Below are 57477 nucleotides of genomic sequence, written 5' to 3'. Positions count from 1 at the left end.
GCTGAGGGAAGGGTTGACTTCCGGGAGCTGGTTAAGGACCTGGCGAGCATTTTCAGAACGCGTATCGAACTTCGTCAGATCGGGGTACGGGATGAAGCTAAAATGCTGGGCGGTATCGGACCGTGCGGCCGAATCTTATGCTGTTCTTCATTCTTGGGAGATTTCGAGCCGGTGTCGATCAAGATGGCCAAGGACCAGAACCTGTCCCTGAATCCGACCAAAATTTCCGGATTGTGCGGCCGGCTCATGTGCTGCTTGAAGTTCGAGCATGACAACTACGAAAGCGCCAAAGACAGCGTGCCTTCCGTAGGAACTTATGTGATTACCTCACTTGGCAACGGCAAAGTGCTTTCACTGAACATGAACGAAAAAACTTGCAAGGTTCAGCTGTACGATATCGGCAAAATAATGGATCTTCCTTTTGACGATGTAGCGGAGCAAGATTAGTTAACGGATGCAGGAAGCGTTACTTGAGGTGAGACAGTGGAGAAACATGAAATGTTTGCGCAAATCGACGGTTTGGAAGAGCAGATCGGAAAAGCATATGAGGAGCTTGGCGATTTGAAGAAAACCATCATTTCTTTGCTTGAGGACAACCAACGGCTGATGATGGAAAATCAACAGCTTCGCAAATTGCTGAAGCAGGGGGATGCCGAGGAGACGGATTCCGAACCGGAGAAAGGCATCGAGCCTGTCATCGGCGAGGGATACGACAACCTGGCCCGGCTGTATTATGAAGGCTTCCATATCTGCAATGTCTATTACGGACACCTGCGGACGGAAGGAGACTGTTTGTTCTGCCTGTCTTTCTTAAATAAATAACGTAAGCCGTAGAGGATTTTTCTCTACGGTTTTTTCCATATGAGAATTCCGGTTAAAATAAAGGAGGAGTCCACTTGCAGGTTGCACTGCATGAGACGGAGCGGATCGACGATCTGCTGACGCATGATTTGAAAATCATTCAAAGCGAAGAGGTGTTTGCTTTTTCTTTGGATGCGGTTTTATTGGCGAGGTTCTGCACGGTGCCTCCACGGGGCAAAATTGTGGATCTGTGCTCGGGCAACGGAGTTATTCCCCTTCTGTTGTCTACAAGGACACCCGCAGCCGAAATCTGGGGCGTCGAAATCCAGGAGCGCTTGGCAGGTATGGGGAAACGCAATATCGAGCTGAACGGTTTGCAGGACAGGCTTCACATGGTACACGCCGATCTCAAGCAGATTCACCGGACATTGGGAGCTTCCGGGTATGATCTGGTGACGGTCAATCCGCCTTATCTGCCGGTTCCTGCGGGTGAACAAAACCGCAATGAGCATGTGGCGGCCGCAAGACACGAGCTATTCTGTACTTTGGAGGACGTGGTAGCCTCTTCCGCTAAACTGCTGAAAGCCGGGGGCAAGATGGCCATGGTACACCGGCCGAACCGGCTGGTTGATATTTGCACGTTAATGAGGCAGTACCGCGTCGAGCCCAAAAGAGTCCGTTTCGTTCACCCGCGGCAGGGGGAAGAGGCGATGATGGTATTGATTGAAGGCATCCGTGACGGTAAAGCGGATATGCGAACTCTTCCGCCGCTCTTCGTGCATGAGGAGGGCGGACGGTACTGCGGCGAACTTCATGCCGTATTCTACGGGGAGAAGAGTGAACTGGAAGCAGGCGGGCAAAAGAGCCCGGAAAACGAAAGAAACAGAGGATAATCCGGCATGAATTTTAACATACAGCGAAGCTATATAATGAAGAAAGACGATCAGCGCATAACCGGGAAGGAGGGAGATGCGTCGGATACAGCGGCGTTAGAAGTGGAAGATGTACCGAACATGGAAAGACAGGCCGATGCTGAAGCGATCGGCAATGATACGTACGGCCATGATGACATCTCGTCTGCGCCGGAACAGGCTCAGGGCAGAGTCCGCAACCGTAAAACGGAAAAGTCGGTCGGCACGGGGATGCTTTATCTGGTAGGCACTCCGATCGGCAATCTCGAAGACATGACCTACCGGGCTGTCCGCATCTTGAAGGAAGCGGACCTTATCGCCGCCGAGGATACACGCCAGACTCGCAAGCTGCTGACTCACTTCGACATTTCCGGGAGACTCGTCAGCTATCACGAGCACAACAAGCAGGCGAGCGGCCCGGAGCTGGTCCGGCTCATGAGCGAGGGGCAGACCATCGCGCTCGTCAGCGATGCGGGGCTGCCGGCCATCTCCGATCCCGGGCACGATCTTGTCCGGCTGGCCATTGAAGCCGGAGTTACGGTCGTGCCGATCCCGGGAGCGAACGCGGCCTTGTCGGCCCTTATCGCTTCAGGGCTGCCTACCGATGAATTTACCTTCATCGGGTTCCTGCCGCGCGATAAGAAAGATCAGCAGCGGGAGTTGGCAAGGCTGGCGCCTGCGCAAGGCACGCTGCTGTTCTACGAATCCCCCCATAGGATTGTCCGTACGCTCGAGCAGATGCTCGAATCATGGGGGGATCGGGAGATCTGCCTGGCGCGCGAATTGACGAAGCGCTATGAGGAATTCGGGCGTGGCCGGATCAGCGGGGCGCTGGCCCACCTCGGCGAGCATCCGCCGCAGGGCGAGTACGTCGTCCTCGTAGAGGGACGAAGCGCAGCCGAAACGGCGGAGGCGGAAGCCGCCTGGTGGAAGGAGCTTTCACTGGAGGCGCATGCCGCCCATTACATGGAACAGGGGCTGAGCAAGAAGGAAGCGATCAAAAAGACCGCTTCCGACCGGGGGCTGCCGAAGCGGGACGTCTACAACGAGCTGCTTCAGAATTAAGCTGCCGGTCTAAGTGACAAGTGACATTATGCCGAGGCTTGCAGGTATGATTGCAGAGGCTCCGGAATCGTCGGGCGGACTCGGGGGTGAACGCTACCAAACGGGGGCCCGAGCGAGTGAACGCTCCCTTGCCCGGCGGAGCCATTCTGTACGGAAACTCGCTCGCTTACACTTTCGGCGGCTCCTCTCAGGTTTCGCATGTACGCTTGGTAACTGTGCCTTGCTGCAGCAAGCTCTTCCACGTCTAGGGACAAAAAAATGTCCCTAATCCATGGCGGTGGTCCGCCGGGATCAGAGACGTAGAGGAGATATGAAAAAGGTTAGAATTACCAATGGGAACTTTGCTAGTTCTTATTATATACTATTTTTCTTATTTTGTCACAGGTATTGGCATTTCATTTAAACATTCGTGACAAACAATTTTTCCTTTGAAATAAGTCACATTTTCAGCGTTGCCGCAGAAGATACAAGCAGGCTCATATTTCTTGAGCATGATGCGCTCGCCGTCTACATAAATCTCCAGCGCGTCCTTTTCACCGATACCGAGTGTACGGCGAAGTTCGATTGGAATAACGACACGCCCCAATTCGTCGACTTTTCTTACAATACCTGTGGATTTCATCATATATAAAAGCTCCTTCCAATCTACTGAAATAATTAATCGTCATTATTCGACATAGTTTTCGATATTCATGATACCAAGCATTCCCAAAATAGTCAACCCAAAATTGGTCTCTAATTGCAGTTTTTATATTTAATGAATTCTTTGTGAAATGCAGAATTCCTCCTTAGCCCTTAAAAATAAGTGGATCTTTTGCAGTTAACCGCTTTCCTTCAACCTGACAATTGTTTTATTTTTGTGACAAGTATCACTTGGTTTGGAAAATGGCCAGAAACATTATTCGACAAATTCCTTGTTTAAATGATCAAATAGTCGGCTTTTATGTCGAAAAGGAGGCGGAAAAATGATAGAAGAAAAAGTTTTTAAAGACCCTGTCCATAAATATATTTATGTGCAGGACCGTACGGTTTGGGACCTCATCAACACCAGGGAATTTCAGCGGCTGCGGCGTATCCGCCAACTGGGCACTTCATTCCTGACTTTTCACGGCGCGGAGCACAGCCGTTTTTCCCACTCGCTCGGCGTTTACGAGATTACGAGAAAAATTATTTCTCAGTTCGAGAGAAACTCATATGCCGATTGGCCGGAGGAGGAAAGGCTGCTTTGTTTATGCGCCGCCCTGCTGCATGATGTCGGTCACGGGCCATTTTCCCACTCTATTGAAAAAGTATTCGGAACGAATCACGAAAATTGGTCCTGCCGGATCATTTTAGGTGATAGTGAAGTAAATCAGGTGCTTTCCAGAGTGTCGCCGACGTTTGCCCATGACGTTGCCGGCGTCATTTGCAAAACCTACCGCAAGGAAATTGTAACGAGTCTCGTCTCGTCCCAGCTCGATGCCGACCGGATGGATTACTTGCTGCGGGACGCGTATTTTACGGGTGTGAATTACGGAACTTTCGATCTGGAGCGCATTCTGAGGGTAGTCCGGCCTTATAAAGGGAAAATTGTCGTAAAAGAGAGCGGGATGCATGCCGTCGAAGATTACTTGATGTCCCGTTACCAGATGTACTGGCAGGTTTATTTTCATCCGGTTACCCGGAGCGCGGAGATTTTGCTGGGGAAAGTTCTGGAGTGCGCCAAAGCGCTGTTTGAAGACGGTTACCCGTTTGCATTTATGCCGGAGCCGATCCTTCATCTTTTCCAAGGAAAATTGTCGCTGCAGGATTATTTCCTCCTGGACGAATCTTTGATGCAGACGGTTCTGATGTATTGGAGTTTGGAAAAAGACCCCGTGCTGGCTGATTTGTCCGGCCGGTTTCTGCACCGCCGCTTGTTCAAATTCTCGGCCGTGGAAGAGTGGGACAAAGAACTCCTGACGGAATTCCGTGACGCTCTGGAGGAGGCGGGGTTTGATGCGGATTATTACCTGGAGCTGGATTTCCCGTCGGACCAGTCGTACGATGTATACCGGCCCGATACCGGCAAGGAAGACAAACAACCCATTCTGCTGCTTGACGGCCAAGATAAACTGACGGAAATTTCGGCACGCTCCGAAATCGTTAAATCGATCTCGGGCATTCATATGGGGCAGCACCGTATCTATTATCCAGCCGAATTGTTTGAAAGAGGGGGCGGTAGAGCTGCGGCCCTCCAAAGAAAGCTGTTCGACGCCTAATTCAAAAACAGACGAAACAAAAGGAGTTCCCGTTATGCTGACAGATACTCATACTCATATGAACAATGAAGCTTTTGATGAAGACCGCGACGAAGCTATTCAAAGGGCATGGGACAACGGAGTGACCCGGATCGTTAACGTAGGGTTCAACCGGGAAACTATTCCCTCCTCTATCGAGCTTGCGGAAAAGTACGATTTTATATGGACGACAGTAGGCTGGCATCCGACCGATGCGATCGATATGCGGCCCGGCGACCTTGAATGGATCGAGGAGCTGTGCAAGCACGAGAAAGTAGTGGCGATCGGGGAAATCGGCCTGGATTATCACTGGGATACGTCCCCGAAAGATGTGCAGGCGAGGGTGTTCCGCGAACAGATCCGCCTTGCACGCAAGGTGGGGCTTCCGATTGTGATCCATAACCGCGAGGCTCACCAAGACATCGTCAATATCCTGAAAGAAGAAAAAGCCGCCGAAGTCGGCGGCATTATGCACTGCTATTCCGGCAGCTGGGAAACGGCGAAGCTGTGTCTGGATATGAACTTCCATATTTCTTTCGGCGGTCCCATTACGTTCAAAAACGCCAAGCAGCCCAAGGAAGTCCTCAAGCAGGTGCCGCTTGACCGCCTGCTTATCGAAACGGATGCGCCTTATTTGACGCCTCATCCGTTCCGGGGGAAGCGCAACGAAACGTCTTACGTGCGTCTCGTTGCCGAAGCGGCGGCCGAGCTGCGCGGCATGAGCCTGGAGGAACTGGCCAAAGTGACGACTGACAATGCCGTGCGCCTACTCGGCCTCAAATGAAGCGGTAAATTTCCGCTTCATTACCGTAGCGCAAAGCGCGAGGCCGAGCGCAAGCCCCGCAAGCGGGGCGGCTGCGTAAACGCCCGTTCCGCTTAGCAGCATCAGCAGGGTAAGAACGATACCCTGCAGGGTGAAAGCGCCGCTGATGATCCGCACCACGGCGGCCACTTTCCGACGCGGATCTACCGGATAAGTCTGCAGCCAGAACGTGTAGCGGTGCGACTGCTCCAGCGAGGTGAGCTGAATCAGCGAAATGAACATGGCTACGAGGCAGACTGCGGCGGCCACCGGAGCGGATTGAACGGCCGCGGCCGCGAGGCCGGCGACAAGCGTGATCCGGACGATGATGCCGAGCAGCTCGGAACGGACAAACGTCTTCGTGAAGAGATACAGGTACAGCGAGGAGGAGCGGAATGAGTACCGGTCCGTAATGCCCGCCAGCCATCGTCTCTGCTTCACCCGTACCGGGAGCTGCGGCACGTCGGCAAAGCCGCTGAAAAACAAGTACAGCCGGTACTGCTGTTTACGGTCGTTGTCGATGAGGTAATCCCAAGCGACGCCCATTGCCTGCCGGCCGGGCCCCAGCTTGCACACGACCGCCCAGACGACAAGTCCCGCCAATAGAACGATCCCGCCCGGAAGCGGCCCCGTACCGAACAAGGCGAATACGACGGCTGCGCTTAAGACCCAGCGGTAACCCACTGAGATCAGACGCCATCCGGGGGATGAAAAACGGCCTTCCTGCCACGAGCCGAGCAGGTTGGCTGTTTTTATTAGAAGAACAAAAATCGCCATCAGCCACAAGGGCTGTCCTTCCGTACCCGTGCAGTGTTTGTACAGAGGCCATGCAATCAGCATCAGAATGATGGATCGTGCGGCTTGGATTCCCAAACTGTAGCGGAAAGCCGACCGGAAGAATACGTTCATAACGGGTTCCAGCGGAAGCAGAAACACCCGGTCCGCATTCTTCAGGAGTGTGCGTACAGAGCCGGCTGCGAGAGCCGGAACGAGGACGAGCAGAACGATCCAGATATAAGGAAAAGATGTCGGAAGCTGCTGAAGGATTTTTGCATAATAATAGGAAGAAACGATAAAAATCAGGAAAAGAAAACCGAAAAACTGGCTTCTTGCGACATAAGCCCAGTAGCGGGACGTTTCCTGCCGGTAATGGTCGAATCTGCGCTTCCACAGCTGACGGACAGCTCCGGCCGTGCCCTCTCTGTGAACGGCTGCTTCTTGGTTCATACCGGATTCCTCCGCACCAGCTCGTAGAACAGCTCGTCCAGCGTCGCATCGGACAGCCCGGTCTGTTGTCTCAACTCCTCCAGCGTGCCTTGAGCAAGAATCCGCCCCTGATGGAGGACGACAAACCGGTCGCAGTATCTTTCAATCGTGGCGAGGATGTGGGAGCAGATCAGGAAGCTGGCGCCCCTGCTCTTGAAATCCGCCATAATGTCGAGAAGAGAACGCATCGCCAGCGGGTCAAGGCCGAGGAACGGCTCGTCAATGACATAAAGCGCGGGCTCGACAAGAAAAGCATTCATGATCATGACTTTCTGCTTCATTCCTTTGGACAGCTGGCCCGGAAAGCTTTTGCGCTTAGGCTCCATCTGGAACTCGCGCATCAGGCGGCCGGCACGTTCCTTGAACGCTTCCTTCGGAATATCGTAAGCCATCGCCGTCAGTTCCAAATGCTCTTCAATCGTCAGATCGTCGTACAATTCGGGAGACTCCGGTACGAAAGAATACGAGGACCGATACCCAAGCGGGTCTTCCTCCAGGGTCCGGCTGCGGATGCGGACGCTGCCTTCCTGGGGCTTCAGGAGTCCGAGGATGTGTTTGATGGTCGTGCTTTTTCCCGCTCCGTTGAGTCCGATCAGACCGACCATTTCACCTTGTCCGACTGTAATTTCGAGATCGCGGAGAATCGGTTTTCCGGGCAAATAGCCTCCGCTGAGACGGGAAATGTGAAGAATTGGATCCATGCCTTCACCTGCTTTTCTTCAATCGGTTATTGCGGCTTTCGGCCTTTTCGGGCGGATTGCCGTATCTTTTATTATAGTCAAAAAATGCCTGGAAGCCCAATGCCCAAGCGGAGCAGCGGAAATGGGGAAAACTAGAAGCGAGATAACGGGAGAAAAAAGGAGAACGACTGCAAGATAATTAGATAAATGCCATTGGTTTGGTTAAATTTGCTTATTTTTAGGGAATATGCCCCCTTTACAGGTTGGATATTTGAGCGTAATATACTTTCATGATAACTTAATAAACGCCAAGTTTTAACGCTGAGTTTCCGTAAAAGGAAAACGGGGGAACCGCTGTCAAGGTCGGAACAGGTTTGGGCCGATACAACAGGAAACAATTTGGGGTGAATCTCAATGGCAGGTGCAGGCAGCACCGCCGGCGAGTAGGGCAGCTCTCACGGCCCGAATCCGTCAGCTAACCTCGTAAGCGTACCGGGAGAGATAACAACTGTCGTGTCATTCTGTTTAGTCGCGCTCACACACAGCCACCGGGAAGCTTTCTCTTTCCGATGGCTTTTTTTGTTCCATATCGGACGGGTATCCGACCCGCATACAGGTAAACATCAAACGGAGGTGATGCAGACCCCGTAGAGACTGAGAGCAACCGGTCAGCCGGCGGGAAAGAAGCCAATTGCAAGGGTTCCGTTAGGAACCGCCAAATAAACCTAAGTCGCGTCCAAATCATCATGCGTATCACAGAGGCGAGGCTTTGAAGGAGGACCGAAGAAGTGGGCAATATCTCGCAATCAGAGACCCATGTTAAGCGATCATCCAGCATGTCCTTCGCATTGCGATGGAAGCATGAAAACTTGCGTATGATCATCCTTGCAGCTATCATTTCATTCGCTTTGACTTTCATGTTTTTGGTGTTGTTATACGGTACGGCTGGTAAAAGCGTATCATTGGTGGTAAACGGACGAGAAACCGTTGTGGAAACAAGACAATGGGTCCTGCAACGCCTACTGGATGAACAAGCCATTACAATCGGTGAGCACGATCAGGTATCTATGCCGCTTGACGGCAAGATTCAAGACGGTCAGAAGATTGTCATCGATCATGCATCACCCGTACAGCTAACTGCCGACGGGCAGACACAAACTGTGCATACCACTGCGAAAACGGTAGATCAAGTTCTGCAAGATTCAAATATAACGCTTGGAGAGCACGACAAAGTGACTCCGGCCAAAGACACGGAGCTTTCAGCCAATGCGGCTATCGAAGTTGTCCGGGTGAAGAAAGAAACGGAAGAAATTTCGGAGCCCATCGCATTCAGTGTGGTCAAGAAATCCGATGAGGATCTGCTGAAAGGCAAAGAGCAGGTCGTACAGGAAGGCCAGGAAGGCGTATTGGTTAAAAAGAAAGAGAAGATTTTCGAAAACGGAAAACTCGTATCCGAGCAAGTTATCGATCAAGCAGTCAAAAACGCCAGTGTGGATAAGATTGTGGCTGTAGGCACAAAAAATCCGGTCGTTACGGTGGCAGCCGCTTCCGAACCGGTTAAGCCTAAGCAGGTAACTAAAGCAGGTACCGACATAGACGCGAAGAAAATATTAAAGAACGTTACCTTGACCGCTTACTCTTCTCAGGAGCCGGGCGTAGGCAACCGGACCGCCAGCGGAACGAAGCCTGTTCAAGGCCAGACGATTGCCGTAGATCCATCCGTCGTGCCGTTAGGCTGGTGGGTGTACATTGAAGGTATCGGATACCGCCGTGCGGAGGATACGGGCGGTGCTATTAAAGGCCAGAAAATGGACGTTTATTTCGACAGCATGAGTTATGCCAAGACTTTCGGTGTGAAACGGGGATATACTGTTTACGTCATCGGCCCGAATAAACCGACACAAGATTAGGATAACATGTTACCTGTAACGAAGATTTACAAACCGGTAACAAACCGTATGCGAAAAGAAGAGGGAAACCCTCTTCTTTTTGTGCGCTTAAGAGAGGATAAAGAACATGATCAAAGAAATCATTGTTGTCGAAGGAAAAGACGATACAACCGCCATCAAGCGGGCGGTTGAAGCGGATACGATCGAAACCGGCGGATCGGCAATCAACCGGGCGATTCTGGATCGCATCCGGCTGGCCCAGGAGCGAAGAGGGGTCATTGTCTTCACGGATCCGGATCATGCGGGGGAGCGCATCCGTAAAATCATTTCGGGCAAGGTGCCCGGCTGCAAGCACGCCTTTCTCCCCCAGGAACTTGCGGAGAAGCGAGGCGACATCGGAGTCGAGAACGCGACTCCGGACGCTATACGGTCCGCTCTGGCGAACGTAAAGACCGAATATGAGGGCGCCGTGTCTCTTTTGACATGGGAGGATCTGATCGCCGCCGGCCTCGTTGTTCATCCCGATGCTGCGGCCAGACGGCTGGAAGTAGGAAAAAAGCTCGGAATCGGGTATTGTAATGGTAAGCAGTTTTACAAGCGCTGCGCCGCTTTTCAAATTTCCCGGGAAGAGTTCGAAGCTGCCGTAGAGCAGTTGGACCGTCCGGATCAATAATTTACGCACAGGCAGCTTTCGTTAGGGACGGAAGCTTGGAGGATGACTATGAAATTAAATGAACAAGGCAGCGGCCCGTCCTTTGCATCTGAAGATGTGGCAACGCCAAAACGGACCAAAGACATTCTAAACCGGCACAATCTGGTGCTCAAAAAAAGTCTGGGACAGAACTTTCTCACGGACGGCAACGTTCTGCGCAACATCATCTCCGCGGCGGAGCTTACTCCCGAGAAGGGCGCGCTTGAGATCGGGCCCGGAATCGGCGCCCTGACCCAGCAGCTCGCTAAGGAAGCCGGCCGCGTCGTGGCGGTGGAGATCGACCAGCGCCTGCTCCCCATCCTGCGGGAGACGCTGTCGCCTTATCCGACCGCCGAGGTCGTTCACGGCGACGTATTGAAGCTCGATCTGAGGCAGCTGATCGAGGAGAAATTTTCCGGCTTGTCCGGAATCAGCGTCGTCGCCAACCTTCCGTACTACATCACGACGCCGATCATCATGAAGCTGCTCGAAGAGAAGCTTCCGCTCGAAAACATCGTCGTGATGATCCAGAAGGAAGTGGCGGACCGGATGGCGGCCAAGCCGGGCGGCAAGGAGTACGGCAGCCTCAGCATCGCCGTACAGTTCTATTGCGAGGCGGAACTGGTTACGATCGTTCCGCGCACCGTTTTCGTTCCGCAGCCGAACGTCGACTCGGCTGTGATCCGCCTGCGTCTGCGCAAAGGGCCTCCCGTTGAAGTAGCGGACGAAGACTTCTTCTTCGAGGTGGTACAGGCCAGCTTTGCGCAGCGGCGCAAAACGATCTATAACAACCTCGGAGCCCGGTTCTTCTCCAAAGAGAACAAACGCGATTTGGAGGCTCTTCTGCTGAAGGCGGGCATCGAGCCGAGCCGCCGCGGCGAAACGCTCAGCATGGAGGAGTACGGCCGCGTGGCGGAAGCTCTGCGAAACTGCCCGACCTGCAGCAAATAGAAGCGGGCTAATCACCAATTGCCCACCCCTGCCATACGATAGGCTTAGGAGGGGATGGCTTCATGAGGCAAGGCGATCTGGCGACCCGCAAATCCTACGGCAACGATATCATTTTTCGAATCCAGGAGATCGATACGACAAGGGCGATTCTTCGGGGCGTCGATTTTCGCCTGCTGGCGGACGCTCCCATTTCCGATCTATCCCGCGTAACGGCCGCCCGCGATTCGGATTTTCCGAGAGTGAATTTGCCCAGGGTAGGCGAGACAATTCGCAGCATCCGCCAGTTTCGTCAGGAGCTGTATCAGCTCAACGATCATCTGGTGCGTAATAAGCTGCCCGAGAATACGCAATATTTCGAGATGCCGGGTAAAATCCTGCATCTGGACGGCGATCCGAACTATCTGCGCAAAAGTATGAATCTGTACGGAGAGCTTCGCATCCCCGCGGAGGGCTTCTATGTGAACGAATCTCAGATGGCTGCCACCCTGCAGCGTCTCCTGCCGCAGGTGAAGCCCGATATCGTCGTTGTCACGGGACATGACGGTCTGCTGAAAAACAGAAAGAAGCTGGACGTACACCAGCTCGACAGTTATAAAAACTCGCTTCATTTCGTCAGGGCCGTCCAAGTCGCGCGGCAGTACCAGAACAACCGCGATGCGCTGACCATCGTGGCGGGTGCCTGCCAGTCCCACTTCGAGGCGCTGCTGCAGGCGGGGGCGAATTTCGCAAGCTCTCCCGCCCGGGTGCTCATTCATGCGTTGGATCCCCTATGCATAGCCGCTAAAGCTTCCTACACATCGATTCGCGAAACTGTGTCCATGGCCGATCTGGCCGGGGTTACGGTAACGGGTCTGGACGGAGTCGGCGGCATTGAAACCAGGGGGAGCTACCGATTGGGTGTGCCCAGGCTCGTGAACTTGACTGCGGAAGCCACCATATAAGCTTCTGACAGGGCGGCCGATGAGGCCGAGGACTTGAAGTGGGGCCTAGTGGCTTCGGAATAGAGGGTGCGGCTTTAGCACCTGCCTGGCGTTTAAAGATTAAGCGTACAGAACCATGTATCTTGGATACAAGGGGCTGTACGCTTTTTTATGCGTTGCGGTTTAAGGGCGGAGAAATGGGGCTTTTATGAGCCGACGGATCTTAGGAATAAGGCAGCGATGCATAATTCTGCAGGTTTTGACAAAAGCTAAGCCCAGGAAAAGAAATAAAAATAGGATTTTATACCGTTGACAACGTATTTGTCTGGCTGATATAATATTTGGCTTATTTGACAAACGCACTGTTTTGGGGTATAATTAACAGAGAAAGAGGTGGTAGATCACAATGGCTAAAAATGCGCTGTTGGAAATCAAACGCAGTCTTGAGCCTCATGTTGGACAGAAAATCATGTTGAAAGCAAATGGCGGCCGTCGGAAAACCATTGAGCGTTTCGGTGTTTTGGAAGAAACCTACCCTTCTGTTTTTATCGTAAAGCTTGACCAAGAACAACAATCATTTAAGCGGGTCTCGTACAGCTACGCGGATATTTTGACCGAATCCGTTGAAGTTACGGTTTGTGACGATGACGCAGCAGAAGAACTCCGCATCACGTATATACAGCATTAAGAACAGCGGCACTCCTTTGGGAGCTGCCGTTTTTTGCTTTTCCGGGGTGCTTTTGTGCAAGGATTGTAAGGGTACATGGGATACGTTCCTGTCCTGTCCCGGTGCGAGTGAATGACATTCCGCTTCCGACGCATACTACTGGGGGAAACCTACCGCAATCGCACTCCAAAGGAGGAACTAAGATGAGCAGAAGAAGAGGAAGAAGGGGCGTCATGTCGGAGGATTTTAAGTACGAGCTTGCCAAAGACCTTGGCTTCTATGAGACTGTCGAGCGTGAAGGCTGGGGCGGGATACGGAGCAAGGATGCGGGAAATATGGTGAAAAGAGCTCTGCAGATCGCCGAGCAGAACCTAAAACGCCGTCCGTAAGCGGGAAAGCTGCCGCGCCGGTTAAACGGGGAAGCGGACAGAGGCTGAACTTCATCCGTCAAGGTTAACTTAAAAAGATGCGGGTGCATTCATCGGAATGGAGTTATCCGTTCTGCCCGGAAGTTCCGATCCGAAGTAAATGGCGGGCGGGGAATTTGCAGGTTCATCTTCTTAATGGAAGATAAGATAATACCGGATACTCGCTCATAAATACAATTGTTAATAAATAAGTGAACAAATGGAAAATGCCCGCCCCGCTTGTGTTTGAACCGTGCAGAAGCTTTAGCTTTTCTTAGAGGCATTTGCTATAATATGTGAAGCTATTATCGGCAAAGCGCCCAAAAGAAGGTGACCGTTGTGAAAATATACGAAAGAGCTTCGGCCAAAATCAACCTGTCCCTGGACGTGTTACGGAAACGGGAAGACGGCTACCACGAAGTGGAAATGGTGATGACGATGGTCGACCTGGCCGACCGGATTGAAATGCAGGAGCTTCCGCGGGATACGATCATCATTTCAAGTCAGGCCGGCTACATTCCGCTTGACGAGAAGAACCTCGCCTTCCAGGCCGCGAGGCTCATAAAAGATCGGTACGACGTCCGCAAGGGCGTCTATATACATTTGGATAAAAAAATTCCGGTGGCCGCAGGGCTCGCCGGAGGAAGCAGTGACGCCGCGGCTACGCTGCGCGGGTTGAACCGGCTGTGGGGACTCGGTATCCCCACGGAGGAGCTGCAGAAGCTTGGCGGCGAGCTGGGCTCGGACGTTCCCTTCTGCGTGACGGGAGGAACCGCGCTCGCCACCGGCCGCGGAGAGATTCTTCACCCGGTGGACAACCCTCTGCAGTGCTGGGTCATTCTAGCCAAGCCGCCCATCAACGTGTCCACCTCCGAGGTGTACGGCAAGCTGAATGCGGCGGGAATCAACCATCACCCGGATACCAAGGGGGTTTTGGAAGCCATCCGGCATAAACGGTTCGACGAGCTGTGCGGAAGTCTCGGCAACGTGCTCGAAGAGGTAACGCTCCAGCTCTATCCTCAAGTCCGGCAGATGAAAGAAGTGATGGAGAGGCTGGGAGCCGACGGTGTGCTTATGTCGGGAAGCGGTCCGACCGTATTCGGACTCGTCTCGAAGGAAGCCAAGGTTGCCCGGATCTATAACGGGCTAAGAGGGTTCTGCAAGGACGTATACGCGGTGCGTATGCTCCCGTAAAGGCATCGGGCTTTTAGATCCGTGCGATAGCTCCCGGTGAGGAGCTTTTTTTCTGCCTTGACGGGGGAGGATTTGTCCCGAATATGACGTTTTCCTTGTATAGGTTGTACAAAGACGGACAAAAATGGTATATTCTCTTTATAATATTCGGTTTTTATTAGGGGTGCGTCATGAAAAAATTGAAGCGAAGCGCTCGGTTGGTTGAGATGACGCAGTATTTGTTGTTTCGGCCGCATACGCTAATACCGCTGACTACATTCGCTGAACGTTACAGTTCGGCCAAATCTTCGATCAGTGAGGATCTGGCGATTATAAAAGAGGTATTCGAGGACGAAGGACTCGGAGAACTCCATACACTTGCCGGCGCCGCAGGAGGCGTGAAATTTATTCCGAAGGTCGCCAAGGAAGCATCGCTTTCGTTCGTGCAGGATTTGTGCAATCAGCTTGAGCAGCCGGAACGCGTGCTGCCGGGCGGATTTTTGTATATGGCCGATATTATGGGGCGGCCGCAAGTATTGAACGAAATCGGCAAAACGTTCGCTACCGCTTTCGCGGGCAGAGAACTGGACGTCGTGATGACGGTGGAGACCAAAGGCATCCCGCTTGCTTACGCAACGGCATCCTTTATGAATCTGCCGGTCGTGACGGTGCGGCGGGACAGCAACGCTACGGAAGGGTCGGCCGTAAGCATCAATTATGTTTCGGGTTCCAGCAAACGCATACAAACAATGTCACTGGCCAGACGCACGCTCCAGGAAGGAGCGCGGGTCCTGATCATTGATGACTTCAAAAGAGCGGGCGGCACGATTCAAGGAATGGTGGACTTGCTGGGCGAATTCAAAGCAACCGTTGGCGGTGTTGGCGTGTTCATTGAATCGAACGAGGTCGAGGAGGAGCTTGTGAAAGATTATATCTCCCTCGCCAAGCTGACCGGCGTCGATTCCAAAACGAAACAGGTAACCGTTGTTCCTGGAAATTATTTCGATTCCGAATAAAGGAGAGATCCAAGTTATGCGTATCCTTTCAACGAATGAAGCACCGGCTGCAATCGGGCCGTATTCCCAGGCGGTACAGGTGGGCAATCTCGTTTTTACATCGGGACAAATTCCATTAAATGCCGAGGGTCAGCTCATAGAGGGCGGCGTTACGGAGCAGACGCATCAGGTGTTCCGGAACCTTCAGGCGGTACTTAAAGAAGCGGGAACGACACTCCAGAATGTGGTAAAAGCGACCGTCTTCATCAAGGACATGAACCAGTTCGGAGCCATTAACGAAGTGTACGCTTCCTACTTCGGCGAACATAAGCCGGCGCGCTCCACCGTAGAAGTGGCAAGGCTTCCGAAAGACGTGCTTGTCGAAATCGAACTGATTGCGGCGATAGCTGTCGAAAACGTTTAAGAGCACATTTAATTTAAGGAAAATCTAATTTTTTCCTCTTTATCCAGAAGGAATTTGCACGAAAATGTGGAAGTATACACCAAGTCCTGCGAATGGAAAAAGGTGGTGAACACAGTGCAAATTACAGATGTCAGACTTCGCCGGGTGAATTCCGAAGGAAGAATGAAGGCGATTGCTTCCATTACCATCGATAACGAATTCGTCGTACACGATATTCGTGTTATTGACGGCAATAATGGAATGTTTGTTGCAATGCCTAGCAAACGGACTCCGGACGGGGAGTTCCGTGATATTGCCCATCCGATTTCATCCACAACCCGCGAGAAGATTCAAGCGGCGGTTTTGTCTGAGTACGACCGTGCGGCTGCGGAAGAGGAAGTTATTGAAGAAGGCGCATAATCAACGCCGGTTTTGGCAGAAGGAGTCCTGTTCTTACAGGGCTCTCTTTTCTTTTTCCGGCAGATAAGATATAGTCATGGTTGAAACCCAGAGGAGAAGAAGGAGTGGATTGAAGTTGAAGCTGATGGCGATTGTACTGGCCGCGGGACAAGGGAAACGAATGAAATCCAAGCTGTACAAAGTGCTGCATTCCGTCTGCGGAAAACCGATGGTGGGACATGTACTGGATACACTTGAACATATACAAACGGAGAAAACGATCGTAATTGTAGGCCACGGGGCCGAAGCCGTTAGAGGCTATTTGGGGGACCGGGCGGAGTACGCCCTTCAGGAACAGCAGCTCGGAACGGGACATGCCGTTCTCCAAGCTAAAGATGTTATCGGAGCGGAAGACGGCGTTACCTTCGTCGTATGCGGAGATACGCCGCTGGTCCGTCCGGAGACGCTGGAGAAAATGCTCCTCCTGCATAAGGAAAAAGGCGCGGCAGGCACCATTCTGACGGCGGAAATGACAGATCCCGCGGGCTACGGACGCATTATCCGCGGCGAAGGCGGACGGGTGGACCGGATCGTCGAGCAGAAGGACTGCAGCCCGGAGGAAGCGGCTGTGCGGGAGATCAACACGGGCACCTACTGCTTCGATAACCGCAAGCTGTTCGAAGCGCTGGAGAACGTGAAGAACGAGAACGCCCAGGGCGAGTATTACTTGACGGACGTCGTCGGGATTCTGAAAAATGCCGGCGAGATCGTCGAAGCTTACTGCACGCCGGACGAGGCGGAGGCCATTGGCGTTAACGACCGCATCGCCCTCTCGGAAGCGGAGACGCTGATGCGTCAGCGTATCAACCGCGGCCACATGGTGGGCGGGGTAACGTTCATCGACCCTTCTCAAACATATATTGAGAAAGACGTCGTGATCGGGCCGGATACGATCCTGTATCCGGGGACTACTCTGCGGGGCAAAACGGTCATCGGATCGGAATGCGTGATCGGACCGAACACCGAGATTTGCGACAGTACGCTCGGCGACGAAGTCACCGTCAAACAATCGGTGCTTCAGGAAGCCAAAATCGGCAGCCACGCGACTGTGGGGCCGTTCGCTTACCTGCGGCCGGGAACGGATCTTGGCGAGCATGTCAAAATCGGCGATTTTGTGGAAATCAAAAACGCCAAGCTCGGCGAGGGATCGAAAGTGTCGCATCTCAGCTACGTAGGAGACGCCGTTATCGGTAAGAACGTCAATTTCGGCTGTGGCGCCATCACGGTCAATTACGACGGCTTCAACAAGAGCCTGACGGAAGTCGGCGACGATGCCTTTATCGGAAGCAACGTCAACCTGATCGCCCCGGTTAAAGTAGGCGACGGAGCCTATGTGGTGGCGGGCTCGACGATTACGCACAACGTGGAAGACAACGATCTGGCCATCGCCCGCGAGCGCCAGACGAATAAAAAAGGCTATGCCGATCGCATTCGCAGCAAGATGAAAGCGAAGAAAGAAAACAAGCAATCGTAAAATTTTTTATCAATCATTGATTTAAACCTCCCTCGGATGGGTAATTTATGTTTAGCCATCTAAAAGGGAGGTTCTTTTTGTATGGGAGTAGCTCTTAAAGGAAATACCAGAACCAATGCCACCAAGTCGGAGGCCAAGCAGCTGCGCAGACAAGGCAAGGTGCCGGGCGTAGTTTACGGGAAAACGACGGACAGCCTGACGGTTGTTCTGGAGCGGAAGGAACTCGTGCCGCTGCTGAAAAGCCACCCGAATGCGGTGATTGATCTTAATATCGAAGGCGTGGGCAAGCGCCCCGTACTTATCAGTGGAGTTCAGAGAGACAGCCTGAGCCAGGATGTCATCCACATTGACTTCCATCAGATCAACATGAACGAACCGGTTAAGGCTACGGTCGCCGTCGAGATCGTGGGAGAAGCGGCAGGCGTGAAAGAAGGCGGCATTCTCCAAGTGGAGACGGCGCAGCTCGACGTCCGTTGTCTGCCTAGCGATCTGCCGGACTCCGTGCAGGTGGATGTCAGCAATCTCGGCATCGGGGAGAATATCCTCGTATCCGATTTGAAGCTGCCTGAGAACGTCGAAGTGAAAACGGAAGCTCAGGATGTTGTGGTTACCGTGCTTCAACCGCAGAAGGAAGTCGAAGAAACGACTGCGGACGAGCCTGCAGCCGAAGCTGAGCCTGCGGCTGAAGAAGCTGCGGAACCGAAAGAATAAGACGGCCTTCGGGCAAAATGAGAGGCTGCTGCCGGTGATCCGGCAGCAGCCTTTTTAATCCTTAAGCGATGGACGAAAAAGTTGACAAGCTTTGTAAGCGCTTGCTAAACTGCGCCTAATAACCCGGTCTTGAAACGAATGTAAACATGCCGCGGTTGTAAAACGTGTTGTTGATCTTGATGAAGTGGGAAGAATAGAGATGGACGAAGCCTATATCTTTGTGGGCGTTAAGATAGTATACTTGGACAGGAACCTCCGCTTCCAAATGATCTTGAAAATGATCGTCCTGGTAAAGCTGTTGGCCGTTGTCGTACATAAGATTCATCACCTGCTACCCATATTTTTTTGAAGCGTAAATCATGCTGATTTGCGCCAATTTATGACTTTATCTTTGCGGCTGGGACCGGCAAATGAGCCAGGCGGCCGAAAAAACGCAGGCCTATGCCCGGAACCGCATAAAATGCCTGTATATAGTAGACAAGTTTCGGCAGGGAATCGTTACGGTGTCTAGTTAAAAAAAGCAAAAAAATTTTGGGAGTGAATGAAACGTGAAATGTTTTGTCGGTTTGGGCAATCCAGGAAAACAGTACGAGCACACACGGCATAATATCGGCTTCATGGCGATCGACCGTTTTGCCGAGAAATGGGGCGTGTCTTCGTTCCAGAATAAGTGCAAAGGCCATTTGGCTGAAGTGCGCGTGAACGGTACAAAGGCCTACTTGCTGAAACCTATGACCTATATGAATTTGTCGGGAGAGTCGATTCGGGCTTTCATGGACTTCTATAAAGTCGACGTGTCGGATCTCGTCATTTTGTACGATGATATGGATACGCCATTCGGGAATATCAGACTGCGTTACCAAGGGAGCGCTGGCGGCCATAACGGGATCAAATCCGTCATAACCCATACGGGCACGTCCACGTTCAACCGCATCCGTATGGGGATCAATCGGCCTAATCCGGGGTATCCGATTGTCGACTATGTCTTGTCGAATTTCAGCAAAGCGGAAACGGGTGCGCTGCCGGCCGTTCTGGACAAAACGTGCGAAGCGATGGAGCACTGCCTGAGCGAGCCCTTCGAGAAAACGATGGCGGTTTTCAACGGAAGCGGGAATTAGTGCGAAGACCCGGCGGATTGAACATGCCGTGTTGCGAAACGGGCACGTTCCCCTGTTCCCTTCCTAAGGGAGATTGATCCGGGGAGGGGGCATCGGCCGCCCCAAGACACATTGTATGCCGTGCATAGGCGGGCAAATTACTTCCGGAGTTGGCTAGGATTTTAAAAACAGGGCCATACTAAGGAGTAATCGAAACCTGCAAGGAGGCATACATTGATGTCAGTAAAATATATTTGCCGTCATTGCCAATCGTCTATCGGGGAAATCAGCCGGGATCAAGTGAGCGAATACCAGCTCGGTTTCCATTTCTTGACCCCCGAAGAGCGGAGCGATATAATAGCGTATAACATGGACGGGGGCGTTACGGTCAAGGTGGTTTGCGATTACTGCAAGCAGGCACTGGACGCCAATCCTGAGCTTAACCTGATCGGCAGCCCGCTGCAGTGACCGATTCCGGCCGCTGCCTGCGCGCTGCTTAGGGCGCTTATCCCGTACTCCGGACATGTGCAAAAATTGTGTCATGACAGCCTAGGCAAGCGCCGAGGCTTCTTTTTGTGAGAGGAGTGTACTTGATTTGCAAGCTTTAATACAGGCTTTTTCAACGGACCGCGATTTTCAAAGTGTGATTACGGGCATTCGTTCCGGCATGAAAGAGCAGTTGATCGCCGGATTAACCGGCTCCTCTCGTCAGGTGATGCTTGCCGCACTGATGCAGCAACTCGAGCGTCCGCTTCTCATCGTTACGCATAATATGTTCTCCGCCCAGAAGATCTTCGAAGATTTAAGCGAATGTCTTCCGGAAGACGGGGTTCTCTTATATCCCGCACAAGAGCTGCTTGCCGCCGAAGCGGCTATTGCCAGTCCTGAAATGCTGGCGCAGCGGATCGATGTGCTGACTAAACTGGCCGGCGGATACCGGGGAGCGGTCATTGTGCCGTATGCCGGATTTCGTCGTCTGCTTCCGACTAAGGAAACGTTCAAGGAAGCCCAGCTCACCGTACGTTTGGGGGATACAATTGACCTGGAGGAATTTCTGACCCGTCTGACCGAGCTGGGTTACGAGCGTGTGGAACGGGTGGAAGCGAAGGGGGAAATGAGCGTCCGCGGAGGCATCGTGGATTTATTTCCGCTGACTTCTTCCACGGCCGTACGGATCGAATTATTCGATGTGGATGTGGATTCTATCCGTACGTTCGACGTTTCGGACCAGCGCTCCATCGAAAAACTGGATTCGTTCGTGATCCAACCGTGCCGGGAAGTCCTCTTAAATAGAAAGCGTTTTCAGAGCGCTGCTCAACACGCTTATGAACTTCTTCAGACCCAGCTTGCCAAAATGACGGACCGTCAGGCTAAGGACAGGCTGCTGGAAGGAATCGGACATGATATTGAACTGCTCCGAGAGGGGAACACCTTCCAGGGGCTGTTCAAGTATGTCTCGCTGCTCTATCCGGAGCGGCAGACTCTATCCGATTACATGCCGGAAGATACGGTGCTGCTCGTTGACGAGCCGGCCCGGCTCGTGGAAACCTCCAAGCAGCTGGAGCGGGAAGAGGCGGAGTGGGTGACGAGTTCCCTTCAGGACGGAAAGGCTCTCCCGGCCCTCACGCTTTCGAAGCAGCTCGAGACCCTTATGCAGCGCCGCACTTATCCGACGCTTTATATGTCGCTCTTCCTGCGCCAAGTCCCGCAGACCCAGCCGCAGAACATTGTCAATTTCATGTCCCGGGTCATGCAGAATTTCCACGGGCAGATGAACCTTCTGAAAGCGGAAATGGAACGCTGGAAAAAGACGGGCAGCCGCGTGATCATCCTAGCCAACGGTGAAGAGCGGATGGACCGCGTCCGTCGTGTGCTCGGGGACTATCAAATCGATGAACCCGAGATTATGAACGGGAACCTGCAGACCGGCTTCGAGCTGCCGTCCATTCATCTCGTTGTGATTACGGAAGGCGAGATGTTTACGCAGAAGCAGCGGAAAGCGCGCAAAGTAGACAAGAAAATCGAGAATGCCGAGAGAATCAAAAGCTATCAGGAGCTTAAAGTCGGAGACTACGTCGTTCACGTTAATCACGGGATCGGGAAGTATGTCGGGATCGGCACGCTTGAAGTCGGGGGCATTCATAAAGATTATTTGCATATTGTTTATGCGGGCGGCGACAAGCTGTCCGTCCCGATCGACCAGATCGATCTCATTCAGAAATATGTCGGTTCGGAAGAGAAAGAGCCGAAGATATACAAGCTGGGCGGGGCCGACTGGAACCGCGTCAAGAACAAAGTCCGGACCTCCGTCAAGGACATCGCCGACGATCTCATCAAGCTTTACGCGGACCGTCAAGCGACAACGGGATACGGCTTCAGCTCCGATTCCGCCTACCAGCAGGAATTCGAAAGCATGTTTCCGTATGACGAAACGACGGATCAACTCCGGGCAATTGGGGAAATTAAGAAAGATATGGAAAAACCGCGTCCGATGGACCGGCTTCTTTGCGGAGACGTCGGTTACGGCAAGACGGAAGTGGCTATCCGCGCCGCCTTCAAAGCGGCTATCGACGGCAAACAGGTCGCTGTCCTGGTGCCGACGACGATTTTGGCGCAGCAGCATTACGAGACGTTCCGCGAGCGCTTCTCGGGATACCCGTTCAACATCCAGGTGCTGAGCCGGTTCCGTTCGAAGAAGGAGCAGAATGAAACGACCAAGGGCGTCAAGGCCGGTACCGTCGACATCGTTATCGGAACGCACCGCCTGCTGTCCCAGGATCTGAAGTTCAAAGACCTGGGGCTGCTCATCGTCGATGAAGAGCAGCGTTTCGGCGTCTCGCACAAAGAGAAGCTGAAGCGGCTGAAAACGAATGTCGACGTGCTGACGCTGACCGCAACGCCGATCCCGCGCACGCTCCACATGTCGATGCTGGGGGTTCGCGACCTGTCCGTCATCGAGACGCCGCCGGAGAACCGCTTCCCCGTACAGACCTACGTGCTGGAATACAGCACAACGCTCGTGCGGGAAGCGATCGAACGCGAGCTGGCGCGTGAAGGACAGGTGTATTTCCTGTTCAACCGCGTCCAGGGAATCAACCAGATGGCCGAGCAGATCTCCATGCTCGTCCCGGAAGCCCGCGTGACTGTTGCGCACGGGCAGATGTCGGAGCAGGAACTCGAGAAAACGATTCTCGACTTCCTGGACGGCGAGTTCGACGTGCTCGTAAGCACGAGCATCATCGAGACCGGCGTCGATATCCCGAACGTGAATACGCTGATCGTGCATGACGCCGACAAGATGGGCTTGTCCCAGCTGTACCAGCTGCGGGGCCGGGTCGGCCGTTCCAACCGGATCGCCTACGCGTACTTTACGTATCAGCGCGACAAAGTGCTGAACGAAGTGGCGGAGAAGCGTCTCCAGGCAATTAAAGAATTTACAGAACTTGGATCCGGGTTTAAAATTGCCATGAGGGACTTGTCCATCCGCGGAGCCGGCAATCTGCTCGGAGCCGAGCAGCACGGGTTTATCGCTTCCGTCGGGTTCGACCTCTATTCCCAGATGCTGAGCGAGGAAATCGCCAAGCGCAAGCTGGAGCTGGACGGAGAGCAGGCGGAGCCCGAGAAGGAATGGATCACGCAGCTTGACCTTCACTTGGATGCTTACCTGCCGTCGGATTACATTTACGACAGTATGCAGAAGATCGAGATTTACAAGAAAGTGGCGAATATCCGCTCCTTCGCGGAAGCGGAAGATCTGGATGAGGAATTGGTGGACCGGTTCGGCGATTTGCCGCCTGCCGTTTCCAATCTTTTGGCCGTAGCCAGATTGAAGGTGTATGGAGCCGAATATAAAATCGAATCCATCTCCCAGAAGGGCGACGACTATCATATCAAGATTTCCCCAGACGAGACGGAAAGACTGGACGGTCAGAAGCTGTTTACGATTTCGAACGGCTTCGACGGGCGCGTCAAGCTGATTGCCGGGCCTCAGATTCACGTTCATATCCGCGGCAAAGGGCTGTCCCCTGAGGACACAATCGCATTGGTGGAGCGTTTTCTGTTACAATACAGGGAAGCCTTGAAAACGAAGGGAGAATTGCAGAATGCAACACAATAAATCAGGTTGGGCCAAAAGCAAGTGGCTGCTGCTTGCCGTATTAGTCCTTGTCTTGGCCGTGGCCAGCGGGTGCGGCAAGAAGGACGAAGGAAAAGCCGGCACGCCGGAAGAGGTTATCGCCACTTACAAAGACGGGGGTAAAGTGACCCGCGGAGAGTTTGACAAACTGCTTTCCTTCAACCGTCTCCTGTATCCGGAATACGCGCAGTTCGAAACGGACCCGGCTTACCAGCAAAGCATGCTGGAGCAGTTTATTATGCTGAAGGTCCTTTCCGGACGTGCGAGCGATGACGTGAAGAAAGAAGCGGACAAGCAGGTAACCGATCAAGTTACGCAGCTGAAAACTTTCGTGGGCGCGCAGGAAGGCGGCCTGGAGAAGAAGCTGAAAGACGCTAAACTGGAAGAGAAAGACATTGAGAATCTCTTGAGACTCAGCGTGTATTCCACGAGCTACTTGGAGAAGCAGGTCACTGACGACGAAATCAAAGCGGAATACGAGAAGGCCAAAAAAGCGGACCCGAACGCCTACGATGTAGCGACTGTCCGTCATATTCTCATCGGTCTTAACGATCCGAATACGAATAAAGAGCTCCGCACGAAAGAAGAAGCTCTGAAGCGCGCAAAAGAAGTGCAGCAGAAGCTGAAAAACGGCGGAGACTTCGACGCTCTTGCCAAAGAATACACCGACGATCTCAGCTCCAAGGAAAAAGGCGGCAAGTATGAGAACGCCAAAGTCAGCCAGTGGGTGGCCGGATTCAAAAAAGCGGCCCTCGAACTGCCTTTGAATACGATCAGCGATCCCATTGAGACCGAGTACGGCTACCACGTCATGAAAGTGGAATCCCGTAAAACCGAAACCGTAGAAGACGCCAAGAAAGAGCTGGCCTCTAACCTGGCGCAAGTGAAGATGCAGGAGTTCGTAACGAAGGAGCTTCCCGGCTTGATCGAAACGAACAAGCTTCCTAAGCCGACTCCGACTCCGGCTCCATCGGCCAATCCGAGCCCGGCACCTGGCGGAAGCACGGCACCGAGCGGCACGGAGGCTCCGACAGGCAGCCCGTCTCCGCAGACGACGCCGACCGCGGCGCCGACCGACGTGCCTGGAGCGACGCCTCCGGCCGCAAGCCCTTCGCCGGCGGCGAAGTAAGCGGATCTGCGAAGCCTGGCGGCAGATCATTTATTTAACATAAGCCATCTCGTCCATCCGGACGGGATGGCTTTTTATTTTACGTGGATGGAAAGAGGGAAATGTATAAGAATATGGGGGCCGATGAATACTATGGTCAGAATCGAATCGCTACACCCTTCTCTTTTAAATACACGCAGATCGGCGTCCAGTCGTATCCAAAACTTCAAGTGAAAGTGGGGCAACATGAGTCATGAAAGCAACTGGAATCGTTCGTCGCATTGATGACCTGGGCAGGGTTGTCATTCCGAAGGAAATACGGCGCACACTGCGCATCCGGGAAGGCGACCCGCTCGAGATATTCGTCGATCGCGACGGTGAAGTTATCTTGAAGAAGTATTCCCCGATCGGCGAATTAGGGGATTTTGCCAAAGAATATGCCGAGTCTCTCTATGAGAGCACCAATCATATCACACTGATTACGGACCGGGATACGATTATCGCGGTAGCGGGCGGTTCGAAGAAAGAGTATATGGACAAACAGATCGGGCAGATCGTGGAGACCACCATGGAAAACCGTAAACCGACTATCGAGAGCGGTTCGGGTACATACGAAATCTCCAAAGACAATCCCGAAATTTACAGCTCTTTCGTCATCGCTCCGATTGTGGCGGGCGGAGACCCGATCGGTTCGGTTATTCTGATGAGCAAGGACGAAGAAGTCACAATGGGCAATATGGAATCGAAAATGGTGGAGACGGCAGCCGGTTTTTTGGCGAAACAAATGGAGCAGTAACCGAAAGCTTCCCTTACTTGGAAACCAATTCCGGAGGTAAGGGGGGCTTTTTTTGTTTTATGAGGAAATTTATATATAATGGGAAGAGTCCTCTTTAATCCGTATTTTTCAAACATCCTAGTGTAAACCCCCAGAAGGAAAGCGAGGCTTTAAGCAGTATGAAAGCGACAGGTATAGTTAGACGCATAGACGATTTAGGACGGGTAGTCATTCCTAAAGAGATTCGGCGCACCATGCGCATCCGGGAAGGCGATCCCATGGAGATATTCGTGAACCCCGACGGCGAAGTCATTTTGCAGAAATATTCTCCGGTCGGTGAACTTGGAGATTTTGCGCTGGAATACGCGGAATCGTTAAACGAGAGCACCGGGTATCAGGCCGTTATAGCGGACCGGGAGACCTTTATCGCAGCGGCAGGCCGCGGACGTAAAGAATATGACGGCAAACCGGTGGGCGAGCAATTGGAGAACGCCTTGAACGGAAGACAGACCATCGTGCAAGAAGCGGCCGGCAGTTACGAACTGGTTAAGGATGCGGCAGATGCTTACGGCTCATTCGTCATTGCACCGATCATTCACAATGGGGACACCATCGGCGCCGTTCTGTTGGTCAGCAAGGAAAATGATGTGGTCATGGGAAAAACCGAGCGGATCATGGCCGAAACGGCCGCTTCCTTCTTGTCCAAGCAAATGGAAGTGTAGATACACACGGACACATTTAATCTTTTATCGCAGGAGAGACGTTCATGTCCACGGAAAAGGGAACGCAGGAACAGACTGTGACGGTCGGAAGCTCCCGGCTCCTTAAGGGCGCCGCGTTGCTGGCCGCAGCGGCGGTATTCTCCAAACTGCTCGGAACCCTCCAAAAAATTCCGCTGCAAAATATAGCCGGGGACGGAGCTTTCGGCATTTACAACGCCGTCTATCCGCTGTATCTCCTGATTCTTTTCCTGGCGACGGCGGGTTTTCCGATCACGGTCGCAAAATTCGTTCAGGACCGGGCAGCCGCACGCGATCATGCGGGGGCTAGACGGGTGGCGGCGGCTTCCGCTCTGCTCCTGACAGCAACCGGCGTCCTTTGCTTTCTCTTGCTGTATTTCGGAGCCGATGTGCTGGCAGGCTGGATAGGAACAGCGGCTGCAGCGCCGGCCATCCGCAGCATTTCATACGCGCTTCTGCTGGTTCCCGTACTCTCGGTTCTCCGCGGTTATTTTCAAGGCTATGGGAACATGGTCCCCACCGCGGTGTCCCAGGCAGTCGAGCAGACGGTTCGCGTGCTTACGATGGTTCTTCTTTTGCTGTACTTGACCGAACAAGGCGCGGGAGACGGCGATATTGCCGCCGGAGCGACATTCGGTTCCGTAACGGGGGCGGCAGGGGCCTTACTTCTGCTTCTGTTTTATTGGCAGAGAAGCAAGGACAGAAGCGTCGGGAGGCGAGAGGCTGCCCGAGCTGGAGACGCCGGCCCTGCGGGGACCAAAGAACCGCTTGGCCGGCTCATGGCCTCTATCGGCGCTTACGCTCTGCCGATCTGCCTCGGCTCGATCATGACGCCGATTCTCAATCTCATCGACGCCTTCACCATTCCCCGCCTGCTCCTTGGCGGGGGAGCGGACCCGGCCGAGGCGATGCGCCAGTTCGGCCTGTACAACCACGGCCTGCCCTTGGTTCAGGCCGTGACGATGGTCGCGTCCTCGCTGACGGCCGTGCTGGTGCCGGCAATCGCCGCTGCTAAGGCGGCGGACCCGGCGCAGCTGCAAATCCGCACGGAGCGGACCGTGCGGATGACGGGCCTGCTCGGCCTGGCTGCGGCCGCCGGCCTGGCCTCTCTCACCGTGCCGGTGAACGTGATGCTCTATCAGAGCGAAGAAGCGTCCGGCACGATGGCTCTGCTCGCGCTCACGGCGCTGTTCGGCACGCTCAACATCGTGCTTGCCGGAGTGCTGCAGGGCCTCGGCGCCGTGAATGCTCCCGCGCTGCATCTGCTCGCAGCCGCCGCCGTCAAGATCGGCGGCAGCCTGCTGCTCGTGCCGCGCTGGGGAATCGCCGGCGCAGCCGTGTCGGCGGTGCTCGCGTTCGCTGCCGCGTCCGCCCTGGGCCTCGCCGAGGTGCGGCGGCTGACCGGCGCTCCGCAGCGCCCGCGCTCCTCGGCCTTGGCGCCGCTTGCGGCTGCCGCGCTCATGTGCGCCGCTCTGGGCGCGCTCCAGCTCGCGGGCGGGCCGCTGCTTGGCGCCTTGGCGCCGGGCCTCGGCCCGCGCGGACAGGCCAGCGTATTGGCGCTGGCCGGGGTGGCGCTCGGCGCGGCCGTGTACGCGCTCGCGCTGCTGCGCTTCGGCGCCGTGAACCGGGCGGAGCTGGAGCAGCTCCCCGGCGGCGGCAAGCTGGCTTCGGCGCTGACGAAGCTGCGCCTGTTCCCGCAGGGGGAGCGGCTCTAGGAGCGGACCGGGCTCCGTGATAGACCGCGCCGTTTCGGCGTAAAATAGCTGCGAATCAACCGGCTCCGCTTAAGCGGGAACCGGAATACGCGTGGGAGGCAAGGACTATGACGCAAGGAATTACGGTTCTCGGACTCGGTTCCGGGGACGAAAACCAGCTCACGCTCGGCGTGCTGCGCCGTTTGCAGCAGGCCCCGAAGCTGATTCTCCGCACCGATCATCACCCGGTTGCCGCCTATCTCCGGGCGGAGGGGATCCGGTACGAGACCTTTGACGCGATTTACGAAGCGAAGGACCGCTTTGACGACACGTATGAAGCGATAGCGGCCTCGCTGCTGGAGTCCGCCCGTTCGCAGGCTGTCGTGTACGCGGTTCCCGGACATCCTATGGTGGCCGAGTACACCGTGCAGCTGCTGAGGACGAAATGTCCGGAAGCGGGCATTCCACTGGAGATCGTGGGCGGGGAAAGTTTCCTCGACCAGGCGTTTCTCCGGTTCGGCTTTGACCCCATCGAAGGGATGCAGCTTTTGGACGCGACGGATCTGCGGCCCGGTATGCTGAACCCCCGCTTGCATACGGTTATCGGACAAGTGTACGATACATTTACGGCGTCGGATGTGAAGCTTACGCTGATGGAGCTTTATCCGGACGATTACACCGTCTTTGCGGGTCACTCCCTTGGCGTTGCGGGAGAAGAATCGGTTGTCCGGGTTCCTCTTTACGAGCTCGACCGGATCGAGGGCTACGGCAACCTCTCCCTTGTATGGGTGCCGCGCAGCGACCGCGACGAACTCCGCAACCGTACTTTGGAGCGGCTGCATGAAATTGTGGCGATTCTCCGCAGCCCGGAAGGCTGCCCTTGGGATCGCGAGCAGACACACGCCAGCCTCCGCAAAAATCTCATCGAAGAAGCGTACGAGGTGCTGGAGACGATCGATGAGGACGACCCCGACCATATGTGCGAGGAGCTCGGTGACCTGCTGCTGCAGGTGATGCTCCATTCCCAGATGGAAGAGGAGACTGGCGCTTTTACCGTCTATGACGTAATCGCGGGTCTCAACGAGAAGCTGATCCGCCGTCATCCGCACGTTTTCGGTACGGAAGGCGCGGAAAATGCGGAGGAGGCTCTCGCCAACTGGCAGCAGATGAAGGACGAGGAGAAGCGCCGCAAAGGGATTGATCCTTCTAAGCAGTCCGCTTTGGCGGGAGTGCCCAAGGATCTGCCGGCTCTGATGAAAGCCCTGAAGCTTCAGAAGAAAGCGGCTGCCGTCGGTTTTGACTGGTCCGAGGTCGGGGAAGTGATCGCCAAAATCACCGAAGAACTCGGTGAAGTGCAGGAAGCGATGGAAAACGGTGCGGCAGCGGAGCGCCTGGACGAACTCGGGGATCTGCTTTTCGCCGTCGTCAATCTGTCACGCTTCCTGAAAATCGATCCAGAAGAGGCATTGGCTTCGACTAACCGCAAGTTTGTACGCCGTTTCCAGTACATCGAAGAGCGCCTGGAAGCCCAGGGCAAGTCCCTGGCGGAGGCGGATTTGGCAGAGATGGAAGAATTGTGGCAGGAAGCAAAAAAACTTCAATCCACGTAGGTTTTTCAGCAGGATTTCCCAAGCTGAGCAAGAATACTTAGTTTCGGAAGAGGCTTTTCTGTTAGATTCAGAACCAGCTACACATTGTCATTCACTTTAGGAGGTATTCGAATCATGAACAAAACAGATCTGATCAACAACATTTCCACAAAGAGCGGACTCACCAAGAAAGACGTGGAAACCGTCCTCAACTCTTTCCTCGGTGAAATTACGGACGCGCTGTCCACGGGAGATAAAGTTCAGCTGATCGGCTTCGGTACATTCGAAACCCGCAAACGCTCCGGACGCACGGGCCGCAACCCGCAAACCGGTCAAGAAATTTCCATTCCGGAATCGAATGTCCCTGCTTTTAAAGCGGGCAACAAGCTTAAAGAAGCCGTAAAATAATGAGACTCGACAAGTTTTTAAAAGTATCCCGGCTGATCAAACGCCGTACGGTGGCCAAAGACGTCTCCGATCAGGGACGTGTCTGGATTAACGGGCGGGATGCGAAACCGAGCTCGACGGTGAAGGTGGGCGACGAGCTTACCATTCAATTCGGGCAGAAGAAAGTGACCGTTCGCGTGGAACAGCTGACGGAGTCGACTCGTAAAGAGGATGCGGCTCATATGTACACGCTTCTGCGGGAAGAAGCGAATAACGGATAACCAAGAGGCTGAAAGGCGGCTTACGCCGACTAGGCCTCTTTTTTACGTGTTTCCGGATGTTCTAAAAACGGACATCCCCCCATATCGTAGTGGTAGGAAAAGCTGTAGGGGGGACTCGCCATGATGGAGGCCGGAAAGACCAAGCGGCAGGAAGTGAAAATGCTCAACCGCAAGCTGCTCGAAATCTCCGGAGTGAAGAATGTGGAGAGCTTTGACAGTGAGGAATTTTTGCTGGAGACGGACTGCGGGTTTCTGCTCATTAAGGGACAGAATCTGCATATCAAGAATTTGAGTCTGGAGCAGGGACTGGTGGCGATAGAAGGATACGTCAACGCCTTGTCATATGTGGACGCAAATTCCCCGGAGAAAAACAAGGGATTTCTGGGTAAGCTGTTCAAGTGACACTGAACGTCCAGTTTTTAACCTTGTGGTTCATGTTCGTCAGCGGGATGGGGCTGGGGATGCTCTACGACGCCTTCCGGGTGGTGTTCGTGCAGCTGCGGCTGCCGCGCTGGACTTTCCCGCTTGCGGATGTGGTTTACTGGATTACGGCGACCGTCTGCGTGTTCGGGACACTCGTGCACAGCAATCAGGGACAAGTCCGATTCTTCGTCTTTGTCGGGTTAATTATCGGCCTGCTGGTTTACATGATGACGCTGAGCCGTACCGTCCGTAAGGTTATTGTGGTCCTGATCCGGGCGGTTAAATGGCTCCTCCGCTTCTTCAGGCGAACGTTTACGCTGCTCTTTATCAAGCCTGCGATCGGGTTATATAAGCTGGCCTGGGTGCTGCTGGGCTTTTTGGCGGCGCTGGCTATGTTCCTGTTCCGAGTTGTGGTACAATTGGTTTACCCTGTGTGGAAACTGCTGCTTTGGCTGACAAGACCCCTGTACAAGCATTTACGGGTACCTGCCCGCGTGCTGCGGTGGTTAAATTTTTTAAAGCAACTGTTTCAGAAGTGGTTTCGCAAGGGTAAGTAACCGGGCATGGGTCGAACTATATGATGACCCTGCACGATCAGGAGGCTCAGAGATTAATGCCTGTTTCACCCAAATCAACGCAGACGCAACCTAAATCGAATAGCAAAGGCACGCGCCGCAGATTCCGTATTGCCGCCGTCATACTGCTCGGTTTTCTGACGTGGGCGGGAATTACATTCTGGGGACAACATGGCAAGATCAGCGAGAAGCGTGCGGAGATGCAGCAAATCAAACAGGAGTTTACCGATGAACAGAAGCGTAAAGCGGACCTTCAGCAGGAAATTGCCCGTTTGCACGACCCTGAGTATTTGGAGCAAGTTATCCGCAGCGAGTTGAATTATGCCCGCGAAGGAGAAACACGTTTTTTTATACCGACGTCCAAATCACAAAATCCGTAAAACCGGATTATTTGGGCTTTTCTCCATGTTGACCGTCTATTCAGCAATGGGGTATAATCGGCATAGCCATTCTTTTGAACAATTTAAGGGAGGAACATTGTATTTTATGGCAATAGAAGTGGGCAGCAAATTAGAAGGAAGAGTGACCGGGATCACTCACTTTGGGGCATTTGTCGAGCTTGAACAAGGTGTCACCGGATTGGTGCATATCTCGGAGATTGCCGACAACTACGTGAAGGATGTCAACGACCATCTCAAGCTGGAAGACAAGGTTCTGGTCAAGGTCATCAACGTGGACAAGGACGGGAAAATCGGCTTATCCATCAAGCAGACGATTGAAAAGCCCGCTGAACCTGCTCGCCCTGAAAGACAAGGCAATGGCAAGTTCGACTCCCCTCGTTCCGGAGATCGTGGCGGATTCGGTAACCGCGGAGACCGCGGCGGACGCGGTGGCGGCTTCCGCAACGCACCCGGCAAATTGTCTTTCGAAGACAAGATGAACCGTTTCCTCAAGGACAGTGAAGAGCGCATTTCTTCGCTGAAGAAGCAGGACTCCAAGCGTGGTGGGCGTGGCGGACGCCGCGACTAATTGTTCCTCGCTCTACTATTTACACAAATCTACAACCACATTCCGTTTCGGCGGATGTGGTTTTTTTGCGTCGATTAACATGCGGTTATTCGGGGAATCGACACAACCTTACCGCATACGCATCCCTTTTACCGGTGACAATCTCCCGCCGCTTCGGAACGGCTGTTCGGAAGGGAGAAGCCGAGCCCCCACGGGGTAGGCATTTGCGTCGACCTGACAGGCACCCCTTTTTTGTCGGAAATTTCTTAAACTCTAGTAACTCATTATGACAAATTCTATGATAGAACCCACCTATAATAAACTCCACTAAGAGAAATGGTGGTGTCTGAACATGGAAAAACGAAATGGTGCACTTTCCATCGGTCTGCAATGGGCAGGCGCGGTGCAGCGGACAAAGTCGGCAGCTCAGGGCAGAGTGGCGGAAAACAGACTCATTCAATCGTTTGTAGCCAAGAAATGGTCTATCCTGCTCTTGTTGATGGCCTTTCTGCTGGGGAGAGCCATGATCCTTGAGGAGCTCGCTCCGTTTTCGATAGCCTTTTTTGCGGTCATGTATTTCCAGCGCCGTGATTTGCTTCTATGGACAGGCGTATTTCTATTTGCCGGAAGTTTACTGGCCGTACAACCTCAGAGCGGGTTTATCCTGACCGAGATGATCGTGTTTCTCCTCATCCAGAAAGGATTGGAGAAATACGAGCGCTCGGATATCTCGCTGGCGCCGGTACTCGTCTTCATCACAACACTGCTCGTGCAGATGTTCGCTCACCTGGTCAGCTCGGACCTATCTTGGTTTTCCTTGACGATGACGGGAGTGGAGTCGGTGCTGAGTCTGGTGCTTACGCTTATTTTCGTACAAGCCGTCCCCGTCTTCACACTGACCCGCAAAAATTATCAGCTCAAGCATGAAGAGATCATTTGTCTGATCATCCTGCTGGCGTCTATGATGACCGGCACCGTGGGCTGGACGCTCGGACCGGTTACGGTGGAGCACGTTGTCTCCCGTTACCTGATTCTGTTGTTCGCACTGGTGGGCGGTGCGCCGTTCGGAGCCTCGGTCGGTGTGGTGACGGGACTTATCTTAAGTCTCGCCAATACAAATGCGATTTATCAGATGAGTTTGCTTGCTTTCTCGGGCATGCTGGCGGGCCTGCTTAAGGAAGGCAAGCGGATGGCGGTAGCTTTCGGCATGCTGCTCGGCTCGTCGATCCTCTCCATCTATATCGGGACGCAGGGGGAAGTCATGAACTCCACCTGGGAATCCGTTGCGGCGGTAGCGCTTTTCCTGCTCACACCCAAGGGCGTTCTCCAGACGCTGGCCAAATACGTGCCGGGAACCCAGGAGAACCTCAAATCCCAACAGGATTACGCCAAACGCGTCAGGGATATTACGGCCGGCCGGGTGGAGCAATTTTCGCAGGTGTTTATGCAGTTGGCGCGGAGCTTCAAACAGCTTACGGTCGAGAGCCAGCCGGTACCTAAGGAGGAGGAGATCAGCCATTTCATGGAGGCCGTTTCCTGCCAGACCTGCCAGATGTGCCCGAAGCGGGTCCGGTGCTGGGACCAGCGTTTTTACCAAACGTATCAGTTTATGACGGGCATGATGACGGAAATCGAGCTTAATCCGAATTTCTCGCGGAAGCAGATTCCGATAGATTGGAAGCAGGCCTGTACGAAGCCGGATCAGGTGCTGGAGGTTATGAAAAACCAGTATGCGAAATATCAGAACGATATGCACTGGAAAAAGCAGATTTCGGACAGCCGTCAAATTGTGGCGGATCAATTAAGCGGCGTGTCCCAGGTCATGGAGGATTTGGCGAAGGAGATCAAGCGGGAGGGCCAGGAGCTCTTTCTGCAGGAGGAGCAGATTCGTCAGGCTCTGGAGGATCTCGGGCTTTCCATACACAGCATTGATGTCATTTCGCTGGACGAAGGTAACGTGGAGATCGAGATCATCCACCAATATACAAAAGGCTTCGATGAGTGCCGCAAAATCATAGCGCCTCTGTTAAGCGAAATTCTCGGAGAACATATTGCGGTGAAAAATGAGGAAATGCTCCCGAGGGGTGAAGGCTACAGCACGGTACTGTTCGGCTCGGCCAAAGAATTCGAAGTGGAGACGGGGATCGCGGGAGCAGCCAAAGGCGGAGAACTGCTGTCCGGGGACAGCTTCTCCGTAGCGGAGCTGGGCAACGGCAAATTCGTCGTGGCGTTGAGCGACGGAATGGGCAACGGCGAGAGGGCCAGGGCGGAAAGCTCGGCTGCGCTGACTATACTGCAGCAGCTTCTCCAATCGGGCATGGATGAGAAAATCGCGATCAAATCGGTCAACTCCGTTCTGCTTCTCCGTTCTTCCGACGAAGTGTATGCGACGGTGGATATGGCTCTGATTGATTTATACAGCGCAGAGACGACCTTTATGAAAATCGGGTCCACACCGAGCTTCATTAAAAGAGGCAGCGAAGTCATTCCGGTAATGGCCAACAACTTGCCGGTCGGCATTTTGCAGGACATCGAAGTGGACCTGCTGTCGCGATCCCTACAGCACGGAGACCTGCTGATTATGATGACTGACGGTATTTACGACGCGCCCGGACATGCGGTCAACAAGGAAATGTGGATGAAGCGGGTGATCCAGGAAATCGACACGGACATTCCCCAAGATTTTGCCGATAGTCTGCTTGAACGCGTTATGCGTTGTCATCACGGGGAAATTATCGACGATATGACCGTGGTCGCGGCGCGTGTCGAGAAGCATCAGCCCGAATGGGCGACATTTCGCTGGCCCGGCGTCAACCGGATCGAGCGGCCGAAGGTGGTGAGCTGAGTGCCGCAAAAGCGGTAAAACCGTATCCTGCCGGTTTATAAATAGAAAGGAGGCCGAATGCTGAAATTCGACAAATGCAGCCGTGCAGCGGAGTATCCTAGCGGGTGCCCCGCTGCTTTTTCTTGAAAAAAGTTCCGCGTTCAGTCCCCCAGGCAGGCCACCTCCGGCCCGGCCGGCTGACCGGCGACTGATTTCTTCCGCCCCTATGATTAGAATCTCGCAGACTTGGCGAAACTAGTAAGAACATTCATAGGTTGGAGGCGGAAGAGATGAAACAGATCCTACTAATCACCGACGGCTGTTCGAACGTCGGAATCAGCCCGGCGGCCGCTGCGGCGGAAGCCCGCGCGGAAGGCATTACGGTCAACGTGATCGGTGTCGTTGACCAGGGCGAGCTCGGCCTGCTCGGCGCCGAGGAAATCCGCGAGATTGCGAAAGCCGGCGGGGGCATGAGCCGGATCGCAACCTCGCAGCAGCTGTCGCAGACCGTGCAGATGATGACGCGCAAGACTGTGACGCAGACGGTTCAGCAGGCGGTCAGCCGGGAGCTGCAGAGCATACTCGGCAGCGGCGATATGACCGAACTGCCTCCTGTGCAGCGCTCCGAGGTCGTGCGCGTCATAGACGAGCTTGCGGAGAGCGGCTCCCTCCGCGTCGCGCTGCTGGTGGATGCCAGCGCCAGCATGAAGCCGAAGATGGCGGCGGTGCGCGAGGCCATCTCCGATCTGCTGCTCAGTCTCAAGGCGCGGAGCGGGACAAGTGAGCTGGCGGTTTTTCATTTTCCGGGACGGCATGACGGTGATCCCCATGTGGAAATGGATTCGGGCTGGACGTCAAATCTTGCAAATCTGGATAAGATGTTCTATAAATTAAACATGAAGGGCACCACACCTACCGGACCTGCCATGCTGAAAGTGGCGGCGTACGTGTCGGGTAAACCTATCTATTCAGACGATGAGGACGGGATGCTGCGTGACTACGTCGTATGAGCCCGCCCTGCCGCTCGGTACGACCCTCAAGGGGATCTGGAACGGCAGAACTTATACGGTTGTGCGCGGGCTGGGTTCGGGAGCGAACGGCCAAGTGCTGCTTGTACGCAGAGGCGAGCGCCGGTATGCGATGAAGATCGGATACGACCCTCTCGACCATCAGTTCGAAGTAAACGCCCTGCAGTCCCTTTCCAAGACGGATACGTCGTTCAGCCGGTTTCTGCTGGATGCCGACGATGCGGAATTCGAGGGACGCCGCTTGTCGTTTTTTATCATGCCTTACATACAAGGCCTTTCTTTATCGAAATACATACGGACCTACGGCAAGGACTGGATTTACGTGATCGGATCGAATCTGCTTAAAAAGCTTACGGAGCTGCACCGCAGCGGGTTTATCTACGGAGATCTGAAATCCGACAATCTCGTTCTTACGGAACATGGAAGCGTGGAGCTGATAGATTTCGGAGGCATGACGGCCAAAGGACGCGCGGTGAAGCAGTTTACGGAGATTTTTGACCGCGGCTACTGGTGTGCGGGCGAACGGGTCGCGGAGGAGAGCTACGATCTGTTTTCGTTCGCCGTTCTGATCATCAAAACACTGGATGAACGCGACGCGTTCCGCCCCGCCCTGCAGGAGCTTCCTCAGAACCGGAATATCTCCATGCTTGAGGATATCGTCAAAAGCAGCGAGCGGATGAAAGGCTTGGCTCCTTTTTTGCTGAAGGCTCTGAATAACCGGTTTGCTTCTTCCGAAGAAGCGCTTGCCGTATGGAGGGAACAAGCCAAGAAGGCGCGCGGTATCAAAGTCCCGGCCGAACGAAAAGAAGCCCCCGGGATTGTTCTGTTTTTGACGATATCTTTGATTGTTTTGCTGGGAACGATCGTTTACTTTTATCTGGACTGAAAAAAGGTCGAGACTTCGGCCCTTTCGTTACAAGGGCCGATTAACACGGGCTGCAGCAGCGGACGGAAAGCGGGGAAACAATCATGGAAGGGAAGCGGCAGCCCAGGGAGGCTAACCACGGTGAGCCCGGCAGCAGAGGATTGGACCCGGGATTCCGGGTCCGTGCGGCCGTCGAGAGCCGTATCGCCGAAGGGAAGCTGCTGGAACCGGGTGACACCGTCGTTGTAGCCGTGTCGGGAGGACCGGATTCGGTTGCGCTTCTTCATTTGCTGTACGGGCTGGCGGGTTCAAGGAATTGGCGGCTCATCGCAGCGCATGTCAATCACCGATTCAGAGGGGAAGAGTCCGACCGTGAAGCGGCATTCGTCGCTTCCTTTGCGGAGCGTCTAGGATTGCCCTGTGAGTCGGCTTTTATCGATGTGCCCGCTTATATAGAAGAAACAGCCTTGAACTCTCAGGTCGCGGCGCGGCAGAAACGGTACGAGTTCCTTTATGAAACGGCTCGCAAGTACGGCGCAAATAAAATCGCGCTCGCCCATCACGCAGACGATCAAGCCGAGACGATTCTGATGCGGATTTTACGGGGCACCGGGCCAGGAGGGCTGACGGGAATACCCGAGAGGCGAGCCGAAAAAAAAGTGGAACTCGTCCGGCCCATGCTTCGTATATACAAGAAAGAGGTAATTAGTTATTGTGAATTCCTGGGGCTCGCTTACTGCCGGGATAGCAGCAACGATTCGCGGAAGTATTTCCGGAACCGGATACGGCTGGATGCGATGCCCTATTTGCGCCAATATAACGATCAGCTTCCGGAGTCCTTGAACCGGCTGGGTGAAATCATGTCGGCCGAGAACGATTATATGGAACACGAAGCTGACCGCGTGTATGTTTCCGTCGTCAAGACCGAAGCGGGTGCAGCAAGCTTGGATCGGGGTGATTTTGTTCACTTGCACGTCGCTTTACAAAGGCGTGTGATTAAACTAATATTAAATTATCTCGCTTTTCAAGAGGAAAACGTCGATTATGCAAGATTAGAGGCGATTCGTACGGTAATTGTGCAGGACAGTCCCTCCAATCTCACATGGCCAATCGACGGACGTATTGCCTTGATTCGTGAGTACGAACGTATCTGTTTTCGATCCGAGACATCAGCCAGGTCGGGGGATGCGGCTTTTTTGCATCAAGTGGACTTGCAGCAGCCGTTTCTGTCTATTCCGGAAGCCGGAATGACCTTTGGTTTTACGGCCGCGGAACGGGATGGAATCGGCGGCGCCGATATTTCAGCAGCCTGTCCCGACGAGGCTTGGTTTGATCTTGATGCCCTTCGGATGCCGTTGTCGGTGAGAAGCCGGCAAGCCGGGGACCGTTTGGACGTGTTTGGTTTAAACGGCACCAAAAAAGTAAAAGATATTCTCATGGATGCCAAAATACCGCCCAGCCGCAGAGACCGGCTTCCGCTGCTTATGGATGCAGAAGGAAGGGTTCTGTGGATACCGGGCGTTCGTCGTTCCCGCCATGCGCTTGTCGGACCGGGAACCGTACGTTGGCTGCACATCCGGATTGAGCCCCCGGTGACCGAGGGAAACGGCCTTGGAGAATGATTTGTCACAGTTTTCATATTATTAAGTAGGGGGAGCATCCTTGTTTAACGACATTCAAGAAGTTTTTTACTCGGAGGAACAAATTCAAGCTAAGGTACAGGAGCTTGGAGCCCAGATATCCAAAGACTTCGAAGGCCGCAATCCGCTTGTGATTTGTGTGCTTAAAGGAGCTTTTATTTTCATGGCGGACCTCGTGAAACAGGTTACGATTCCGCTTGAGCTTGATTTTATGGCGGTATCCAGCTACGGACAATCGACGAAATCGTCGGGCGTCGTCAAAATCATTAAAGATTTGGACGTATCCGTAGAAGGACGTCACGTGCTGATCGTCGAAGATATTATCGACAGCGGTTTGACCCTGAGCTACCTCATTGACGTGCTTGAGAGAAGAAATGCCCAGTCCGTGTCTGTGGTTACTCTGTTCAACAAACCTGCCAGACGGTCCGTCGATCTGCAGCCCGATTATGCCGGTTTTGAAATTCCGGATGCGTTTATCGTAGGCTACGGGCTCGATTATGCCGAGAAATACCGCAATCTTCCTTACATCGGTGTTCTGAAACCGGAGATTTACTCTTCTTAAGAGCACCCGGGTATGTCCCACGGCCGGCTTTGTTGTGATGCTAAGACATGCTGTGGTAAAATATAAAAAGTGTGTCGTTTGAGAGGAGGTAGCGGATGAATCGCTTTATCCGGAATACCGGTTTTTATTTATTGATTTTCCTGGTAACAGTCGGTATTGTGCATTTCATTAGTACGCAGAACGATCAAAAAGAAGCGATTACCTACAACCAGTTCCGGCAGGAATTAACGTCCAAGAACGTCGAGAAGCTTCAAATAAAAGTCGACGGGGGCACGTACCTGATCAACGGGCAATACAAGAATCCTAAGGCGGCGGATAAATCTACATTCGTTACCCGTGGTCCATTTGATTCACGTGTAGTAGAGCTGATCGAAACAGCGGGGGTTCAAGAAGAGTATCTGAAAATGGAAGGCGACAGCGTTTGGATTTCGTTCCTGACGTCCATCATTCCGTTTGTGATCATCTTCGTCCTGTTCTTCTTCTTGATGAACCAGGCTCAGGGCGGCGGCGGCAAAGTCATGAATTTCGGCAAGAGCCGTGCACGCTTATATAATGAAGAGAAAAAGCGCGTCACGTTCGAAGACGTGGCCGGCGCGGACGAAGAGAAACAGGAATTGGTCGAAGTCGTCGAATTCCTCAAAGATCCGCGCAAATTCTCTGCAGTAGGAGCCCGCATTCCGAAAGGCGTGCTTCTCAACGGTCCTCCGGGGACCGGTAAAACCCTGCTTGCCCGTGCTGTTGCGGGTGAAGCCGGAGTTCCGTTCTTCTCCATCTCCGGTTCCGACTTCGTGGAAATGTTCGTCGGTGTCGGTGCTTCCCGTGTACGGGATCTCTTCGAGAATGCGAAGAAGAACGCGCCTTGTATTATCTTTATCGACGAGATCGACGCCGTCGGCCGTCAGCGGGGCGCAGGCCTCGGAGGCGGACACGACGAGCGCGAGCAGACGCTCAACCAGCTGCTCGTCGAGATGGACGGATTCGGAGCGAATGAGGGTATTATCATCATCGCGGCTACCAACCGTCCGGACATTCTGGACCCGGCGCTTCTTCGTCCGGGACGTTTCGACCGTCAGATTACGGTTGACCGTCCGGATGTGAAAGGCCGCGAAGCGGTTCTCAAGGTTCACGCGCGCAACAAGCCGCTGGCCAAGGACGTAAGATTGGACTCCATCGCGCGTTACACCACCGGTTTTACGGGTGCCGACTTGGAGAACCTGCTTAACGAAGCGGCGCTTATCGCAGCGCGCCGCAACCGCAAAGATATCTCGATGGCCGAGATCGAAGAAGCTTTCGACCGTGTTATCGTAGGTACGCAGAAGAAAAGCCGCGTAATCAGCGAGCGCGAGAAGCGTACGGTAGCTTACCATGAATCCGGTCACGCCATCATCGGTTACTATGCCGAGAATGCGGACATGGTTCATAAGGTAACGATCGTTCCCCGCGGCCGTGCAGGCGGTTACGTGATGATGCTTCCTAAAGAAGGCGAAGACCGGATGATGCAGACCAAGAACGAGCTGCTCGACAAGGTCACCGGACTTCTTGGCGGTCGCGTTGCCGAAGAAATCTTCATCGGCGAGATCGCGACAGGAGCATACAGCGACTTCCAGAAAGCGACCGGAATCGTTCGCAAGATGGTTATGGAATTCGGTATGAGCGACAAGCTCGGCCCGATGCAGTTCGGCAGCAGCCAAGGCCAAGTATTCCTGGGCCGCGATATAGGTCATGAGCAGAACTACAGCGATGCGATCGCTTATGAAATCGATCAGGAAATGCAGCTGATCATCCGGGAGTGCTACGACCGGGCGAAGCAGATCCTGAATACTCATAAGGACAAAGTTCACCTTGTCGCTCAAACGCTTCTCGAAAGAGAAACGCTCGATAAGGAACAGATCGTGGAGCTTCTTGAGAAAGGTCATATTTCGGGCAATGACGATATAAAAGTGACGATCCAGGGACAAGATGACAGCGTTAAGCCGGAACCTGCACCTGAAATCGAACTGAAAACCGAGACGCCTGAACGGACCAAACTGAATCCGGATAAACCGGATGATGAAGGCAACAACCAGGCATAACCGAAAGAACCGAGCATACAACCGGATGTCCCCGCGGACGTCCGGTTTTTTCATTTTAGCGGCCGGATTTGCGGATTGACACGTTTAAGCATGTTGTGTAAATTTAGTTGTGATACTTGAATTGCCTTTTACAAAGAGTTCACAAGGGTGAGAAGGCGATCGCCCCAGCTATTGAACATAGGGCGTGCCGCTTTATATAAGGAGGATGCATTCATGGAGGCATTGGCTCTCGAAAGAAAAGCCGAGCAGAACAGACTGCTGAAAGAGCGAATTTTAGAGCTTAAGAAAGAACGCAATGCCATTATTCTCGCTCATTACTACCAGCGTGACGAGATTCAGGAAGTCGCCGATTTCCGCGGGGATTCATTTCTTCTGGCTCAGAAAGCCGCTGAAACCGATGCAGATGTTATCGTTTTTTGCGGAGTACACTTTATGGGGGAAAGCGCTAAAATTCTCGCTCCTACCAAGACGGTGATTATTCCCGACGAACGGGCCGGCTGCCCAATGGCCGACATGGTGAACGTGGAAGGGTTGCGGGCTTTGAAGAAAGAGCACCCTAATGCAAAGGTTGTCGCCTACATCAACACGTCAGCGGAAGTGAAGTCCGAAACGGATATCTGCTGTACCTCCGCGAATGCAAGAAAAGTCATCGAATCGATCGATGCCGAGGAGATTATCTGGGTACCGGATAAAAATTTAGGCGACTATGTATCAAAATTCACAAACAAAAAAATGATCATCTGGGAAGGCTACTGCAACACCCACGATATGCTGACCGTCAAAGATGTCGAGGAAATGAAGGCGGCTCATCCCAACGCTCAATTTGTGGTTCACCCGGAATGCCGTCCGGAGGTTGTAAAGCTCGGAGATTTTGTAGGCAGCACGACGGCCATCATCAAATACTGCCGTGAATCCGATTGCCAGGAGTTTATCGTCGGAACGGAAGACGGAACCGGTTATCAGCTTCGTTTGGACAGTCCTAATAAAACCTTTCATTTTGCCACGAAATATCTGGTATGCCCGAATATGAAAGTAAACAACTTGAAAAAAGTCGTCCGGTGTCTGGAAACCATGCAGCCTGAAATTTATGTAGCACCGGAAGTGGCTGAAAAAGCAAAGCTTTCCTTAGAGCGCATGTTACAAGTTAAGTAGCATGCGCTACTCTCTTTGTTGAAGGCACGGGTGAACCGCCATGATACCTAGATACTTAACGGATACGGATTTGACCGCCATTCCGCACTATAAAACCGATGTAATTATTATCGGCGCAGGAATTGCCGGTTTATTCACGGCCCTGCAGGCCAGCGCTTCTCAGCGTGTGCTGTTGATTACGAAGAAATCGCTTCTGGACAGCAACACCCGGTATGCCCAAGGTGGAATTGCCGCGGTAATTTCCGATGAAGATTCGCCTGAGTATCATCTGCAGGATACGCTTGTCGCCGGCGCGGGCTTGTGTTCGCGAGATGCTGTCGACGTACTGGTTCATGAAGGACCGGAAGGCGTACAGGACCTGATCCGGATGGGGACGCAGTTTGATTTGGAAAACGGGGAAATCGCCTTGACCAAAGAAGGCGCTCACAGCCAGCGAAGAATTCTCCATGCGAATGGGGATGCGACCGGCGCTGAGATTGTGAGGGCGCTTTCCGAAAATACCAAGAATAACCCGTCCATTGAAATATGGGATGATCATATTGTGATTGATCTGATTACGGTTGATGGGGAATGCTGCGGTGCCTTGGTTCAAAAGCCTGATGGACAGCGAGTATATGTCCAAGGCAACGCGACCGTGCTTTGTACAGGCGGTGCGGGTCAGTTGTTCCGCTATACGACTAATCCGGACGTTGCGACCGGAGACGGGGTGGCGATCGCTTACCGTGCCGGAGCGGATATACGTGATATGGAGTTTATCCAGTTTCATCCGACCGTGCTTGTTTACCCGGGAGCGCCGCGTTTTCTAATTTCGGAGGCGGTCCGAGGTGAGGGCGCTTATTTGCGCAACATCAAAGGGGAGCGGTTTATGGAGAAATATCATCCGCAGCTCGAGCTTGCTCCCCGGGATGTAGTAGCCCGCGCGATCGTCAGCGAAATCGAGGAAACGGGTTCCAGTTTCATCTACCTGGACATAACCCATGAGCCGGAACAGATGATCCGGCACCGATTCCCTACCATCTATGAAACTTGTTTGTCATTCGGTCTGGACTTGACAAGCGACTGGATTCCCGTCGCTCCTGCCGCTCATTATATGATGGGAGGGGTAAAGACCGACTTGCATGGGGAAACCAACATTAAAAGGCTGTTCGCCTGCGGGGAAGTGTCCTCAACGGGTGTACACGGCGCCAACCGGCTTGCGAGCAATTCGTTATCCGAAGCGATTGTATTCGGACGCCGGATTGTAGATCGTATCCGGTCACTCGCTCCGTTTCCGGACCGGGTGCCCCAGACAGGGGAGGGAACCTCCGCCCGTACGGAGCTGCCGAAACAGGCAATGGTAGAGAAAAAATTGAAGCTGCAGAAGGTTATGGTTCGTTATGCGGGAGTCCGCCGAGATGCGGCGGGGCTTCAACGGGGACTCGATGAACTTAAACGGCATCTGCCGTCCTTCGACTCATGCCTTACCCGCAGGGAAGATTACGAATTTGCTAATTTGCTGACCTGCGCGCTGTTGACAGCCGAAGCCGCGCTGCGCCGTGAAGAAAGCCGCGGCGGGCATTACCGTGAAGATTTTCCGCAGCGCAGAGACGAGCAGTGGCTTAAACATACCGTATTAAACCGTGAATGTGGTCTGACGGAGGAGTGGATACTTAATGATGGAATTAAACTTTAAACAAATACGGCAGAACATCAAGTTGTGGCTCGACGAAGATATCGGAACGGGCGATGTGACCACGATGTACACCATTCCCGCGGATCAGCAGAGCAAAGGGATTATTCATCTGAAAGAATCCGGAATTGTGGCGGGGCTGCGCGTAGCGCAGGAAGTATTCGCGGAAGTGGACGAGAACCTGGTATTTTCTCCGCAGGTAAAAGAAGGGGAGTTTGTTTCCAAAGGGACGGTAATAGCCATCGTCACAGGAAACACTCGGAGCATCCTGAAGGGAGAACGGCTTGCTCTCAATCTTCTTCAACGGATGTCCGGTATCGCCACGCGTACGCGCCAATATGTGAACGCGCTGGAGGGTCTTCCTACCCGGCTCGTCGATACACGGAAAACGACACCCGGGCACCGGATGCTTGAGAAATATGCCGTACGGGTCGGCGGCGGGTTCAATCACCGCTACGGCCTGTACGATGCCGTCATGATCAAAGATAATCACATCAAAGGCGCAGGCAGCATTACGGCGGCAGTCCGTGCCGCTCGTTCGAGAATCCCTCATACGATGAAAATTGAAGTGGAAGTGGAGAACTTCGAACAGTTGGACGAAGCCATTGCGGTTGGCGCGGATATTATTATGCTGGACAACATGAAAGCGGTCGACATGGCCAAAGCCGTTTCCATCGTTAAAAGCCAGGCTCCGCATGTGCTGGTGGAGGGTTCCGGTTCCGTTACGCTGGAAACGATCAAGTCGCTGGCGGAAACAGGGGTACATGTGATTTCTGTCGGAAGACTGACCTACTCCGTGACTGCGCTTGATATCAGTCTGGATCTTAACGAGCAGAAAGGAGTTTCGTTGTGATTTTAGTCGTAGACGTTGGCAATACGAACATAGTCCTGGGCATTTACCAGGGCACCGAACTGCTTCATCACTGGCGGCTCGGCACGAATCGCTCGGCGACCGTAGACGAATACGGGATGATGTTCCATAACCTCTTTCAATATGCCGGCATTGAAATCCAGCAGATCGAAGGGGTCATTATTTCATCCGTCGTACCGCCTCTGATGTTTGCGCTGGAACACCTTTGTTTAAAATATGTGAAGAGAACGCCGCTTATTGTCGGTCCCGGCATCAAAACGGGACTCAACATCCGGGTCGATAATCCGAAGGAAGTGGGGGCGGACCGGATCGTCAATGCCGTGGCTACGCTCGAGCTGTATGGCTCTCCGTGCATCATTGTTGATTTCGGCACGGCGACCACGTACGATTATATAGACAAGGCCGGGCAGCTTATCGGCTGCGCGATTGCACCCGGCATTGGAATTTCAACAGAGGCTCTGTATCAGCGGGCGGCCAAACTGCCGCGTATCGAACTGATCAAGCCAAAGAGCGTTATCGGACGCAACACGATATCGTCCATGCAGGCCGGAATCATTTTCGGCTACGTCGGCCAGGTAGACGGAATCGTGGACCGGGTCAAACAGGAATTCGGCATCGCCCCTAAGGTGATCGCGACCGGAGGACATGCCGAACTGATCGCAAGCGAATCTCGTACGATCGATGTCGTCGATCCGATGCTGACGCTGGAGGGCCTGCGCATCATTTATACCAAAAATGCGAAGCAGGAATAGCTTACAAGAAACGGGGTAACGTGATGAGTGATTATTTAATCCGGGGAACCGCGCTGGAAGGAAGAGTCCGGGCGTTTGCCGTCCTGACGACCTCCATTACGGAAGAACTCCGTCAACGGCACCAGACAACGCCGACAGCCACGGCCGCCCTGGGAAGAACAGCTGCAGCCGGTCTTATGATGGGCGCTATGCTGAAGGGCGAAGAGAAGTTGACCCTGCAGGTTAAGGGCGGCGGACCTATCGGTTCTATCGTCGTTGACGCGAATTCCAAGGGCGAGGTGCGCGGATATGTGGACGATCCGAATGTAGATCTGCCATTGAACGCCAAGGGTAAACTGGATGTGGCGGGCGCGGTCGGAACGGACGGTTTTTTATATGTAACGAAAGATCTCGGGCTTAAAGAAAATTACCGCGGCAGCATCCCGATCGTTTCCGGTGAACTGGCCGAAGACTTTACCTACTATTTCGCCAAATCCGAACAGACGCCTTCGGCTGTAGCCCTTGGTGTGCTTGTGGATGTTGACCGGACGGTTAAAGTCTCGGGGGGGTTCATTATTCAGCTTCTGCCGGGCCTGACGGACGATGAAATCACTGAAATCGAAAAGACGCTGGCACAGATCCCGCCGATTACAACCTTGCTGGATCGCGGTTTGTCGCTTGAAGAGGTACTGAAAGAGGTTCTGCCGTCTGTAGAGATTATGGAACGGTCGGCCGTATCTTTCCAATGCAAATGTTCCCGTGAAAGAGTGGAGCAGACCATTATCAGCCTGGGCCGGGATGAACTGCAATCCTTAATCGATGAGGACGGACGTGCGGAAGTCGTCTGCCATTTCTGCAACGAGGCTTACCAGTTTGAACGTGAAGAGCTGCAAACTATGTTGGATTCCATCAACAAGTAACAAATCGAGGGAGAGAGCATGCACAATGTAAAAGTGTTGTGGGGAGCTATCCTCGCTTTGTCGATAGGAGTCATTGTTCTCTTGTCGCTCTATTTGTCGGATACGGGATTAGGGAAGAAGCCGGCGGCAGGCGGACGTTCCGGGGATACTCCTGCCGACGGTCACGTTGTGGCCCGGATCACGGGTCGTGAATTTACACAAGGCGAATTGACGGAAATGTTGACCAAACACTATGGTGCCGAAATGCTCAATCAAATGCTGGACCGCGAGACACTCCGGCTGGAAGCCAAGGAACAGGGAGCGGACATCGGCGAAGCGGAAATCAGCCGCGAGCTGAAGCGGATGCAGCAAGGGTACGAAAGCGAACAAAACTTTTACGACTCGATGAAAGAACAGCTCGGAATGAACAAAGAGGATGTCAGAGAAGACGTGCTCTATAAACTTTTGCTCGAAAAGCTTGCGACGCATGACGTTGAGATAGCAGACGACCGAATTACGAAATACATACAGGGGCATCCGGAAGAGTTCAAGCAGACCTCTCAAATTCATCTTCACAAAATGGTCGTGTCCACTCTGGATCAGGCTAAAAAGGCGACGGCCGCCTACCGGGGCGGGGAGAGCTTCGCAACTCTGGCAAGGGATCGTTCTCTGGACGATTCCGGGAGCCAGGGGGGAGATCTGGGCTGGATGGAGGAGGACGACCCGTTCCAGCCGGCGGAAATCATGAAGGCGGCCCGTAAATTAGGGGTCGGTCAATTGAGCGCACCCGTCAAGACCGCGGGGGGTTATGCCCTTATTTTAATCACGGAGAAAAGAATGAATACCGGTCCCGACGAAGCGGCTATCCGGGAGAGTGTGCGGAAGCAGCTTGCCCTGCAGGAAGCGCCTCCTCTTAACGACTATTTGCTGTCCCTGCGCCAAAAATGGAAAGCGACCATTGCCGACCCGGGATTAAACCCGAATTCTTAGGGAAATTGTAAGGTGTTGACAAGGGTCTTAGGCACTGATAATATAGGATTATAATACCAACCTAATAACTCGGATATAAATCCTTTTTTTCCAAACCTGGGAGGGTGACACGAATGGCTAAATTGGTGGAAAGCATTACACAGTTAATCGGGAATACTCCGCTTGTAAAATTAAACCGGGTCGTTCCGGAAGATAGCGCGGAAATTTACGTAAAACTCGAGTTCCAGAACCCCGGTGCAAGTGTAAAAGACCGGATTGCCATCAGCATGATCGAAACCGCTGAACAGGAAGGCAAGCTGAAGCCGGGCGACACGATCGTAGAGCCGACTAGCGGCAACACGGGAATCGGTCTGGCCATGGTAGCGGCGGCGAAAGGATACCGTGCCATTCTGGTTATGCCGGAAACGATGAGTATGGAACGCCGCAATTTGCTGCGCGCTTACGGTGCCGAGCTTGTTCTTACACCTGGAGCCGAGGGCATGAAGGGCGCTATCCGCAAAGCGGAAGAGCTTCAAGCGGAGAACCCGGGCTATTTTATTCCTCAGCAGTTTAAAAACCAGGCCAACGTTAAAATTCACCGTGAAACGACAGGTCCTGAAATTGTCGAAGCCATCAAAGGCCACGACGGCAAGCTGGATGCTTTTATCGCCGGTATCGGAACTGGCGGAACGATCACCGGTACGGGCGAGGTGCTGCGCGAGAACTTCCCGGGCATCAAAATCGTAGCGGTAGAGCCAAGCGCTTCGCCGGTTCTGTCGGGAGGCAAGCCGGGCCCGCATAAGATCCAGGGGATCGGCGCCGGGTTTGTGCCGGACATTTTGAACACGGAAATTTACGATCAGATCATCCCGGTAGACAACGAGGATGCTTTCGAAACGTCGCGCAACGTTGCCCGTCAAGAAGGGATACTGGGCGGTATTTCTTCCGGTGCGGCGATCTTCGCTGCCCTTAAAGTTGCCAAAGAACTCGGGCCCGGCAAACGTGTTATTGCCGTCATTCCGAGCAACGGTGAGCGTTACTTGAGCACTCCGCTTTACCAATTCGACGAATAGAATCGGATAAGAAACGGAACGCTCCGAAAGTCTTCAGCAGATCGTGCTGGAGGCTTTTTATTTTGAGCCAATTCAAGTATACTAAGGGACAAATCCGGCGCAAACCTCGGTTTTCTAGCAGGAAAGTCGCGGCGTGATGCTTACGGAGTTTGTCAAATAAACACAATTCTTGCCGTTTCGATTAACTAACCTATTTACCTTACCGCATGAGTATAGAGCAGAATGAGGAGCTGGCTGCATGTCTGCGACAACAATAACGTTAACTACTTTGGCTGACTGGACGAAATGGGCGGAAGCAGGCGCCTATACTTCCGTTCCTTATATAACAAGTATCCCGTGGACGCAAGAAATCAGCACCTGGGAACATGCATGGAGAGCGGCGGGCCCACACGCATTCGTACTGGAGAGCGGAAGAGGAGGCCGGTACACGTTCCTGGGACTGCACCCGGTTGCGGCCATATCCGGCAGTGCGGCATCGGCGGAAGCCGCGGAACGGGACGGAACCGTCCCGAACGGCTGGCATTCCGTTCCTATGCAAGGAGCTCCGCTGGAAACCGTCAAGCGGTGGATGGCTCCTTGGCGCTCCCCGGATGTAGCGGGGGCCCCCAAATTCACAGGCGGCTGCGTAGGATTCTGGAGCTACGATGTCGTGCGGAGCATGGAGCAGCTTCCGGAGCTGGCGGAAGACGACCTTCCGCTGCCGGAGTACAGCTTCGCCCGCTACGACGAGGTCTGGGTCTTCGACCGCGAGGAAGGCCGGCTTTACGCGGCCGTGCATACCCCGCTGCCAGCGGAGCCTTCCGTCTCCGACCTCTCCCGGCTCTACCAGGCCGCCGTTCAGCGCTCGGAGAGCATGCTCCGGCTCTGGCACAGGCTGGCCGGGGACGCCGAGGCCGGCGCCCGGCGGCTCCAGCGCGAAGCGGAGTGGCAGGCGCTTGTGAGCGCCGGCGAAGACACCACGCTGGAAGCGGAAGCGGCGGAAGGCGCCAGCCGGGCCTTTCCGCGGGAATCTTTCATCCGCGCCGTTGAGCGGATTCAGGCTTACATCGGGCAGGGGGATGTTTTCCAGGTGAATTTGTCGGTCCGCCAGAGCAGACCGCTCCAAACATCGCCCGAACAGATCTACGAAGCGCTGCGCATTGTGAACCCGTCGCCCTACATGGGGCTGATGAGGTTCCCCGGCTTCGCGCTTGTGTCGGGATCGCCCGAGCTGCTGGTCCAGCTCGAGGGAAGGCACCTGCGTACCCGGCCTATCGCGGGTACGCGTCCCAGAGGCCGCACGCCGGAAGAGGACGCCCGGCTTGCGGACGAGCTTCTCTCCAACGAGAAGGAACGTGCGGAGCACGTGATGCTCGTGGATCTGGAACGCAACGACCTTGGACGGATCGCCCGGTACGGCTCCGTCAAGGTCGACGAGTTTTTCGTGATCGAGCGGTACTCTCACGTGATGCACCTCGTCTCGGAGGTAACCGGCGAGCTGCGGGAGGGCCTGGACGCGTTCGACGTCATCGCGGCCGCATTCCCGGGAGGAACGATAACCGGGGCGCCGAAAATCCGGACGATGGAGATCATTGAAGAATTGGAGCCGGTCCGGCGCGGCCCTTATACAGGATCGATGGGATGGATTGACTACAACGGCAATATGGAATTTAATATACTTATACGAACGCTCGTAGCGGCCGGAGGCAGCGGTTATATTCAGGCGGGTGCGGGAATCGTGATCGATTCCGTGCCGGACCGTGAATACGAAGAGGCCCTGAACAAAGCGAGAGCGTTATGGAAAGCGATTCAGTTTAGCGAGCACAGTATGAGCCGAGCAGGGACAGAGGTCCTGTAGAAGAGTAGAGGAGGAAGACAAGCATGATTCTTGTCATTGATAATTACGATTCGTTTACGTACAATCTGGTTCAATATCTGGGTGAATTGGGACAGGACATCGTCGTGAAACGCAACGATGCCATTGATCTGTCCGGTATTGAGGAGCTTTCTCCGGACCATATTCTGATTTCTCCCGGTCCTTGCACACCGAATGAAGCCGGCATCAGCCTTGATGTGATTCGACATTTCAAAGGCCGCATCCCCATTCTCGGCGTCTGTCTCGGCCACCAGGCCATCGGTCAGGCGTTCGGCGGAGACGTTGTCCGGGCAGGCAAATTGATGCACGGAAAAACCTCGCCGATTTATCATGACGGCAAAACGATTTTCGAAGGGATTCCTTCTCCCTATACGGCAACGCGCTACCACTCTCTGATCGTCCGCAAAGAAACGCTGCCGGATTGTCTGGAAATCAGCGCTACTTCGGATGAAGGAGAGATTATGGGACTCCGTCATAAAGAGTACCCGATCGAGGGTGTGCAGTTCCATCCGGAGTCTATCATTACGGATCACGGCCTGACTTTGCTCCGCAATTTCCTGGGGCGTACCGTAACGGCGGGAACCGGGGCTTGAAATGAAGATTTGGATGAACGGAAATCTGATAGAAGAAAAAGAAGCGGTCGTCTCCGTTTACGACCACGGATTTTTATATGGCATGGGGCTGTTCGAGACGTTTCGCACGTACAACGGACACCCTTTTTTACTTAAGGAGCATATGGAACGAATCCGCGAGGGCTGTGCGGAGCTGGGCATTCCGTTTCATACGGACGAGACCGGAATGAGGGCCAGGGTGGAGGAGCTTCTTCAGGCTAACGGACTGGAGGATGCCTACTTCCGGTATGCCGTTTCGGCCGGGGTGGACATGCTCGGTTTGCCGGGCGGCGCTTTTTATGAGAATCCCAGCGAGATTATTTACGTCAAAAGCCTTCCGCAGCGGAGCGCGGATCAGCCTGCCTCACGGCCCCTTCAGCTGCTGAATCTGCGGAGAAATACGCCCGAAAGCGGACGCAGGCATAAGTCGTTCCATTACATGAACAATATCCTTGCCAAAAGAGAACTGATGAATTATCCGTGGGCGCATGGGGCGGAAGGACTTTTTCTTACGGATAACGGGGGATATGTAGCGGAAGGAATCGTCAGCAATATTTTCTGGATCAAAGGCTCCGTCTGCTTCACTCCTTCTTTGACAACGGGCATTCTTCCCGGTATTACACGCGCTTTTGTCCTTAAGCTTGCAAAAGAGGAAGGCTTGGAAATCAGCGAGGGATTATTTCCCTGGAGCGAGCTGTGTGAGGCAGACGAAATTTTTGTGACGAATTCGGTTCAGGAAATTGTGTCTATAAATGAACTGTTTGATGAGCGGGGCGATTCGATAACCGTCTCAGGAGGAACGGCCGGACCTGTTACGATCCGCCTGGCTCAGTTGTATCGGGAATGCACGAGATTACTTTAGCCTTAGGAAGTGACTTTTGGAATGATTCGAACGTTTGCAGCAGGAGAGACAAGCTTTGAACTCGGACGCCGGACTCTCATTATGGGAATTCTGAACGTCACGCCGGATTCTTTCTCCGACGGAGGCTCTTATACTACCGTGGAGCATGCGGTAAAACACGCGCTGAGCATGGTGGAAGAAGGAGCCGATATGATCGACATCGGCGGAGAGTCGACCCGTCCGGGACACGCGCCTGTTTCACTCCGGGAGGAGTTGGAACGAGTCGTACCTGTTATCCGGGAACTGGTCCGGCACGTTCGGGTTCCGATTTCGGTGGATACTTACAAAGCGGAGGTCGCGAGGCAGGCGATCGAAGCGGGTGCCCATATCATCAACGATGTATGGGGATTCAAAGCGGACCCGGACATGGCTGGCGTGGCGGCTCAAGCCGGCTGTCCGGTTATTCTCATGCATAATCGCCCGGAGGCCGTATATACGGATTTTCTGCCGGAAGTCCTGCAGGATCTCCGGGAGAGCATTGATCTCGCTTTGAGCGCGGGAGTGAAGAAGACGAATATCATCCTCGACCCCGGTATCGGATTCGCCAAAAGCTACGAGCAGAATTTGTGGCTGATGAACCGGCTGGAGGCTATTGCGGAGCTGGGGTATCCCGTCCTGCTTGGCACTTCCCGCAAAAGCATGATCCGCACGACGCTCGGACTGCCGCCCGATGACGTCATTGAAGGAACGGCGGCTACAACGGCGCTCGGAATTGCGCAGGGCTGCGATATCATCCGTGTACACGATGTGCGGGCAATGAAGCGGGTAGCCGTCATGACGGACGCAATCGTTCGCGGACCCGGGAGTATGTAGAACCTGAGTTTGCCCGGGTAGTCTTCTGGATTACGGACCGGAAGTTTTGCGCTTATTCTAATTTTGAGGCTTGAGGAGGAAGATGTGTAATGGACAAACTTATACTGACACGTATGGAGTTTTACGGATATCACGGCGTTTTTGCCGAAGAGAATAAATTGGGACAGCGTTTTTATGTGGATGTCGAGCTGCACATGCCGCTGGACAAACCCGGCCGTACCGATAACATAGAAGATTCCATCAACTACGCGGAGGCTTATGCCGTTATTAAAGAGGTCGTGGAGAAAAGAACCTTTAAATTGATCGAGGCTCTGGCGGAGCAGGTTGCATCCTCCCTTCTTGAAACTTATACTAGTATCGAAGAAGTGACGGTGCGGGTAATCAAACCACATCCGCCTTTCGATATTCATTTTGCAGGCGTGACCGTTGAGATAAGCCGGAAGCGGGCGCAATCATGAGCCCTGCCGACATCACGACCGCCTATATCGCGCTTGGTTCCAACATCGGAGACCGGGAGCGGTATTTGGCCGAAGCGCTTAAGAAACTGGACGAACACCCGCATGTTCAAGTGCTGGCCTGTTCGGCCATTTACGAGACGGATCCGGTCGGGTATGTGGACCAGGATGCCTTTTTAAACATGGCCGCAGCCGTTCATACGAGCCTTTCTCCGGAAGGGCTGCTTGCAGTCATGCAGAACATCGAGCAAGTGCTGGGCAGAGTCCGAGACATTCGCTTCGGTCCCCGAACGATTGACTTGGATTTGCTGCTTTACGGGGAGCGGGAGATCCGCACGCCGGATTTGATTGTCCCGCATCCCCGTATGCAGGAGCGAGCGTTTGTGTTAGTCCCCTTGGCAGATCTTTTTTCACATATACCGAACACATCGTTTGCATCCATAGAGAAACAGTTGGCTAAACTGGATGGAAAGGAAGGCGTTATGTTGTGGAAAAAAATGCAGTGGCCCAGCGAATCCGGGCATTCCGCAAGCTGAAAGGATACACCCAGAACCAACTCGCCGAACTGCTCGGCGTTTCAATAGCCGTTCTCGGTTCCATCGAACGGGGAACACGTAAACCGGACACCCGGATGATTCAGAAAATATCCAATGCCCTGGGCATTGAACCGGAGGAGCTTCTTCCGCCCTCCGGCAAATAGGAGGAGAACACATGTTAAAAATAGGCGACGTCGTCGCCCCGAATAACGTTGTACTGGCACCGATGGCAGGCGTATGCAACCCCGCTTTCCGTCTGATCGCCAGAGAATTCGGATGCGGCCTGGTCTGCGCTGAGATGGTCAGCGACAAAGCGATTGTGCACGGCAACTCCCGCACGATGGAGATGCTCTACGTGGATGAACGCGAGAAGCCCCTTAGCCTGCAAATTTTCGGCGGTGACACGGAGACGCTCGTGCAAGCCGCTAAATATGTCGACGCCAATACGAACGCCGATATTATTGATATCAACATGGGCTGCCCCGTACCTAAAATCACGAAATGCGATGCGGGGGCGCGCTGGCTGCTCGACCCGTCGAGAATCGAAGAAATGGTTCGGACGGTAGTGGGCTCCGTGAGTAAACCCGTTACGGTCAAAATGCGGATCGGCTGGGACTCCGAGCATATTTACGCAATCGAGAACGCCCAGGCGGTCGAGCGCGGCGGCGGTTCCGCCGTCAGCGTGCATGGCCGTACGCGTGAACAGCTCTATACCGGCAAAGCGGACTGGAACATCATCCGCGACGTCAAGCAGGCCGTCTCCATTCCGGTTATCGGGAACGGGGATGTCGTTACGCCGGAAGACGCCAAGCGGATGATCGATGAAACCGGTGTAGACGGCGTCATGATCGGCCGCGGCGCGCTGGGCAACCCTTGGATGCTGTATCGCACTGTACAGTATCTGACCAAGGGCGAACTGCCTCCAGAGCCGGAAGCCGAAGAAAAAATGCGGATCGCGATCCTTCATATGGACCGTCTGATCAAGCTCAAAGGCGAGAACGTGGCCATTAAGGAAATGCGCAAGCATATGGCGTGGTATCTCAAAGGCATGAAAGGCGCCGCCCGCCTGAAGGACGCCATAATGGAACAGACGACCCGAGACGGCATGGTCCGCATCCTCGACGATTATGCGAGTTCTTTCGACAATATGTCCGATAATCAGGAAGAACAGCCTGCTTTGCACTAAGTAAAGGGGGCGCTGGGTTACATTGACAATTGTAATTGGTTGCCCTATAATCAGGCAATAAGTTGCATCTTTACGTTAAGTTTTTTGAATAAATGAGTGAATTCGTATAGCATTTCCTTGAATTTACACGACGGGAGATAGGTTTGTATGAGTGAAAAAGAAGTGCTCCTTACCCAGGAAGGCCTCAAGAAACTTGAGGAAGAACTCGAACATTTGAAATCGGTTAAACGCCGCGAGGTGGCCGAACGGATTAAAGTAGCCATCGGCTACGGGGATATCAGTGAGAACTCCGAGTACGAGGATGCGAAGAACGAGCAGGCTTTTATTGAAGGCCGCGTCATTACCCTGGAGAAAATGCTTCGTAACGCCCGTATCGTCAATCTGGACGAAGTTGACATCAATACCGTCAGCGTGGGCTCTATCGTAACGCTCAAAGATCTCGAATTCGGCGATCTGGTCGAGTATACGATTGTCGGTACAGCCGAGTCCGATCCTTTCCTGAACAAAATTTCCAACGAAAGTCCTGTCGGCAAAGCGATCCTTGGCAAGCAGAAGGGTGCTAAAGTCGATGTGACGGTTCCAGCCGGCGTTATCCAATACGAAATCATGGACATCAAAAAATAAAACCGCGCTATTGGATGAGCATCCGAAGCGGGGAATGCAGGAAAAGCTTCCTTTGGAAGCTTTTTTCGCGTAAAATAGACCGTATAATTACGGGCAGCCCGCATAATAAGCGCTGCTTTTCTCCTCTTGGGAGCATCATCGGGAGCGGGAAGGGCATGCTAAAAGCTTCGCAATCCGGAGCTATAACATATAGGAGTTGAAAGCATGAGTCAGGAACTCGAATTAAACGAATTGTTACAAATTCGCCGGGACAAACTGGACGAGCTGCGCGGTCTGGGTGTAGATCCGTTCGGCGACAAATATGTGCGGACGCACACGGCCAAACAAATTTTGGATGCCTATGAAGAAACGCTTAAAGAAGAGCTGGAGCAGCAGACCGTTGAAGTCAGCATTGCCGGACGTATCATGCAGAAGCGTGCTATGGGGAAAGCAAGCTTCGCCCATCTTCAGGACATTACGGGCAAAATTCAAATATACGTTCGTCAGGACGCTCTTGGCGATACGAAGTACAGCGCTTTTGATCTGCTGGATATCGGTGATATGGTGGGTGTGAAAGGTACCGTTTTCAAAACGAAGACCGGCGAAACCTCCGTTAAGGTAACAGAGCTGGAAGTGCTGACTAAATCGCTGCTTCCTCTGCCCGAGAAATATCACGGCCTCAAGGATGTCGAAACCCGTTACCGCCAGCGCTACGTCGATCTAATCATGAACCAGGAAGTAAAGGAGACCTTTATTCTGCGTTCAAAAATCATTCAATCCATGCGCCGCTATTTGGATGGCCTCGGCTATCTGGAAGTGGAAACCCCGACTCTGCACGCTATTGCCGGGGGCGCGGCGGCACGGCCTTTTATAACGCATCACAATGCGCTTGATATGCAGCTTTACATGCGTATTGCTATTGAGCTGCACCTGAAACGTCTGATTGTAGGCGGCTTGGAGAAAGTGTACGAAATCGGGCGCGTTTACCGTAACGAAGGGATTTCCACCCGTCATAACCCCGAATTCACCATGATTGAGCTGTATGAGGCTTATGCGGATTACAAAGATATTATGGCGCTCACGGAGAATATGGTCGCTCATATCGCACAGGAAGTATTGGGAACGACTACGGTTCAGTACCAAGGACATGAAGTAAACCTTGCGCCTTCTTGGAAACGGATCTCCATGGTAGATGCGATTAAAGAAGTGGTTGGCGTTGACTTCAGCGTACACATGAGCAATGAAGAAGCTCAGCGTCTGGCAAAAGAACACAAGGTTCCGGTCGAGCCTCATATGACTTTTGGCCATATCGTGAACCAATTCTTCGAAACGTTTGTGGAAGAAACGCTTATTCAGCCTACGTTTATCTATGGGCATCCGCTTGAGATTTCGCCGCTTGCGAAGAAGAATCCGGAAGATCCGCGTTTCACGGACCGCTTCGAACTCTTTATCGTAGCCCGTGAACACGCTAACGCCTTCACGGAGCTGAACGATCCGATCGACCAGCGCCAGCGTTTCGAAGCGCAGCTGCTTGAGCGTGAACACGGCAACGACGAGGCCCATGAAATGGACGATGACTTCATTCGTGCGCTTGAATACGGTATGCCGCCGACAGGCGGACTTGGCATCGGGATTGACCGTCTGGTTATGCTGCTTACCAACGCTCCGTCTATCCGCGACGTGTTGTTGTTCCCTCATATGCGCGAGCAGCGTCAGGGAGAATAGATTTGTACGTAAAAAGGCGCCGATATGGCGCCTTTTTAATTATTTTGGACTTGTCCAAAATTTGGGCTTGCATTCTGTTTGTCAGCGTGGTATCTTATTTAAGTCGCCGCTGAAACACGGTGCCGACAACGAGGCTGACAAGCCGAGATTGTCCTTTGAAAA

59 protein-coding genes and 1 riboswitch (1 of these 60 only partly in view) are annotated in these 57477 nt (G+C 53.5%); of the genes, 55 read left to right on the top strand and 4 right to left on the bottom strand.

Going from position 1 to position 57477, the window contains the following annotated elements; genetic code table 11:
• The 4 genes from KVT34_RS27335 to rsmI all read left to right on the top strand — a co-directional run.
• Positions 1-447: the 3' portion of a PSP1 domain-containing protein gene (locus KVT34_RS27335; protein WP_016424270.1), read on the top strand. Its footprint begins 357 nt before the window's first position; 447 of the gene's 804 nt are visible here — the last part of the coding sequence; its start codon lies off the left edge, out of view; it ends in the stop codon at positions 445-447.
• A gap of 36 nt (positions 448-483) precedes the next feature.
• Positions 484-822 (top strand): DNA replication initiation control protein YabA, encoded by a 339-nt coding sequence (yabA, locus tag KVT34_RS27330; protein WP_042235332.1) that lies wholly within the window; start codon positions 484-486, stop codon positions 820-822.
• Between the two features lie 74 nt (positions 823-896).
• Positions 897-1694 carry a tRNA1(Val) (adenine(37)-N6)-methyltransferase gene (locus tag KVT34_RS27325; RefSeq protein ID WP_217562921.1) on the top strand — a complete coding sequence of 266 codons (798 nt, stop codon included), beginning with the start codon at positions 897-899 and terminating at the stop codon, positions 1692-1694.
• A 6-nt stretch (positions 1695-1700) separates the two neighbouring features.
• Positions 1701-2777 carry a 16S rRNA (cytidine(1402)-2'-O)-methyltransferase gene (gene rsmI / locus KVT34_RS27320; RefSeq protein ID WP_217562920.1) on the top strand — a complete coding sequence of 359 codons (1077 nt, stop codon included), beginning with the start codon at positions 1701-1703 and terminating at the stop codon, positions 2775-2777.
• A 370-nt stretch (positions 2778-3147) separates the two neighbouring features.
• Here the strand turns inward: rsmI and KVT34_RS27315 are convergent, their stop codons facing one another.
• Positions 3148-3402 carry an AbrB/MazE/SpoVT family DNA-binding domain-containing protein gene (locus KVT34_RS27315; RefSeq protein WP_009671874.1) on the bottom strand — a complete coding sequence of 85 codons (255 nt, stop codon included), beginning with the start codon at positions 3400-3402 and terminating at the stop codon, positions 3148-3150.
• 340 nt (positions 3403-3742) lie between these two features.
• Between KVT34_RS27315 and KVT34_RS27310 the strand changes: the two genes are divergently transcribed.
• On the top strand, positions 3743-5017 hold the full coding sequence (locus KVT34_RS27310) for an HD domain-containing protein (RefSeq protein ID WP_217562919.1): 1275 nt from the start codon (positions 3743-3745) through the stop codon (positions 5015-5017).
• Between the two features lie 34 nt (positions 5018-5051).
• Complete coding sequence (locus KVT34_RS27305) at positions 5052-5819, top strand: TatD family hydrolase (protein ID WP_217562918.1); 768 nt, start codon at positions 5052-5054, stop codon at positions 5817-5819.
• Here the strand turns inward: KVT34_RS27305 and KVT34_RS27300 are convergent.
• Both KVT34_RS27300 and KVT34_RS27295 read right to left on the bottom strand, forming a co-directional pair.
• Complete coding sequence (locus KVT34_RS27300; protein WP_217562917.1) at positions 5802-7064, bottom strand: ABC transporter permease; 1263 nt, start codon at positions 7062-7064, stop codon at positions 5802-5804. The two genes, KVT34_RS27305 and KVT34_RS27300, sit on opposite strands and share 18 nt — an antisense overlap.
• Positions 7061-7804, bottom strand: a complete 744-nt coding sequence (locus tag KVT34_RS27295) for an ABC transporter ATP-binding protein (protein ID WP_217562916.1) — start codon at positions 7802-7804, stop codon at positions 7061-7063. Before KVT34_RS27295 ends, KVT34_RS27300 begins: the two co-directional genes overlap by 4 nt.
• Before the next feature lie 288 nt (positions 7805-8092).
• Positions 8093-8287, top strand: a riboswitch (cyclic di-AMP (ydaO/yuaA leader).
• A gap of 284 nt (positions 8288-8571) precedes the next feature.
• Here KVT34_RS27295 and KVT34_RS27290 point away from each other — a divergent pair.
• The 12 genes from KVT34_RS27290 (at position 8572) to KVT34_RS27235 (ending at position 18523) form a co-directional block, all read left to right on the top strand.
• Positions 8572-9693, top strand: a complete 1122-nt coding sequence (locus KVT34_RS27290; protein ID WP_217562915.1) for a resuscitation-promoting factor — start codon at positions 8572-8574, stop codon at positions 9691-9693.
• Between the two features lie 106 nt (positions 9694-9799).
• Positions 9800-10345, top strand: a complete 546-nt coding sequence (gene rnmV, locus KVT34_RS27285) for a ribonuclease M5 (protein WP_217562914.1) — start codon at positions 9800-9802, stop codon at positions 10343-10345.
• A 48-nt stretch (positions 10346-10393) separates the two neighbouring features.
• A complete protein-coding gene (gene rsmA / locus KVT34_RS27280; RefSeq protein ID WP_217562913.1) occupies positions 10394-11314 on the top strand; it encodes a 16S rRNA (adenine(1518)-N(6)/adenine(1519)-N(6))-dimethyltransferase RsmA in 921 nt (306 codons plus the stop codon).
• 62 nt (positions 11315-11376) lie between these two features.
• Positions 11377-12255 (top strand): sporulation peptidase YabG, encoded by an 879-nt coding sequence (gene yabG, locus KVT34_RS27275; RefSeq protein WP_217562912.1) that lies wholly within the window; start codon positions 11377-11379, stop codon positions 12253-12255.
• A 385-nt stretch (positions 12256-12640) separates the two neighbouring features.
• Positions 12641-12922 (top strand): biofilm formation stimulator Veg, encoded by a 282-nt coding sequence (gene veg / locus KVT34_RS27270; protein WP_009671869.1) that lies wholly within the window; start codon positions 12641-12643, stop codon positions 12920-12922.
• A 182-nt stretch (positions 12923-13104) separates the two neighbouring features.
• Entirely contained in the window at positions 13105-13290 is a 186-nt protein-coding gene (locus tag KVT34_RS27265) for a small, acid-soluble spore protein, alpha/beta type (RefSeq protein WP_217562911.1), read from the top strand.
• Positions 13291-13647: 357 nt separating this feature from the next.
• Entirely contained in the window at positions 13648-14502 is an 855-nt protein-coding gene (gene ispE, locus KVT34_RS27260; RefSeq protein ID WP_042235306.1) for a 4-(cytidine 5'-diphospho)-2-C-methyl-D-erythritol kinase, read from the top strand.
• A gap of 170 nt (positions 14503-14672) precedes the next feature.
• Positions 14673-15497 carry a pur operon repressor gene (gene purR / locus KVT34_RS27255; RefSeq protein ID WP_009671872.1) on the top strand — a complete coding sequence of 275 codons (825 nt, stop codon included), beginning with the start codon at positions 14673-14675 and terminating at the stop codon, positions 15495-15497.
• Positions 15498-15513: 16 nt separating this feature from the next.
• Complete coding sequence (locus KVT34_RS27250; RefSeq protein ID WP_217562910.1) at positions 15514-15900, top strand: RidA family protein; 387 nt, start codon at positions 15514-15516, stop codon at positions 15898-15900.
• 114 nt (positions 15901-16014) lie between these two features.
• Positions 16015-16299, top strand: a complete 285-nt coding sequence (gene spoVG, locus KVT34_RS27245; protein WP_009671859.1) for a septation regulator SpoVG — start codon at positions 16015-16017, stop codon at positions 16297-16299.
• Positions 16300-16414: 115 nt separating this feature from the next.
• On the top strand, positions 16415-17812 hold the full coding sequence (gene glmU, locus KVT34_RS27240) for a bifunctional UDP-N-acetylglucosamine diphosphorylase/glucosamine-1-phosphate N-acetyltransferase GlmU (protein WP_302695577.1): 1398 nt from the start codon (positions 16415-16417) through the stop codon (positions 17810-17812).
• A gap of 81 nt (positions 17813-17893) precedes the next feature.
• Positions 17894-18523 carry a 50S ribosomal protein L25/general stress protein Ctc gene (locus KVT34_RS27235; protein ID WP_217562909.1) on the top strand — a complete coding sequence of 210 codons (630 nt, stop codon included), beginning with the start codon at positions 17894-17896 and terminating at the stop codon, positions 18521-18523.
• A gap of 115 nt (positions 18524-18638) precedes the next feature.
• Here the strand turns inward: KVT34_RS27235 and KVT34_RS27230 are convergent, their stop codons facing one another.
• On the bottom strand, positions 18639-18839 hold the full coding sequence (locus KVT34_RS27230; protein ID WP_217562908.1) for a hypothetical protein: 201 nt from the start codon (positions 18837-18839) through the stop codon (positions 18639-18641).
• Between the two features lie 232 nt (positions 18840-19071).
• On the opposite strand from KVT34_RS27230, the gene pth reads away from it, so the two are divergent.
• From pth to lysS, 37 genes are all read left to right on the top strand, one after another.
• Positions 19072-19641, top strand: coding sequence for an aminoacyl-tRNA hydrolase (pth, locus tag KVT34_RS27225; RefSeq protein ID WP_217562907.1), 570 nt, complete (start codon positions 19072-19074; stop codon positions 19639-19641).
• A gap of 216 nt (positions 19642-19857) precedes the next feature.
• Entirely contained in the window at positions 19858-20088 is a 231-nt protein-coding gene (fin, locus tag KVT34_RS27220) for an anti-sigma-F factor Fin (protein WP_009671878.1), read from the top strand.
• Between the two features lie 127 nt (positions 20089-20215).
• The gene (gene mfd, locus KVT34_RS27215) at positions 20216-23737 is read left to right on the top strand and encodes a transcription-repair coupling factor (RefSeq protein WP_217562906.1); all 3522 of its coding nucleotides are present in this window, start codon (positions 20216-20218) and stop codon (positions 23735-23737) included.
• A complete protein-coding gene (locus KVT34_RS27210; RefSeq protein ID WP_217562905.1) occupies positions 23724-24884 on the top strand; it encodes a peptidylprolyl isomerase in 1161 nt (386 codons plus the stop codon). The genes mfd and KVT34_RS27210 overlap by 14 nt, the downstream gene beginning before the upstream one ends.
• Before the next feature lie 232 nt (positions 24885-25116).
• Positions 25117-25659, top strand: a complete 543-nt coding sequence (gene spoVT, locus KVT34_RS27205; RefSeq protein ID WP_217562904.1) for a stage V sporulation protein T — start codon at positions 25117-25119, stop codon at positions 25657-25659.
• A 158-nt stretch (positions 25660-25817) separates the two neighbouring features.
• Positions 25818-26360, top strand: coding sequence for a stage V sporulation protein T (gene spoVT / locus KVT34_RS27200; protein WP_217562903.1), 543 nt, complete (start codon positions 25818-25820; stop codon positions 26358-26360).
• A gap of 44 nt (positions 26361-26404) precedes the next feature.
• On the top strand, positions 26405-28093 hold the full coding sequence (locus tag KVT34_RS27195) for a polysaccharide biosynthesis protein (RefSeq protein ID WP_217562902.1): 1689 nt from the start codon (positions 26405-26407) through the stop codon (positions 28091-28093).
• Positions 28094-28200: 107 nt separating this feature from the next.
• The gene (gene yabN, locus KVT34_RS27190) at positions 28201-29682 is read left to right on the top strand and encodes a bifunctional methyltransferase/pyrophosphohydrolase YabN (protein WP_217562901.1); all 1482 of its coding nucleotides are present in this window, start codon (positions 28201-28203) and stop codon (positions 29680-29682) included.
• 114 nt (positions 29683-29796) lie between these two features.
• A complete protein-coding gene (locus KVT34_RS27185; protein ID WP_009671911.1) occupies positions 29797-30069 on the top strand; it encodes an HU family DNA-binding protein in 273 nt (90 codons plus the stop codon).
• Positions 30069-30329 carry an RNA-binding S4 domain-containing protein gene (locus KVT34_RS27180; RefSeq protein WP_042235286.1) on the top strand — a complete coding sequence of 87 codons (261 nt, stop codon included), beginning with the start codon at positions 30069-30071 and terminating at the stop codon, positions 30327-30329. Before KVT34_RS27185 ends, KVT34_RS27180 begins: the two co-directional genes overlap by 1 nt.
• 120 nt (positions 30330-30449) lie before the next feature.
• The gene (yabP, locus tag KVT34_RS27175; protein ID WP_009671862.1) at positions 30450-30731 is read left to right on the top strand and encodes a sporulation protein YabP; all 282 of its coding nucleotides are present in this window, start codon (positions 30450-30452) and stop codon (positions 30729-30731) included.
• Positions 30728-31309, top strand: coding sequence for a spore cortex biosynthesis protein YabQ (yabQ, locus tag KVT34_RS27170; RefSeq protein WP_217562900.1), 582 nt, complete (start codon positions 30728-30730; stop codon positions 31307-31309). Before yabP ends, yabQ begins: the two co-directional genes overlap by 4 nt.
• Positions 31310-31365: 56 nt before the next feature.
• Complete coding sequence (locus KVT34_RS27165) at positions 31366-31707, top strand: FtsB family cell division protein (RefSeq protein WP_217562899.1); 342 nt, start codon at positions 31366-31368, stop codon at positions 31705-31707.
• Positions 31708-31813: 106 nt separating this feature from the next.
• A complete protein-coding gene (locus KVT34_RS27160) occupies positions 31814-32296 on the top strand; it encodes a S1 domain-containing RNA-binding protein (protein WP_016424266.1) in 483 nt (160 codons plus the stop codon).
• Between the two features lie 331 nt (positions 32297-32627).
• Positions 32628-35120, top strand: a complete 2493-nt coding sequence (gene spoIIE / locus KVT34_RS27155; protein WP_217562898.1) for a stage II sporulation protein E — start codon at positions 32628-32630, stop codon at positions 35118-35120.
• Between the two features lie 269 nt (positions 35121-35389).
• Positions 35390-36109 carry a vWA domain-containing protein gene (locus KVT34_RS27150; protein WP_217562897.1) on the top strand — a complete coding sequence of 240 codons (720 nt, stop codon included), beginning with the start codon at positions 35390-35392 and terminating at the stop codon, positions 36107-36109.
• Positions 36093-37013, top strand: coding sequence for a protein kinase domain-containing protein (locus KVT34_RS27145; RefSeq protein WP_009671868.1), 921 nt, complete (start codon positions 36093-36095; stop codon positions 37011-37013). Before KVT34_RS27150 ends, KVT34_RS27145 begins: the two co-directional genes overlap by 17 nt.
• A gap of 83 nt (positions 37014-37096) precedes the next feature.
• A complete protein-coding gene (tilS, locus tag KVT34_RS27140; RefSeq protein WP_217562896.1) occupies positions 37097-38614 on the top strand; it encodes a tRNA lysidine(34) synthetase TilS in 1518 nt (505 codons plus the stop codon).
• 40 nt (positions 38615-38654) lie between these two features.
• Entirely contained in the window at positions 38655-39194 is a 540-nt protein-coding gene (gene hpt / locus KVT34_RS27135) for a hypoxanthine phosphoribosyltransferase (protein WP_009671909.1), read from the top strand.
• A 95-nt stretch (positions 39195-39289) separates the two neighbouring features.
• Positions 39290-41266, top strand: coding sequence for an ATP-dependent zinc metalloprotease FtsH (gene ftsH / locus KVT34_RS27130; RefSeq protein ID WP_217562895.1), 1977 nt, complete (start codon positions 39290-39292; stop codon positions 41264-41266).
• A 213-nt stretch (positions 41267-41479) separates the two neighbouring features.
• A complete protein-coding gene (nadA, locus tag KVT34_RS27125) occupies positions 41480-42418 on the top strand; it encodes a quinolinate synthase NadA (RefSeq protein WP_009671902.1) in 939 nt (312 codons plus the stop codon).
• A gap of 40 nt (positions 42419-42458) precedes the next feature.
• Positions 42459-44090, top strand: a complete 1632-nt coding sequence (gene nadB / locus KVT34_RS27120) for an L-aspartate oxidase (protein WP_217562894.1) — start codon at positions 42459-42461, stop codon at positions 44088-44090.
• The gene (gene nadC, locus KVT34_RS27115) at positions 44071-44940 is read left to right on the top strand and encodes a carboxylating nicotinate-nucleotide diphosphorylase (RefSeq protein ID WP_217562893.1); all 870 of its coding nucleotides are present in this window, start codon (positions 44071-44073) and stop codon (positions 44938-44940) included. Before nadB ends, nadC begins: the two co-directional genes overlap by 20 nt.
• Complete coding sequence (locus tag KVT34_RS27110; protein WP_217562892.1) at positions 44937-45710, top strand: type III pantothenate kinase; 774 nt, start codon at positions 44937-44939, stop codon at positions 45708-45710. The genes nadC and KVT34_RS27110 overlap by 4 nt, the downstream gene beginning before the upstream one ends.
• A 23-nt stretch (positions 45711-45733) precedes the next feature.
• On the top strand, positions 45734-46609 hold the full coding sequence (gene hslO, locus KVT34_RS27105) for an Hsp33 family molecular chaperone HslO (RefSeq protein WP_217562891.1): 876 nt from the start codon (positions 45734-45736) through the stop codon (positions 46607-46609).
• Positions 46610-46627: 18 nt separating this feature from the next.
• Positions 46628-47578, top strand: coding sequence for a peptidylprolyl isomerase (locus KVT34_RS27100; RefSeq protein WP_217562890.1), 951 nt, complete (start codon positions 46628-46630; stop codon positions 47576-47578).
• Between the two features lie 113 nt (positions 47579-47691).
• The gene (cysK, locus tag KVT34_RS27095) at positions 47692-48630 is read left to right on the top strand and encodes a cysteine synthase A (RefSeq protein WP_217562889.1); all 939 of its coding nucleotides are present in this window, start codon (positions 47692-47694) and stop codon (positions 48628-48630) included.
• A 238-nt stretch (positions 48631-48868) separates the two neighbouring features.
• Positions 48869-50467 (top strand): anthranilate synthase component I family protein, encoded by a 1599-nt coding sequence (locus KVT34_RS27090; RefSeq protein WP_217562888.1) that lies wholly within the window; start codon positions 48869-48871, stop codon positions 50465-50467.
• A 23-nt stretch (positions 50468-50490) separates the two neighbouring features.
• On the top strand, positions 50491-51078 hold the full coding sequence (pabA, locus tag KVT34_RS27085; protein ID WP_217562887.1) for an aminodeoxychorismate/anthranilate synthase component II: 588 nt from the start codon (positions 50491-50493) through the stop codon (positions 51076-51078).
• A gap of 1 nt (position 51079) precedes the next feature.
• Positions 51080-51958, top strand: coding sequence for an aminodeoxychorismate lyase (gene pabC, locus KVT34_RS27080; protein ID WP_217562886.1), 879 nt, complete (start codon positions 51080-51082; stop codon positions 51956-51958).
• Between the two features lie 21 nt (positions 51959-51979).
• On the top strand, positions 51980-52810 hold the full coding sequence (folP, locus tag KVT34_RS27075; RefSeq protein ID WP_217562885.1) for a dihydropteroate synthase: 831 nt from the start codon (positions 51980-51982) through the stop codon (positions 52808-52810).
• Positions 52811-52899: 89 nt separating this feature from the next.
• Complete coding sequence (gene folB / locus KVT34_RS27070) at positions 52900-53268, top strand: dihydroneopterin aldolase (protein ID WP_009671857.1); 369 nt, start codon at positions 52900-52902, stop codon at positions 53266-53268.
• Complete coding sequence (folK, locus tag KVT34_RS27065) at positions 53265-53801, top strand: 2-amino-4-hydroxy-6-hydroxymethyldihydropteridine diphosphokinase (protein WP_217562884.1); 537 nt, start codon at positions 53265-53267, stop codon at positions 53799-53801. The genes folB and folK overlap by 4 nt, the downstream gene beginning before the upstream one ends.
• On the top strand, positions 53753-53965 hold the full coding sequence (locus tag KVT34_RS27060; protein WP_009671865.1) for a helix-turn-helix domain-containing protein: 213 nt from the start codon (positions 53753-53755) through the stop codon (positions 53963-53965). The genes folK and KVT34_RS27060 overlap by 49 nt, the downstream gene beginning before the upstream one ends.
• A gap of 11 nt (positions 53966-53976) precedes the next feature.
• Positions 53977-54987 (top strand): tRNA dihydrouridine synthase DusB, encoded by a 1011-nt coding sequence (gene dusB / locus KVT34_RS27055; RefSeq protein WP_217562883.1) that lies wholly within the window; start codon positions 53977-53979, stop codon positions 54985-54987.
• A gap of 147 nt (positions 54988-55134) precedes the next feature.
• Entirely contained in the window at positions 55135-55611 is a 477-nt protein-coding gene (gene greA, locus KVT34_RS27050) for a transcription elongation factor GreA (RefSeq protein ID WP_042235239.1), read from the top strand.
• A gap of 204 nt (positions 55612-55815) precedes the next feature.
• On the top strand, positions 55816-57315 hold the full coding sequence (gene lysS / locus KVT34_RS27045; RefSeq protein WP_217562882.1) for a lysine--tRNA ligase: 1500 nt from the start codon (positions 55816-55818) through the stop codon (positions 57313-57315).
• The last annotated feature ends 162 nt before the right edge of the window (positions 57316-57477 follow it).

This window comes from Paenibacillus sp. GbtcB18 (assembly GCF_019091125.1).
In the GTDB taxonomy this organism is placed as follows: Bacteria; Bacillota; Bacilli; order Paenibacillales; family NBRC-103111; genus Paenibacillus_F; species Paenibacillus_F chitinolyticus.
This window is presented reverse-complemented; position numbering and strand designations above follow the sequence as displayed.

What these genes read in the sequence shown, in the direction of transcription:
- KVT34_RS27310 (WP_217562919.1), top strand. Translation starts at nt 3,743, where the DNA reads ATGATAGAAGAAAAAGTTTTTAAAGACCCTGTCCATAAATATATTTAT.
- nadC (WP_217562893.1), top strand. Translation starts at nt 44,071, where the DNA reads ATGATGGAATTAAACTTTAAACAAATACGGCAGAACATCAAGTTGTGG.
- greA (WP_042235239.1), top strand. Translation starts at nt 55,135, where the DNA reads ATGAGTGAAAAAGAAGTGCTCCTTACCCAGGAAGGCCTCAAGAAACTT.
- KVT34_RS27265 (WP_217562911.1), top strand. Translation starts at nt 13,105, where the DNA reads ATGAGCAGAAGAAGAGGAAGAAGGGGCGTCATGTCGGAGGATTTTAAG.
- KVT34_RS27165 (WP_217562899.1), top strand. Translation starts at nt 31,366, where the DNA reads ATGCCTGTTTCACCCAAATCAACGCAGACGCAACCTAAATCGAATAGC.
- nadB (WP_217562894.1), top strand. Translation starts at nt 42,459, where the DNA reads ATGATACCTAGATACTTAACGGATACGGATTTGACCGCCATTCCGCAC.
- spoVT (WP_217562904.1), top strand. Translation starts at nt 25,117, where the DNA reads ATGAAAGCAACTGGAATCGTTCGTCGCATTGATGACCTGGGCAGGGTT.
- KVT34_RS27180 (WP_042235286.1), top strand. Translation starts at nt 30,069, where the DNA reads ATGAGACTCGACAAGTTTTTAAAAGTATCCCGGCTGATCAAACGCCGT.
- spoVT (WP_217562903.1), top strand. Translation starts at nt 25,818, where the DNA reads ATGAAAGCGACAGGTATAGTTAGACGCATAGACGATTTAGGACGGGTA.
- rsmA (WP_217562913.1), top strand. Translation starts at nt 10,394, where the DNA reads ATGAAATTAAATGAACAAGGCAGCGGCCCGTCCTTTGCATCTGAAGAT.
- yabP (WP_009671862.1), top strand. Translation starts at nt 30,450, where the DNA reads ATGATGGAGGCCGGAAAGACCAAGCGGCAGGAAGTGAAAATGCTCAAC.
- fin (WP_009671878.1), top strand. Translation starts at nt 19,858, where the DNA reads ATGTCAGTAAAATATATTTGCCGTCATTGCCAATCGTCTATCGGGGAA.
- pabC (WP_217562886.1), top strand. Translation starts at nt 51,080, where the DNA reads ATGAAGATTTGGATGAACGGAAATCTGATAGAAGAAAAAGAAGCGGTC.
- nadA (WP_009671902.1), top strand. Translation starts at nt 41,480, where the DNA reads ATGGAGGCATTGGCTCTCGAAAGAAAAGCCGAGCAGAACAGACTGCTG.
- KVT34_RS27090 (WP_217562888.1), top strand. Translation starts at nt 48,869, where the DNA reads ATGTCTGCGACAACAATAACGTTAACTACTTTGGCTGACTGGACGAAA.
- folB (WP_009671857.1), top strand. Translation starts at nt 52,900, where the DNA reads ATGGACAAACTTATACTGACACGTATGGAGTTTTACGGATATCACGGC.
- KVT34_RS27315 (WP_009671874.1), bottom strand. Translation starts at nt 3,402, where the DNA reads ATGATGAAATCCACAGGTATTGTAAGAAAAGTCGACGAATTGGGGCGT.
- KVT34_RS27160 (WP_016424266.1), top strand. Translation starts at nt 31,814, where the DNA reads ATGGCAATAGAAGTGGGCAGCAAATTAGAAGGAAGAGTGACCGGGATC.
- cysK (WP_217562889.1), top strand. Translation starts at nt 47,692, where the DNA reads ATGGCTAAATTGGTGGAAAGCATTACACAGTTAATCGGGAATACTCCG.
- KVT34_RS27150 (WP_217562897.1), top strand. Translation starts at nt 35,390, where the DNA reads ATGAAACAGATCCTACTAATCACCGACGGCTGTTCGAACGTCGGAATC.
- KVT34_RS27100 (WP_217562890.1), top strand. Translation starts at nt 46,628, where the DNA reads ATGCACAATGTAAAAGTGTTGTGGGGAGCTATCCTCGCTTTGTCGATA.
- spoIIE (WP_217562898.1), top strand. Translation starts at nt 32,628, where the DNA reads ATGGAAAAACGAAATGGTGCACTTTCCATCGGTCTGCAATGGGCAGGC.
- rnmV (WP_217562914.1), top strand. Translation starts at nt 9,800, where the DNA reads ATGATCAAAGAAATCATTGTTGTCGAAGGAAAAGACGATACAACCGCC.
- veg (WP_009671869.1), top strand. Translation starts at nt 12,641, where the DNA reads ATGGCTAAAAATGCGCTGTTGGAAATCAAACGCAGTCTTGAGCCTCAT.
- ftsH (WP_217562895.1), top strand. Translation starts at nt 39,290, where the DNA reads ATGAATCGCTTTATCCGGAATACCGGTTTTTATTTATTGATTTTCCTG.
- folK (WP_217562884.1), top strand. Translation starts at nt 53,265, where the DNA reads ATGAGCCCTGCCGACATCACGACCGCCTATATCGCGCTTGGTTCCAAC.
- KVT34_RS27305 (WP_217562918.1), top strand. Translation starts at nt 5,052, where the DNA reads ATGCTGACAGATACTCATACTCATATGAACAATGAAGCTTTTGATGAA.
- purR (WP_009671872.1), top strand. Translation starts at nt 14,673, where the DNA reads ATGAAAAAATTGAAGCGAAGCGCTCGGTTGGTTGAGATGACGCAGTAT.
- dusB (WP_217562883.1), top strand. Translation starts at nt 53,977, where the DNA reads ATGTTAAAAATAGGCGACGTCGTCGCCCCGAATAACGTTGTACTGGCA.
- KVT34_RS27210 (WP_217562905.1), top strand. Translation starts at nt 23,724, where the DNA reads ATGCAACACAATAAATCAGGTTGGGCCAAAAGCAAGTGGCTGCTGCTT.
- KVT34_RS27230 (WP_217562908.1), bottom strand. Translation starts at nt 18,839, where the DNA reads ATGTACGACAACGGCCAACAGCTTTACCAGGACGATCATTTTCAAGAT.
- KVT34_RS27185 (WP_009671911.1), top strand. Translation starts at nt 29,797, where the DNA reads ATGAACAAAACAGATCTGATCAACAACATTTCCACAAAGAGCGGACTC.
- yabG (WP_217562912.1), top strand. Translation starts at nt 11,377, where the DNA reads ATGAGGCAAGGCGATCTGGCGACCCGCAAATCCTACGGCAACGATATC.
- KVT34_RS27195 (WP_217562902.1), top strand. Translation starts at nt 26,405, where the DNA reads ATGTCCACGGAAAAGGGAACGCAGGAACAGACTGTGACGGTCGGAAGC.
- folP (WP_217562885.1), top strand. Translation starts at nt 51,980, where the DNA reads ATGATTCGAACGTTTGCAGCAGGAGAGACAAGCTTTGAACTCGGACGC.
- KVT34_RS27235 (WP_217562909.1), top strand. Translation starts at nt 17,894, where the DNA reads ATGGGAGTAGCTCTTAAAGGAAATACCAGAACCAATGCCACCAAGTCG.
- KVT34_RS27250 (WP_217562910.1), top strand. Translation starts at nt 15,514, where the DNA reads ATGCGTATCCTTTCAACGAATGAAGCACCGGCTGCAATCGGGCCGTAT.
- KVT34_RS27295 (WP_217562916.1), bottom strand. Translation starts at nt 7,804, where the DNA reads ATGGATCCAATTCTTCACATTTCCCGTCTCAGCGGAGGCTATTTGCCC.
- lysS (WP_217562882.1), top strand. Translation starts at nt 55,816, where the DNA reads ATGAGTCAGGAACTCGAATTAAACGAATTGTTACAAATTCGCCGGGAC.
- hslO (WP_217562891.1), top strand. Translation starts at nt 45,734, where the DNA reads ATGAGTGATTATTTAATCCGGGGAACCGCGCTGGAAGGAAGAGTCCGG.
- KVT34_RS27300 (WP_217562917.1), bottom strand. Translation starts at nt 7,064, where the DNA reads ATGAACCAAGAAGCAGCCGTTCACAGAGAGGGCACGGCCGGAGCTGTC.
- tilS (WP_217562896.1), top strand. Translation starts at nt 37,097, where the DNA reads ATGGAAGGGAAGCGGCAGCCCAGGGAGGCTAACCACGGTGAGCCCGGC.
- rsmI (WP_217562920.1), top strand. Translation starts at nt 1,701, where the DNA reads ATGAATTTTAACATACAGCGAAGCTATATAATGAAGAAAGACGATCAG.
- pabA (WP_217562887.1), top strand. Translation starts at nt 50,491, where the DNA reads ATGATTCTTGTCATTGATAATTACGATTCGTTTACGTACAATCTGGTT.
- yabN (WP_217562901.1), top strand. Translation starts at nt 28,201, where the DNA reads ATGACGCAAGGAATTACGGTTCTCGGACTCGGTTCCGGGGACGAAAAC.